General features: G+C 73.6%; 55 protein-coding genes, 1 pseudogene and 1 riboswitch (1 of these 57 cut by a window edge). Of the genes and pseudogenes, 24 read left to right on the forward strand and 32 right to left on the reverse strand.

Features of this window, described 5'->3' with window-relative positions; genetic code table 11:
• Positions 1–586 precede the first annotated feature (586 nt).
• Both CUT83_RS03720 and CUT83_RS03725 read right to left on the reverse strand, forming a co-directional pair.
• Positions 587–1,198 (reverse strand): DNA-3-methyladenine glycosylase, encoded by a 612-nt coding sequence (locus tag CUT83_RS03720; RefSeq protein ID WP_101254440.1) that lies wholly within the window; start codon positions 1,196–1,198, stop codon positions 587–589.
• Between the two features lie 17 nt (positions 1,199–1,215).
• Positions 1,216–1,494 (reverse strand): annotated as a pseudogene (locus CUT83_RS03725) (DNA-3-methyladenine glycosylase); the annotation flags it as partial.
• A gap of 109 nt (positions 1,495–1,603) precedes the next feature.
• Here CUT83_RS03725 and CUT83_RS03730 point away from each other — a divergent pair.
• From CUT83_RS03730 to CUT83_RS03740, 3 genes are all read left to right on the forward strand, one after another.
• Positions 1,604–2,386 (forward strand): sporulation protein, encoded by a 783-nt coding sequence (locus CUT83_RS03730; protein WP_101254442.1) that lies wholly within the window; start codon positions 1,604–1,606, stop codon positions 2,384–2,386.
• A gap of 130 nt (positions 2,387–2,516) precedes the next feature.
• Positions 2,517–3,056, forward strand: coding sequence for a YbhB/YbcL family Raf kinase inhibitor-like protein (locus tag CUT83_RS03735; RefSeq protein WP_101254443.1), 540 nt, complete (start codon positions 2,517–2,519; stop codon positions 3,054–3,056).
• Positions 3,057–3,477: 421 nt separating this feature from the next.
• Positions 3,478–3,987, forward strand: coding sequence for an HNH endonuclease (locus CUT83_RS03740; RefSeq protein WP_101254444.1), 510 nt, complete (start codon positions 3,478–3,480; stop codon positions 3,985–3,987).
• Between the two features lie 44 nt (positions 3,988–4,031).
• Here CUT83_RS03740 and CUT83_RS03745 read toward each other — a convergent pair whose 3' ends face one another.
• The 4 genes from CUT83_RS03745 to CUT83_RS03760 all read right to left on the reverse strand — a co-directional run bounded on the left by CUT83_RS03745 (position 4,032) and on the right by CUT83_RS03760 (position 7,222).
• Positions 4,032–4,799, reverse strand: a complete 768-nt coding sequence (locus CUT83_RS03745) for a sulfite exporter TauE/SafE family protein (RefSeq protein WP_101254445.1) — start codon at positions 4,797–4,799, stop codon at positions 4,032–4,034.
• 100 nt (positions 4,800–4,899) lie between these two features.
• Positions 4,900–5,871 (reverse strand): SPFH domain-containing protein, encoded by a 972-nt coding sequence (locus tag CUT83_RS03750; protein WP_101254446.1) that lies wholly within the window; start codon positions 5,869–5,871, stop codon positions 4,900–4,902.
• Between the two features lie 115 nt (positions 5,872–5,986).
• Complete coding sequence (locus CUT83_RS03755; protein WP_101254447.1) at positions 5,987–6,409, reverse strand: NfeD family protein; 423 nt, start codon at positions 6,407–6,409, stop codon at positions 5,987–5,989.
• Positions 6,410–6,430: 21 nt separating this feature from the next.
• Positions 6,431–7,222, reverse strand: a complete 792-nt coding sequence (locus tag CUT83_RS03760; RefSeq protein ID WP_101254448.1) for an ABC transporter ATP-binding protein — start codon at positions 7,220–7,222, stop codon at positions 6,431–6,433.
• Between the two features lie 108 nt (positions 7,223–7,330).
• On the opposite strand from CUT83_RS03760, the gene CUT83_RS03765 reads away from it, so the two are divergent.
• A complete protein-coding gene (locus CUT83_RS03765) occupies positions 7,331–8,113 on the forward strand; it encodes an Rv1486c family protein (RefSeq protein WP_101254449.1) in 783 nt (260 codons plus the stop codon).
• Between the two features lie 89 nt (positions 8,114–8,202).
• On the opposite strand, the gene CUT83_RS03770 is transcribed toward CUT83_RS03765, so the two are convergent.
• The 4 genes from CUT83_RS03770 to CUT83_RS03785 all read right to left on the reverse strand — a co-directional run bounded on the left by CUT83_RS03770 (position 8,203) and on the right by CUT83_RS03785 (position 13,268).
• Positions 8,203–8,409: a chaplin gene (locus tag CUT83_RS03770; RefSeq protein WP_101254490.1), complete on the reverse strand. Its 207-nt coding sequence runs from the start codon at positions 8,407–8,409 to the stop codon at positions 8,203–8,205.
• Between the two features lie 198 nt (positions 8,410–8,607).
• Complete coding sequence (locus CUT83_RS03775) at positions 8,608–9,261, reverse strand: response regulator (protein ID WP_277347701.1); 654 nt, start codon at positions 9,259–9,261, stop codon at positions 8,608–8,610.
• Positions 9,254–10,393, reverse strand: a complete 1,140-nt coding sequence (locus CUT83_RS03780) for a GAF domain-containing sensor histidine kinase (RefSeq protein ID WP_101254450.1) — start codon at positions 10,391–10,393, stop codon at positions 9,254–9,256. The genes CUT83_RS03775 and CUT83_RS03780 overlap by 8 nt, the downstream gene beginning before the upstream one ends.
• A gap of 265 nt (positions 10,394–10,658) precedes the next feature.
• Positions 10,659–13,268 (reverse strand): FHA domain-containing protein, encoded by a 2,610-nt coding sequence (locus tag CUT83_RS03785; protein WP_439144992.1) that lies wholly within the window; start codon positions 13,266–13,268, stop codon positions 10,659–10,661.
• 294 nt (positions 13,269–13,562) lie between these two features.
• Here CUT83_RS03785 and serB point away from each other — a divergent pair, with 294 nt between their 5' ends.
• Complete coding sequence (gene serB / locus CUT83_RS03790; protein ID WP_101254492.1) at positions 13,563–14,807, forward strand: phosphoserine phosphatase SerB; 1,245 nt, start codon at positions 13,563–13,565, stop codon at positions 14,805–14,807.
• Positions 14,808–14,934: 127 nt separating this feature from the next.
• Here the strand turns inward: serB and CUT83_RS03795 are convergent, their stop codons facing one another.
• The 4 genes from CUT83_RS03795 to CUT83_RS03805 form a co-directional block, all read right to left on the reverse strand.
• Positions 14,935–15,456 carry a SixA phosphatase family protein gene (locus CUT83_RS03795; protein WP_101254452.1) on the reverse strand — a complete coding sequence of 174 codons (522 nt, stop codon included), beginning with the start codon at positions 15,454–15,456 and terminating at the stop codon, positions 14,935–14,937.
• Between the two features lie 88 nt (positions 15,457–15,544).
• Positions 15,545–15,760: a hypothetical protein gene (locus CUT83_RS03800; protein WP_093848183.1), complete on the reverse strand. Its 216-nt coding sequence runs from the start codon at positions 15,758–15,760 to the stop codon at positions 15,545–15,547.
• Positions 15,761–15,944: 184 nt separating this feature from the next.
• Positions 15,945–16,061: an SGM_5486 family transporter-associated protein gene (locus CUT83_RS31330; protein ID WP_277347702.1), complete on the reverse strand. Its 117-nt coding sequence runs from the start codon at positions 16,059–16,061 to the stop codon at positions 15,945–15,947.
• 16 nt (positions 16,062–16,077) lie between these two features.
• Positions 16,078–17,418 (reverse strand): CynX/NimT family MFS transporter, encoded by a 1,341-nt coding sequence (locus tag CUT83_RS03805; RefSeq protein ID WP_240957585.1) that lies wholly within the window; start codon positions 17,416–17,418, stop codon positions 16,078–16,080.
• 97 nt (positions 17,419–17,515) lie between these two features.
• Here CUT83_RS03805 and CUT83_RS03810 point away from each other — a divergent pair, with 97 nt between their 5' ends.
• Entirely contained in the window at positions 17,516–18,196 is a 681-nt protein-coding gene (locus CUT83_RS03810) for a FadR/GntR family transcriptional regulator (RefSeq protein WP_101254454.1), read from the forward strand.
• A 110-nt stretch (positions 18,197–18,306) separates the two neighbouring features.
• On the opposite strand, the gene fabI is transcribed toward CUT83_RS03810, so the two are convergent.
• A complete protein-coding gene (gene fabI, locus CUT83_RS03815; protein ID WP_101254455.1) occupies positions 18,307–19,086 on the reverse strand; it encodes an enoyl-ACP reductase FabI in 780 nt (259 codons plus the stop codon).
• 5 nt (positions 19,087–19,091) lie between these two features.
• Positions 19,092–19,796 (reverse strand): 3-oxoacyl-[acyl-carrier-protein] reductase, encoded by a 705-nt coding sequence (gene fabG, locus CUT83_RS03820; protein WP_101254456.1) that lies wholly within the window; start codon positions 19,794–19,796, stop codon positions 19,092–19,094.
• A 255-nt stretch (positions 19,797–20,051) separates the two neighbouring features.
• Here fabG and CUT83_RS03825 point away from each other — a divergent pair, with 255 nt between their 5' ends.
• Positions 20,052–20,309, forward strand: a complete 258-nt coding sequence (locus tag CUT83_RS03825) for a hypothetical protein (RefSeq protein ID WP_101254457.1) — start codon at positions 20,052–20,054, stop codon at positions 20,307–20,309.
• A 58-nt stretch (positions 20,310–20,367) separates the two neighbouring features.
• On the opposite strand, the gene CUT83_RS03830 is transcribed toward CUT83_RS03825, so the two are convergent.
• Together CUT83_RS03830 and CUT83_RS03835 are read right to left on the reverse strand one after the other, a co-directional pair.
• On the reverse strand, positions 20,368–20,610 hold the full coding sequence (locus CUT83_RS03830) for a hypothetical protein (RefSeq protein WP_101254458.1): 243 nt from the start codon (positions 20,608–20,610) through the stop codon (positions 20,368–20,370).
• A gap of 98 nt (positions 20,611–20,708) precedes the next feature.
• Entirely contained in the window at positions 20,709–21,248 is a 540-nt protein-coding gene (locus CUT83_RS03835; protein ID WP_101254459.1) for a DUF1648 domain-containing protein, read from the reverse strand.
• 149 nt (positions 21,249–21,397) lie between these two features.
• Between CUT83_RS03835 and CUT83_RS03840 the strand changes: the two genes are divergently transcribed.
• The gene (locus CUT83_RS03840) at positions 21,398–22,963 is read left to right on the forward strand and encodes a TldD/PmbA family protein (protein WP_101254460.1); all 1,566 of its coding nucleotides are present in this window, start codon (positions 21,398–21,400) and stop codon (positions 22,961–22,963) included.
• Positions 22,960–24,369, forward strand: a complete 1,410-nt coding sequence (locus tag CUT83_RS03845) for a metallopeptidase TldD-related protein (protein ID WP_101254461.1) — start codon at positions 22,960–22,962, stop codon at positions 24,367–24,369. Before CUT83_RS03840 ends, CUT83_RS03845 begins: the two co-directional genes overlap by 4 nt.
• A 106-nt stretch (positions 24,370–24,475) precedes the next feature.
• On the opposite strand, the gene CUT83_RS03850 is transcribed toward CUT83_RS03845, so the two are convergent.
• A complete protein-coding gene (locus CUT83_RS03850) occupies positions 24,476–24,754 on the reverse strand; it encodes a GlsB/YeaQ/YmgE family stress response membrane protein (protein ID WP_101254462.1) in 279 nt (92 codons plus the stop codon).
• Between the two features lie 216 nt (positions 24,755–24,970).
• On the opposite strand from CUT83_RS03850, the gene CUT83_RS31685 reads away from it, so the two are divergent.
• Both CUT83_RS31685 and CUT83_RS03860 read left to right on the forward strand, forming a co-directional pair.
• The gene (locus CUT83_RS31685) at positions 24,971–25,486 is read left to right on the forward strand and encodes a DUF3099 domain-containing protein (RefSeq protein WP_420882381.1); all 516 of its coding nucleotides are present in this window, start codon (positions 24,971–24,973) and stop codon (positions 25,484–25,486) included.
• 209 nt (positions 25,487–25,695) lie between these two features.
• Complete coding sequence (locus CUT83_RS03860; RefSeq protein ID WP_338104128.1) at positions 25,696–25,980, forward strand: hypothetical protein; 285 nt, start codon at positions 25,696–25,698, stop codon at positions 25,978–25,980.
• Here the strand turns inward: CUT83_RS03860 and moaA are convergent.
• Positions 25,963–26,952 (reverse strand): GTP 3',8-cyclase MoaA, encoded by a 990-nt coding sequence (moaA, locus tag CUT83_RS03865; RefSeq protein ID WP_101254463.1) that lies wholly within the window; start codon positions 26,950–26,952, stop codon positions 25,963–25,965. The two genes, CUT83_RS03860 and moaA, sit on opposite strands and share 18 nt — an antisense overlap.
• Before the next feature lie 232 nt (positions 26,953–27,184).
• Between moaA and CUT83_RS03870 the strand changes: the two genes are divergently transcribed.
• Entirely contained in the window at positions 27,185–28,714 is a 1,530-nt protein-coding gene (locus tag CUT83_RS03870) for a S8 family peptidase (protein ID WP_101254464.1), read from the forward strand.
• Between the two features lie 35 nt (positions 28,715–28,749).
• On the opposite strand, the gene CUT83_RS03875 is transcribed toward CUT83_RS03870, so the two are convergent.
• Positions 28,750–29,694 (reverse strand): sterol desaturase family protein, encoded by a 945-nt coding sequence (locus CUT83_RS03875; protein WP_101254465.1) that lies wholly within the window; start codon positions 29,692–29,694, stop codon positions 28,750–28,752.
• 143 nt (positions 29,695–29,837) lie between these two features.
• Between CUT83_RS03875 and CUT83_RS03880 the strand changes: the two genes are divergently transcribed.
• From CUT83_RS03880 to CUT83_RS03890, 3 genes are read left to right on the forward strand one after another with little or no spacing between them, the layout of a single operon-like run.
• A complete protein-coding gene (locus CUT83_RS03880) occupies positions 29,838–30,857 on the forward strand; it encodes a DEDDh family exonuclease (protein WP_101254466.1) in 1,020 nt (339 codons plus the stop codon).
• A 26-nt stretch (positions 30,858–30,883) separates the two neighbouring features.
• Positions 30,884–31,795, forward strand: coding sequence for an SURF1 family cytochrome oxidase biogenesis protein (locus CUT83_RS03885; RefSeq protein ID WP_240957588.1), 912 nt, complete (start codon positions 30,884–30,886; stop codon positions 31,793–31,795).
• Between the two features lie 5 nt (positions 31,796–31,800).
• The gene (locus CUT83_RS03890) at positions 31,801–32,556 is read left to right on the forward strand and encodes an SDR family oxidoreductase (RefSeq protein ID WP_101254467.1); all 756 of its coding nucleotides are present in this window, start codon (positions 31,801–31,803) and stop codon (positions 32,554–32,556) included.
• Between the two features lie 123 nt (positions 32,557–32,679).
• On the opposite strand, the gene CUT83_RS03895 is transcribed toward CUT83_RS03890, so the two are convergent.
• From CUT83_RS03895 to CUT83_RS03915, 5 genes are read right to left on the reverse strand one after another with little or no spacing between them, the layout of a single operon-like run.
• Positions 32,680–33,279: an alkaline shock response membrane anchor protein AmaP gene (locus tag CUT83_RS03895; RefSeq protein WP_101254496.1), complete on the reverse strand. Its 600-nt coding sequence runs from the start codon at positions 33,277–33,279 to the stop codon at positions 32,680–32,682.
• Between the two features lie 20 nt (positions 33,280–33,299).
• A complete protein-coding gene (locus CUT83_RS03900; RefSeq protein WP_101254468.1) occupies positions 33,300–33,986 on the reverse strand; it encodes a DUF6286 domain-containing protein in 687 nt (228 codons plus the stop codon).
• Positions 33,987–33,993: 7 nt separating this feature from the next.
• Positions 33,994–34,404 carry an Asp23/Gls24 family envelope stress response protein gene (locus CUT83_RS03905; RefSeq protein WP_240957591.1) on the reverse strand — a complete coding sequence of 137 codons (411 nt, stop codon included), beginning with the start codon at positions 34,402–34,404 and terminating at the stop codon, positions 33,994–33,996.
• Positions 34,405–34,407: 3 nt separating this feature from the next.
• Positions 34,408–34,590 carry a hypothetical protein gene (locus CUT83_RS03910; RefSeq protein ID WP_093848234.1) on the reverse strand — a complete coding sequence of 61 codons (183 nt, stop codon included), beginning with the start codon at positions 34,588–34,590 and terminating at the stop codon, positions 34,408–34,410.
• 51 nt (positions 34,591–34,641) lie between these two features.
• On the reverse strand, positions 34,642–35,127 hold the full coding sequence (locus tag CUT83_RS03915) for an Asp23/Gls24 family envelope stress response protein (RefSeq protein WP_101254498.1): 486 nt from the start codon (positions 35,125–35,127) through the stop codon (positions 34,642–34,644).
• Between the two features lie 237 nt (positions 35,128–35,364).
• Between CUT83_RS03915 and CUT83_RS03920 the strand changes: the two genes are divergently transcribed.
• On the forward strand, positions 35,365–36,129 hold the full coding sequence (locus tag CUT83_RS03920) for a nucleopolyhedrovirus P10 family protein (RefSeq protein ID WP_101254469.1): 765 nt from the start codon (positions 35,365–35,367) through the stop codon (positions 36,127–36,129).
• 58 nt (positions 36,130–36,187) lie between these two features.
• On the opposite strand, the gene CUT83_RS03925 is transcribed toward CUT83_RS03920, so the two are convergent.
• The 6 genes from CUT83_RS03925 to CUT83_RS03950 form a co-directional block, all read right to left on the reverse strand.
• Positions 36,188–36,967: an enoyl-CoA hydratase/isomerase family protein gene (locus CUT83_RS03925; RefSeq protein WP_101254470.1), complete on the reverse strand. Its 780-nt coding sequence runs from the start codon at positions 36,965–36,967 to the stop codon at positions 36,188–36,190.
• A 110-nt stretch (positions 36,968–37,077) separates the two neighbouring features.
• Positions 37,078–37,299, reverse strand: coding sequence for a helix-turn-helix domain-containing protein (locus CUT83_RS03930; protein WP_175540892.1), 222 nt, complete (start codon positions 37,297–37,299; stop codon positions 37,078–37,080).
• Between the two features lie 453 nt (positions 37,300–37,752).
• Complete coding sequence (locus CUT83_RS03935) at positions 37,753–39,351, reverse strand: ABC-F family ATP-binding cassette domain-containing protein (RefSeq protein ID WP_093848242.1); 1,599 nt, start codon at positions 39,349–39,351, stop codon at positions 37,753–37,755.
• A 194-nt stretch (positions 39,352–39,545) separates the two neighbouring features.
• The gene (locus tag CUT83_RS03940) at positions 39,546–40,925 is read right to left on the reverse strand and encodes a hypothetical protein (protein WP_101254499.1); all 1,380 of its coding nucleotides are present in this window, start codon (positions 40,923–40,925) and stop codon (positions 39,546–39,548) included.
• Between the two features lie 53 nt (positions 40,926–40,978).
• The gene (locus CUT83_RS03945) at positions 40,979–42,112 is read right to left on the reverse strand and encodes an alpha/beta hydrolase (RefSeq protein ID WP_101254471.1); all 1,134 of its coding nucleotides are present in this window, start codon (positions 42,110–42,112) and stop codon (positions 40,979–40,981) included.
• A gap of 139 nt (positions 42,113–42,251) precedes the next feature.
• The gene (locus CUT83_RS03950; protein ID WP_101254472.1) at positions 42,252–42,947 is read right to left on the reverse strand and encodes a class II aldolase/adducin family protein; all 696 of its coding nucleotides are present in this window, start codon (positions 42,945–42,947) and stop codon (positions 42,252–42,254) included.
• A gap of 195 nt (positions 42,948–43,142) precedes the next feature.
• On the opposite strand from CUT83_RS03950, the gene CUT83_RS03955 reads away from it, so the two are divergent.
• The 8 genes from CUT83_RS03955 to CUT83_RS03990 form a co-directional block, all read left to right on the forward strand.
• Positions 43,143–44,378 (forward strand): inorganic phosphate transporter, encoded by a 1,236-nt coding sequence (locus tag CUT83_RS03955; protein WP_101254473.1) that lies wholly within the window; start codon positions 43,143–43,145, stop codon positions 44,376–44,378.
• 28 nt (positions 44,379–44,406) lie between these two features.
• Entirely contained in the window at positions 44,407–44,622 is a 216-nt protein-coding gene (locus CUT83_RS03960; RefSeq protein WP_101254474.1) for a hypothetical protein, read from the forward strand.
• A 295-nt stretch (positions 44,623–44,917) separates the two neighbouring features.
• A riboswitch (cobalamin riboswitch) is annotated at positions 44,918–45,043 on the forward strand.
• A 137-nt stretch (positions 45,044–45,180) separates the two neighbouring features.
• On the forward strand, positions 45,181–46,236 hold the full coding sequence (locus CUT83_RS03965) for a cobalamin biosynthesis protein (RefSeq protein ID WP_101254475.1): 1,056 nt from the start codon (positions 45,181–45,183) through the stop codon (positions 46,234–46,236).
• Positions 46,233–47,786, forward strand: a complete 1,554-nt coding sequence (locus CUT83_RS03970) for a cobyric acid synthase (protein WP_101254476.1) — start codon at positions 46,233–46,235, stop codon at positions 47,784–47,786. The genes CUT83_RS03965 and CUT83_RS03970 overlap by 4 nt, the downstream gene beginning before the upstream one ends.
• 98 nt (positions 47,787–47,884) lie before the next feature.
• Positions 47,885–51,583, forward strand: a complete 3,699-nt coding sequence (gene cobN, locus CUT83_RS03975) for a cobaltochelatase subunit CobN (RefSeq protein WP_101254477.1) — start codon at positions 47,885–47,887, stop codon at positions 51,581–51,583.
• A gap of 101 nt (positions 51,584–51,684) precedes the next feature.
• On the forward strand, positions 51,685–53,817 hold the full coding sequence (locus CUT83_RS03980) for a putative cobaltochelatase (RefSeq protein ID WP_101254500.1): 2,133 nt from the start codon (positions 51,685–51,687) through the stop codon (positions 53,815–53,817).
• Positions 53,817–54,413 (forward strand): cob(I)yrinic acid a,c-diamide adenosyltransferase, encoded by a 597-nt coding sequence (gene cobO, locus CUT83_RS03985; RefSeq protein WP_101254478.1) that lies wholly within the window; start codon positions 53,817–53,819, stop codon positions 54,411–54,413. The genes CUT83_RS03980 and cobO overlap by 1 nt, the downstream gene beginning before the upstream one ends.
• A 4-nt stretch (positions 54,414–54,417) precedes the next feature.
• Positions 54,418–55,261, forward strand: the 5' portion of a protein-coding gene (locus CUT83_RS03990; RefSeq protein ID WP_173915020.1) for a cobyrinic acid a,c-diamide synthase CobB. The gene runs 596 nt beyond the window's last position; 844 of the gene's 1,440 nt are visible here — the first part of the coding sequence; it begins with the start codon at positions 54,418–54,420; the stop codon falls past the right edge of the window.

A 55,261-nucleotide genomic window follows, 5' to 3' on the forward strand; every position in this document is an offset into this window, starting at 1 on the left:
GAGCCAGGATCAAACTCTCCGTGAATGTCTCCCCGTACTCGGGGGGTCACATCCGCGCAGAGCGGCACCGGCGGAAAGGAATGATTTCCCCGGTGCGCAGCGTCCTCGCTGTGTGATGTTTCAAAGGAACCTCGTTCCCCGGCCGAGCGGCCCGGGAACGGGGTATCAACATATCTGGCGTTGACTTTTGGCACGCTGTTGAGTTCTCAAGGAACGGACGCTTCCTTCGGCACCCCTTCCGGGGCCCCTCCGGGCACTTCCCTTCGGTGTGTTCACCACCTTAGCGGATCTCTCCGGCGACTCATAATCGAGCCATTCGGATCGCTTTCCCGTACGTTTCGAACGCAACGGAAACGACCCCCGAATCGGGGAGTCCGTATCTGGTGGTGTCCGCTCCGGGCCTCTCTCACGCGACCTGTCCGGTCGCCGTGGATCTCGTCCCGTTCCAGCGGCTCGTTCTACGTTAGACCTCGGTCGGTCCAGCGTCAAGCCACACCCGGCGGCACTCAGCCCTCGCGGGGGGCGCGTCTTCCGCCCCGACTCGGCGCCGGCTCGCCGGCGAACCGTGAGCAGAGCGCACAGCGGCTCAGGCCCCGGCGGACGGGTTGGCTCTCGGGCTCAGCCGGTACGCCGAGACCGTGGGATCACCGGCGAGGTAGAACCGGTGTTGCCAGTCGTGTGCCCTGCTCACGCCCACCCGAGGACCGGCCCGGATGAGCGCGGCTGGTACCGGCTCGCCCTCGGACAGCATGACCGAGGTGCCCGCGAGGAGATCCGCGTCGTTGTGCTCTCCCGTGATGCCGAGTGCCTGGCAGAAGTTCCCCGGCCCCCGGGCAAGACGTGAGCTCTCGACCTTCTCCCCTCGCCGCTTGCGTGCCAGGTCTTCCCCCTCGACGACCCTGCCTGCCCGGACGAGGACGGCCGAGGCGATGCCATCCGTACCCGTGACGACGTTGGCGCACCAGTGGAGTCCGTGGGACCGGTAGACGTACAGGTGCCCCGCGGGTCCGAACATGACGGTGTTACGGGGTGTCCGGCCTCGGTAGGCATGGGAGGCCGGGTCGGCCGTACCGGAGTACGCCTCGGTCTCCGTGATGGTGATGCTCACGGTTCCCTCGGGCGCCTCGTGTGTGAGGACGGCACCGAGCAGCTTGGGGGCGACTTCTTCAGCGGGGTGGGCGAGGTCGGCGACGTTCATGCCGGCCGCCTTGCCCTGCCGTAGGTGAAGTGGACGTACGCGTGGCCGGGAGGGCCGGACGTCACGGCGTTGCGCTCGGTGCGGCCCCGGCAGGTGTGCGATCCCGGGTCGACACGGCCCGGGTACGCCTCGGCCCCGGTCGGACGGGCCTCGGCCGGGCCGCCGTCGGTCATGCGGACCGGGACACGGCCGAGCAGGTCCGGAGCGACCTCCGGAACGGGCCGGTCGAAGAGTGCCCGGGGCAGGGGCTTACGGTCGTGGTCGGCGCTCACGCCTGTCGAGCGTAGTGCAGCCATCGGGTAACAACTGCGGGCGGCGGCCCTGCCCGGCGGAACCGTCCGGCAGACTGCGGGCGTTCTTAGAGATCGGCACGACACACAGGCCAGGGCCTGGGGGAGGAAGAACATGGGCTTCAAGAAGCTGTTCGCGAGTGTGGGTATCGGCGGCGCGTCGGTGGAGACGGTGCTGACCGAGCCGAACGTGGTTCCGGGCGGCGTCGTCCAGGGGGAGGTACGGATCCAGGGCGGATCGGTCGCCCAGGAGATCCAGGGGCTGTCGGTCGGTCTCCAGGCCCGCGTCGAGGTGGAGGGCGGGGAGGAGGAGTACACCAGGAACGTCGAGTTCCACCGCATGCAGCTCGGTGGCGCCTTCGACCTGCAGCCGGGCGCGGTGCACACGGTGCCCTTCGGGCTGGAGGTGCCGTGGGAGACCCCGATCACCATGTTCACCGGCCGCCACCTGACCGGGATGAACATCGGGGTGACGACGGAGCTGGCGATCGCCAAGGCGGTGGACTCCGGTGACCTCGACCCGGTGAACGTCCACCCGCTCCCCGCCCAGCAGGCGATCCTGGACGCCTTCGGGGCCCTGGGGTTCCGGTTCAAGAGCGCGGACATGGAGCAGGGGCACATCCGCGGCACCCGGCAGAAGCTGCCGTTCTACCAGGAGATCGAGTTCCTGGCCCCGCAGCAGTACCGCGGGCTGAGCCAGGTCGAGCTGAGCTTCGTCGCGGACGAGCACGGAATGGACGTCGTGCTGGAGATGGACAAGAAGGCCGGTCTGTTCAGCGAGGGCAGCGACACCTACCGCTCCTTCACCGTGGGCCTGTCGGACTTTCAGCAGACCGACTGGGCCGCTTACCTCAACCAGTGGCTGGCCGAGGTCGGCGGCAGGCGGAACTGGTTCTGAGGGGCTCGGGCGTTTCCCGCGCAGGGCGCGGTCCGGTGCCGTACCGGGCCGCGCCCTGCGCTGTCCGGAGGGCCGGGATCGTTAGGCTGGCCGGTGCAGCGATGTCGCGCTACCGAGGAGGTTTTCCCACGTGACCGAGCAGAAGCGGCGCCCGCTCCCCCACGACTTCCACCCCCCGGTGCCGTCGTTCACGGTCGTGAGCGACGACGTCTTCGAGGGCGCCCGGCTGAAGCCCGATCAGGTCCATGCCGAGGGCAACACCTCCCCGCACCTGCGCTGGGAGGGCTTTCCGGAGGGGACCAGGAGCTTCGCCGTCACCTGCTACGACCCCGACGCGCCGACCGGCAGCGGTTTCTGGCACTGGTCGGTGTTCGACATCCCGGCGACCGTGACGGAGCTGCCCGCGGGTGCCGGCACGGGTGGGATGAGGGGGATGCCCGCGGAGGCCGTGCATGTCCGCAACGACTACGGCACCCGTGACTTCGGCGGGGCCGCGCCGCCGCCCGGGGACGGTCCGCACCGCTATGTGTTCACGGTCTACGCCGTGGACACCGAGAGGCTGGGCGTGGATGCGGACGCGTCGCCCGCCGTGGTCGGCTTCAACCTGCGGTTCCACACGCTGGCCCGCGCACAGCTGATCGGTGAGTACGAGGTGCCCGCCGGGGGCTGACACCCGGTCGCCCCGGGGTCCGGGAGCCGAGGACCGGGGGACCGGGGACTTTTCCGGTGGCCGTCTTCCGGTGGCCGTCCCACGGGCGGGAAAAGCCTTTGCGCCCCGTCGTCTCCGGATCGCACAGTGGTGGCCGGGCAGTCGGCACCGCAGTGTGGCGGGGGCGGCGGGGCGCGCTCACGCCCGCCGGGGGACAGGTGGCCGTGTCGGCTGCCCCTCTCGACCGCTCCGCCCCGCTTCCGCTCCCGGGTGCTTCCTCCTCCCTCTTCTCCCTTTCCCCCCTTTTCCCGGCATCCGTGTCATCCGGGTGTCGCCGCGTTCCCATCTCCCGTACACCGTGCGGAAATTGCGTTGTCCGCCCGGACGGGCAGCGGCACAGTGGTCCCACCCCGCCGCGGGGGCGGGTCCGGAGGTGGGTGAGATGCGCGAAACGCTGGTGCTCAATGCCGGTTTCGAGCCGCTGTCGACGGTGTCGCTGCGGCGTGCGGTGGTGCTGGTGATGCAGGACAAGGCCGTGGTGGAGCAGTCGCACCCCGGGCTGCGCGTACGGGCGGCGCGGGTCGATCTCCCGGTACCGCAGGTGATCAGGCTTCGCAGATACGTACGGGTCCCGTTCCGACAACGGGCGGCGTGGTCGCGGCGCGGTGTGCTCGTACGGGACCGGCACCGGTGTGCCTACTGCGGGCGCCGGGCGACCACGGTGGACCATGTCGTGCCGCGCTCGCGCGGGGGCGGCGACACCTGGCTGAACACGGTCGCGGCGTGCGCGGAGGACAACCACCGCAAGGCCGACCGCACCCCCGCTCAGGCGGGCATGCGGCTGCTGACGCAGCCGTTCGAGCCGACGCCGGCGGACGCGCTCGTCCTCGCGCTGGGGCTGCGGGACGGTGAGGCGCTGCCGCAGTGGCTGACACTGCCCACCTCCGCCTGAGGGTCTTCGCGAGGTCGCCGTGTGCGGTGGCCGGTCCGGTCTGTTCAGTTCAGTAGGAGCTGGACGATCGCCATCGCGCCGACGGCCACGATGACCGCGCGCAGAGCGGTCGGCGGCAGTCTGCGTCCCACCCGGGCGCCGAGTTGTCCGCCGACCGCCGAGCCGACCGCGATGAGCAGGACGGCGGTCCAGTCGAAGTCGGCGACGAAGAGGAAGAAGACCGCGGCCGAGCCGTTGACGATCGCGCCGAGGATGTTCTTGACGGCGTTGATCCGCTGGAGGTCGTCGTTGATGAGCAGGCCCATCAGCGCGAGGTAGATGACACCCTGGGCGGCTCCGAAGTAGCCGCCGTACATGCTGGCCAGGGTCATGCCGCCGAGGAGCGCCGGGCCGCCGTGGGGATGGGCGGCACCGCCGTTGCGCTCGCGGCGGCGCCGGATCGCGCGGGCCAGGCGCGGCTGGGCGACGACGAGCACCAGGGCCAGCGCGACGAGGACCGGGACGATCGTGTCGAACGCCGCGGAGGGCAGCGCGATCAGCAGGGCGGCCCCGGTCACTCCCCCGGCCAGGGCCGCGGCACTCAGCCGCAGCACGCGGTCGCGCTGCCCGCGCAGTTCCCGGCGGTAGCCGACGGCGCCGCTGATGGAGCCGGGCACCAGTCCCAGTGCGTTGGAGACGTTCGCGGTGACGGGTGGGAGCCCGACCGCGAGCAGCACGGGGAAGGTGATCAGGGTTCCCGAGCCGACGATCGTGTTGATCGTGCCCGCGCCTATGCCTGCGACGCAGACCGCCAGCGCCTCCCAGATGTTCACGCGCAACGCCCCTCAGCCGATCGGTGTCTGGTGCACCGATCATGCCCGAGGGGCGTGGTCGCGGTGTATCCGGGTGCGCCGTAGGGGGCGGAGTGTGTCGTCAGTCGATCGGCGGCTGTTCCCGGCGCTTGGTCAGGCCGGCGTGGCCCGCGCCGCCGTCTCCGGAGGAGTTGCCGGAGGGGGCCGCGGGGCCGGTTCCGGGGCCGAAGTTACCCAGTGCGCCGCCGAGTCCCTTGAGGGCGTCCCCGATCTCGCTGGGCACGATCCACAGCTTGTTGGCGTCGCCTTCGGCGATCTTCGGGAGCATCTGGAGGTACTGGTAGGACAGCAGCTTCTGGTCCGGGTCGCCGGCGTGGATGGACTCGAAGACCGTGCGGATCGCCTGGGCCTCGCCCTCGGCGCGCAGCGCGGCGGCCTTGGCCTCGCCCTCGGCGCGCAGGATGGAGGACTGCTTCTCACCCTCGGCGGTGAGGATCTGCGACTGGCGCACGCCCTCGGCCTGGAGGATCGCGGCGCGCTTGTCGCGGTCGGCGCGCATCTGCTTCTCCATCGAGTCCTGGATGGAGGTCGGCGGCTCGATCGCCTTGAGCTCGACGCGGTTGACGCGGATGCCCCACTTGCCGGTGGCCTCGTCCAGGACGCCGCGCAGTGCCGCGTTGATCTCCTCGCGGGAGGTGAGGGTGCGCTCCAGGTCCATGCCGCCGATGATGTTGCGCAGGGTGGTGACGGTGAGCTGCTCGATGGCCTGGATGTAGCTGGCGACCTCGTACGTCGCGGCCCGCGCGTCGGTGACCTGGTAGTAGATGACCGTGTCGATGTTCACGACCAGGTTGTCCTGGGTGATCACCGGCTGGGGCGGGAAGGGGACGACCTGTTCGCGGAGGTCGACGCGGTTGCGGATGGTGTCGATGAACGGGACGACGATGTTGAGGCCGGCGTTCAGTGTCCGGGTGTAGCGGCCGAAGCGCTCCACGATCGCTGCGCTGGCCTGTGGAATGACCTGGATCGTCTTGATGAGTGCGATGAAGACCAGCACCACCAGGATGATCAGCACGATGATGATGGCGTCCATCGTGGCTCCCCCTGCGTTCCTAGGATTTCGCGCTGACCGGGCTGACCAGCGCGGCTGACTGCGCCGTCGGCGTCGCCGGCGTCGCCGGCGGTTGTGACCGTGCGGTCACCCGCTATCACATCACGACGGCGGTCGCCCCGTCGATCTCCACCACGTCCACCTGGTCGCCGGGCTCGTAGGACGCGCTCGCGTCGAGGGTGCGCGCGGACCAGATCTCGCCCGCGAGCTTGATGCGGCCACCGGAGCCGTCGACCCGTTCGAGCACGACGGCCTGACGTCCCGTCAGCGCGTCGACACCGCTACGGTGTTCGGGCCGCTGCTTCTGCATGCGTCTGGCGACGGGGCGGACGACGAGGACCAGCGCGGTGGAGACCACCACGAAGACGACCACCTGGGCCGTCAGCCCTCCGCCGAGCGCCGCGACGGCCGCGGCCGCGACGGCGCCTACCGCGAACATGCCGAATTCGGGCATGGCTGTGAGTACGAGCGGGATTCCGAGTCCTACGGCGGCGATCAGCCACCACACCCATGCGTCCACACCGCCATGGTAGGGCCCGGGTCAGCCGAGCGGGAGACCCTGTGCGGTCCAGCGGCCGCCGTTGTACTCCACGACCAGGGGGAGACCGAAGCAGCGCGAGAGGTTGGCGGAGGTCAGCTCCGTCTCGACCGGCCCGGCGGTGAGCACCTTGCCCTGGCGGATCATCAGGACGTGGGTGAAACCCGGGGGGATCTCCTCGACGTGGTGGGTCACCATGATCATCGAGGGGGCGTACGGGTCGCGGGCGAGCCGCCCGAGGCGGCGCACCAGGTCCTCGCGGCCCCCGAGGTCGAGTCCGGCGGCCGGCTCGTCCAGGAGCAGCAGCTCGGGGTCGGCCATCATCGCGCGGGCGATCTGGGTGCGCTTGCGCTCCCCCTCGGAGAGGGTGCCGAACCTCCGCTCGAGGTACTCGTTCATCCCGAGGCGGTCGAGGAAGGCCAGGGCGCGCTGCTCGTCGACCGCGTCGTAGTCCTCGCGCCAGCCGGCGGTCATGCCGTAGGCGGCGGTGAGGACGGTCTGGAGCACGGTCTGGTCGCGCGGGAGCTTCTCGGCGAGCGCGCTGCTGGCCATGCCGATGCGCGGACGCAGTTCGAAGACGTCGACGGAGCCGAGCTTCTCGCCCAGGACGGTGGCGGTGCCGGAGGTCGGGAACAGGTAGCTGGAGGCGACGTTGAGGAGGGTGGTCTTGCCGGCGCCGTTGGGGCCGAGGATGACCCAGCGCTCCCCCTCCTTGACCGACCAGGAGACGTCCTCCACCAGAGCCCGACCCTCGCGGACCACGGATACGTCCACCAGCTCCAGTACATCGCTCATGGCGCGTTGTCTCCCATTGCAGTCGCGGCTGTCGCCTGTGCCTGTGGGCACAGTCCCCAGGGAAAACCTACGCCACCTCTTCCGCGCGACTGTCCTTAGGCTGGGGGCATGCTCGAAGAACCTCGTTCCGGGCGGCTGGCCGCCTGGGGAAATGCCCTGTTCGCCGGAGTGGTGTCGCCCGACGACGCCGCTTCGCGCATCGTGGGCGGCGACACGGTGCACCGCGTGGCGGGCCTGCCGGGCGAGCCCGGTGAGGTGGGTCTCACCCTCGCGCTCGGCCGGCTGCGTGCCTCGGGGGTGACGGGTCTGCGGCTGGCGCTGCCCGCGCCGGGGCATCCGCTGGGGCTGAGCGGGCCGCCCGGGTTCAACGCCCGTGCCCTGGAGGCCGGCGAGGCCGTGGTCGGGACGGGTGCGCCGCTGGGACTGGTGCCGCTGGTGCGCGAGGCGGGCCCGCGGGGCGATGTGCACACCGAGGTGGTGTGGCACTGCCTGCCGGTGCGCGAGGCCCCGCCCGCGGACGTGCCGTCGCTCGGGGAGGCCGAGCGGGAGCTGGCGGAGGCGCTGCGCGAGGCGACCGAGGTGCTGACGCGGCTGGACGTGGCCGGTTCCGGTCCGGTGGCCGCGGCGGCGCTGGAGGCGTACCGGGCGCGGGCGGAGGCGGGGCGCGCGTTGCTGGCGCCGGGCTATCCGCCGCGCGCGGTACGCGTTCTGGAGCTGGCGCAGCGGGTGGGCGCGCTGGTGGAGATCGCGGGCGGGCCGGACCACGGCGGCGCGGTGAGCGCGGGGGCGATGGCGGCGCGGGGCGAGGTGCTGCGGCCGGTGGAGCGTACGGCCAGGCGGGCTGTGGTGGCCGCGTACAACGCGTATGTGGAGGAGCGCGAGCGGGGCTGAGCGCGGGATCCGGCCCCCCGGTCGGGTCCGGGGAGGCCGGCGGTGCGGGGCGGGCGCGGGCGGAGCCGCCCGCGCCCGCCCGCGCGTGCTCAGACGTTGGCGCAGGCGTTGCCGAAGGCCGGGTTGAGCAGGCCGATGACGTTGACGGTGTTGCCGCAGACGTTGACCGGCACGTGGACGGGCACCTGGATCACGTTGCCCGAGGCGACGCCGGGCGAGTGGACGGCCGCGCCCTGCGCGCCCGAGCTGGCCGAGGCCGCGCCCGCACCGGCGGCGACGAGCCCGCCGGCCACCATCGCGACGGCGGTGACCCTCTTGAGGTTCTTCACTTCTCGGTCCTCCTTGCGTTCGCCGCGGCCGTTCGCCGCGGCACGCACTGGAGAACGGGCCGGGGTCGACTGCGATACGCCACACCGGTGACATCCACACGTTCGTATGAATTTAGGTACGGATTTCCGCCGGAGGGGCAGGAGTGCCGGCTCGGCGGCGGCCCGTCAGCCGGCCATCCCGTGCCGGACGGCCCACAGCGCCGCCTGGGTGCGGTCGGCGAGGTCCAGCTTCATCAGGATGTTGGACACGTGCGTCTTGACGGTCTTCTCGGACAGCACCAGATGGCGCGCGATCCCCCGGTTGGAGCGCCCGTCGGCTATCAGCGCGAGCACCTCGCGCTCCCGCTCGGTCAGGGATGTGCCACGGCCCGGCCCACCGCCGGCCCCCTCCTGGCTGAGCAGGGCACGGGCGACCTCCGGCTGCAGCAGGACGTGCCCGGCGTGCACCGAGCGGATGGCCCCGGCCAGCGCGTCGGGGTCGATGTCCTTGTAGACGTAGCCGGCGGCGCCCGCGCGCAGGGCGGGGACGACGGTGCGCTGCTCGGTGAAGCTGGTGACGACCAGCACCCGGGCGGGATTGCCCAGTTCACGCAGCTTGCGCAGCGCCTCGACGCCGTCCGCGCCGGGCATCCTGAGGTCCATCAGGACGACGTCGGGCCGCAGCTCCTCGGCGCGGGCCACGCCCTGCGCCCCGTCGGCGGCCTCGCCGACCACCTCGATGTCCCCCTGGACCTCCAGGAACGTACGCAGTCCCCGGCGCACGACCTGGTGGTCGTCCACCAGCAGGACTCTGATCACCTCGTCGGCCGCTTCAGCCACCGGGCACCTCCATCTCGATCACCGTGCCCCCGCCGGGCTCCGAGTCCACCCTCAGCGTGCCGCCGACCCCGTCCGCCCGGTCGCGCATCGACACCAGGCCCAGGCGGCGGCCCGCGCGGCGGACCGCCGCGGGATCGAAACCGCTTCCGTCGTCGGCCACCCGCAGCACGGCACCGGTGCCGCGGCGGGCGAGGAGGACGGTGACGCGCCGGGCGCCGGAGTGCCGCAGAGCGTTGTGCAGGGCCTCCTGCGCGACTCTCAGCAGCGCCTCCTCCTGGGCGGCGGGCAGCGCCCGCACGCCCTCGGCGTCGAAGACGACACGGGCGCTGTGCGCCCGGTCCAGGACCTGTACCTGGCTGCGCAGGGCGGCGGCCAGTCCGTCCTCCTCCAGGGCGGCGGGACGCAGTTCGACGACGGCGGCCCGCAGCTCGTCGGCGGCCTCGGCCGCCAGCCCGGCGACCCTGCGCAGCTCCTCCCTGGCACGGTCCGGGTCGCGGCCGACCAGGGCGGTGGCGGCCTGAGCGGTCAGACGCAGGGAGAACAGCTTCTGGGAGACGGCGTCGTGCAGTTCGTGGGCGATGCGGGCGCGCTCCCCTGCGATGGTCAGCTCGCGGCTGCGCTCGTAGAGGCGGGCGTTGGTCAGCGCGATGGCGGCGTGCTCGGCGAGCAGCCGCAGCAGCTCCTCGTCCTCACCGGTGAAACCGCAGCCTCCTTCGGGGCGGTCGCACCGCTTGTTGGCGAGGAAGATCGCCCCGAGCACCTCCTCGCCGTCGGCGATCGGCATGCCGATGAAGTCGGCCAGCTCCGGGTGGGCGTCGGGCCAGCCCTCGAAACGCGGATCCCGGCGGACGTCGGCGAGCCGCTGCGGGGAGGCGTCGCGCAGCATGGCGGCGAGGATGCCGTGCTGGCGGGGCAGCGGCCCGATCGCGCGCCACCTCTCGTCGCTGACCCCGGCCACCACGAACTGCGCGAAGCCGCCGTGGTCGTCCGGGACGCCGAGGGCGGCGTACTCGGCGTCCAGCAGCTCGCGCGCGGAGGTCGTGATCGTCTGCAGGACCTCGCGGACCTCCAGGCGGCGGTTCATGGCTAGCAGGGCGGCGCTGACGGCCGCCAGCCCGGTTCTCGGGAGCATGCGGTCACGGTACCGGCGGGGGTTCGCGGGCGGATCGGCCAACCGTCCGGGAGGGTCTGGGCGGTGGTCGTAGGACCGGCGGCGGACGCCCCACCGGTCCTGTGTCCGCCGGTCCTGTGTCCGCCGGTCCTGTGTCCGCCGGTCCGGCGGCTCTCGCGGACTCCCCGCCCCCGGACGCCCCCGAAAACACCCCCGCCCCACCGGAAGAATCCGGCGGGGCGGGAGGCGGTGCTCGTGCCGCGCGGCTGCGCGGTCGTGCGGCCGTCTACTTGCGCATGACCTCCGGCTCGTGGCGGCGCAGCAGGCGGGCCACCGCGAAGCCGCAGGCGACGCCGATGGCGAGCAGGATCAGCATGTCCATCACCCACACCCCCGTGCTGTGCTCCCACAGCGGGTCGAGGTTGGTGGGGTTGTCGCGGTCCCAGGGGGCCATGGTGTGCGACAGGTCGACGGTGGCCCCGGTGGCCGCGACCGCCCAGCGCGAGGGCATCAGCCAGGCGACCTGCTCGATGCCGGGCGCGTCGAAGACCTGGAAGAGCACGCCGGTGAAGACCAGCTGGATGATCGCGAAGCCCACCAGCAGGGGCATGGTCATCTCGGATGTCTTCACCAGCGAGGAGATCACCAGGCCGACCATCATGGAGGTGAGGCCGAACGCGATGATCCCCACGCACAGTTCGACGGCCGTGGGCATGATCAGGCCCTCTTCCGGCAGTTCGCGCACCGAGAAGCCGATGGCGCAGATGATCACGCCCTGGAAGGCGGTGATCATTCCGAGGACGATCACCTTGGACATCAGATAGGCGGACCTGGACAGGCCGGTGGCCCGTTCGCGTTCGTAGATGACCCGTTCCTTGACCAGCTCGCGCACCGAGTTGGCCGCGCCGGACAGGCACATGCCGACCGCGAGGATCAGCAGGATGGTGCCCGCGTGCTGGTTGAAACCCTCGGGGTTGCGCGTGAGGCCGTGGTCGGTGGGGATCACCGTGCTGACCACGCCCAGGATCACGGGCAGGACGACCATCAGGGCGAGGAAGCCCTTGTCGGAGGCGATGACCGACATGTAGCGCCGGGTGAGGGTCCACAGCTGGGATCCCCAGCTCTGCGGCTTGGGCGGCCGGGACGCCGACGCGGGCGCGGGCGGCGCCGCGTACTGGGGGTGCTGGGGGTGCTGGGGATGCTGGGGGTAGTGAGGTTGCTGGGGGTACTGGGGGTACTGGGGATGCGCCTGCTGCGGAGCGGCGGTGTCGAGGTCGGCGGCGTAGAGCCGGTAGTGCTGCGAGCCCTGCCAGCGGCCGATCCAGTCGTAGTCGCGGTAGTTCTCGAAGGCCGAGAAGACGTCCGCCCAGCTGTCGTAACCGAAGAAGTTCAGGGCCTCCTCGGGCGGGCCGAAGTAGGCCACGCCGCCACCGGGCGCCATCACCAGGACGCGGTCGCACAGTGCGAGCTCGGCGACGGAGTGGGTGACCACCAGCACGGTGCGGCCGTCGTCGGCCAGTTCCCGCAGCAACTTCATCACGTCGCGGTCCATGCCCGGGTCCAGGCCGGAGGTCGGTTCGTCCAGGAAGATCAGCGACGGCTTGGTGAGCAGTTCCAGTGCGACCGAGACGCGCTTGCGCTGGCCGCCGGAGAGGGAGGTGATCTTCTTTCCGGCGTGGATGTCGAGCTTGAGCTCGGCCAGCACCTCCTCGATCCGCGCGTTGCGCTCGGCCTCGGCGACGTCGCCGGGGAAGCGCAGCTTGGCGGCGTAGCGCAGGGCGGTGCGGACGGTCAGCTCCTTGTGGAGGATGTCGTCCTGCGGGACCAGGCCGATGCGCTGGCGCAGCTCGGCGAACTGCTTGTAGAGGTCCCGGTTGTCGTAGAGGACCTCGCCGACGTCGGCCGGGCGGTAGCCGGTCAGGGCGCGCAGCAGTGTGGACTTGCCGGAGCCGGACGGGCCGATGACGGCCACCAGGGACTTCTCGGGCACGCCGAAGGTGACGTTGTTGAGGATCACCTTGCCGCCGTCGACCTTGACGGTCAGATGACGGGCCGAGAAGGAGACCTCGCCGGTGTCGACGAACTCCTCGAGCCGGTCGCCCACCACCCGGAAGGTCGAGTGGCCGACGCCGACGATGTCGTCCGGGCCGAGGACCGCCGTGCCCGACTTGGGCAGCGGCTGGCCGTTGACATACGTGCCGTTGTGGCTGCCGAGGTCGCGGATCTCGAAGCGGCCGCCGGGGGCGGAGCGGAACTCCGCGTGGTGGCGGGAGACCTGGAGGTCGGAGACGACCAGCTCGTTCTCCAGCGCGCGGCCGATCCGCATCACCCGGCCCAGCGAGAGCTGGTGGAACGTGGTCGGGTTGCGGTGGTCGCCGTGGACCGGGACGCCCGCCTGCTGCGGCGCGCCGCCGTGCGGGGGGACCGCTCCCCGGGGAGGCTGTGGCGCGTACTGCTGCGGCACCGGCTGCTGTACGTGCTGCGGCGTCTGCTGCGGGGCCGGGGCCTGTGGCTGGTGGCCCCGGCCGGGGCCGCCCTGCGGCCGCGCCGCCGGCTGCGGGACGGGCACCGCCTGCGCGGGAGCGGCCGCGGGAGCCGCCGCGGTCCGGCCGGAGAAGGCCAGCCGGGGCCCGTCGGTGGCGTTGCCCAGGTGCACCACCGAGCCCGCGCCGACCTCCAGCTGCTGGACACGCCGTCCCTGTGTGTACGTGCCGTTGGTGCTGCCGTGGTCCTCGAGAAGCCAGCCTTCGCCGCCCCAGCGCAGTGTGGCGTGACGCCAGGAGACCCTGGCGTCGTCGACCACGAGGTCACCCTGCGGATCGCGTCCGAGGGTGTAGGGCCTGGACGGGTCGAGCGTCCAGGTCCGTCCGTTCAGTTCCAGTACGAGTTCCGGCACTCCATGCCCCACAAAGTTGTCCCCCGAGCTACCCCCTGTGATGAGGGGGCTAGGGATGGTGAACGATCGTGGGGGAACTATTCCAGGCTTCGCGGCAGGACATGAAGTCGCCCCCGCCGGATGGTCGCCGAACCGCTACGGTCCGCTCCCCGGCCGCCGGGAGGACCGGACAGGGCGGCGACGGTCAGGCTCCGCCGGAGGCGCGGAACGCCTCCGGCGGAGCCTGACCGGAGCTGTCCGGGGTACGGACGTGCGTACGGAACCGCCCTGGTGCTCGATACCGTAGGGATCATCATGAGCGCTTCGCAGACCCCGCCGCCCGTCCCCGCCGCCGTCCCCGCCGGTGCGGACGCCGACACCCCCACCCTCCTGGTGAAGATCTTCGGCAAGGACCGGCCGGGCATCACCGCAGGTCTCTTCGAGACGCTGGCCGCCTACTCGCTGGACGTCATAGACATCGAGCAGGTCGTCACCCGCGGCCGCATCACCCTGTGCGCCCTGGTCACCACGCCGGGCGGGAGCGGCTCCGAGGGGGGGCTGCGGGCGACCGTGCACTCCTGGGCGGAGTCGATGCGGCTCCAGGCGGAGATCATCTCGGGCCGGGGCGACAACCGGCCGCGCGGCACCGGCCGTTCCCACGTCACCGTGCTCGGCCATCCGCTGACCGCCGAGGCCACGGCCGCCATCGCCGCCCGGATAACCGGTGTCGGCGGCAACATCGACCGGATCTTCCGGCTGGCGAAGTACCCGGTCACGGCGGTGGAGTTCGCGGTGTCCGGCACCGGGACGGAGGAGCTGCGCACCGCCCTGGCCCCGAAGGCGGCGGCCCTGGGCGTGGACGTCGCCGTCGTCGCCGCCGGGCTGCACCGCCGGGCGCAGCGCCTGGTGGTGATGGACGTGGACTCCACGCTCATCCAGGACGAGGTGATCGAACTGTTCGCGGCGCACGCCGGCTGCGAGGAGGAGGTCGCCGGGGTGACCGCCGCCGCGATGCGCGGCGAGCTGGACTTCGAGCAGTCGCTGCACGCCCGGGTGGCACTGCTGGAAGGGCTTGACGAGTCGGTGGTCGACAAGGTGCGCGCCGAGGTCCGGCTCACGCCGGGGGCCCGCACCCTCATCCGCACGCTCAAGCGCCTGGGCTATCAGGTGGGCGTGGTGTCGGGCGGCTTCACGCAGGTCACCGACGATCTGCGGGAGCGGCTGGGGCTGGACTTCGCCTCGGCCAACACCCTGGAGATCGTGGACGGGAAGCTGACCGGCCGGGTCGTCGGGGAGGTCGTGGACCGGGCGGGCAAGGCCCGGCTGCTGCGCCGCTTCGCGGCGGAGGCCGGGGTGCCGCTGGCCCAGACCGTGGCGATCGGCGACGGCGCCAACGACCTGGACATGCTCAACACCGCGGGGCTCGGGGTCGCGTTCAACGCCAAGCCGGTGGTGCAGGAGGCCGCGCACGCCGCGGTGAACGTGCCGTTCCTGGACACCGTGCTGTACCTGCTGGGCGTCACGCGCGAGGAGGTCGAGGCGGCCGACACCGCGGTGTGAGGCTGCCGGGCGCGGGCATCCGCACGGACGCACGGGCCCGCCGGAGCGGATCGAGTCCGGACCGGCGGGCCCGTCACCGTCCTCGGCCGTGCGCCGTCAGTCGCGCGCGTCATGCGCGTCATGCGCGTCAGTCGTGCGGTGCCCAGTGCGCCTCGAGGCGGCCCTTCCCGAGCTCCACGGACTTCCAGGAGCCGGTGAAGGAGACCACGGCCGCGGCGGAGGTGGGGAAGCCGATGCGGTCGAGCCGGCTCCTGGCGTCCTCCTCGGCCTCTCCGGCGAGGGCGTCGGCCATGGCGTGCATACCGGGGTTGTGGCCGACGAGCATGAGGTCCACGATGTCGTCCGGCACCTCGTTGACCACCGCGATCAGTTCGCCGAGCGAGGCCTCGTAGAGCCGCTCCTCGTAGACCGTCCTCGGCCGCTGCGGCAGTTCGTGGACGACCAGCTTCCAGGTCTCGCGGGTGCGGGCGGCGGTGGAGCAGAGGGTGAGGTCGGGGACGATGCCGCTGGCTGCGAGCCAGCGGCCGGCGGCCGGTGCGTCCCTGCGCCCCCGCTCCGCGAGGGGCCTGTCGTGGTCCGCCACGTCGTCGGGCCAGTCGGCTTTGGCATGTCGGAGGATGACGATCCTGCGTGACACATCGGCGCTCATGCCTCCAGCTTCGCACGAACGGCGGCGTGTGGCGCGAGGGGTTGGGAACCCTCCCCGACCGGGTGACCCCACGGGCGGAGGCAACCGGTCAGCGCGACAGGAGTTCCCAGAGCCGGCCCAGCAGATCCGCGAGATACCCCTGGGACCCGGCGTCGGCGGCCTCGGCCCCACCCGCGCCGGCGAGCAGGGCCAGCAGCGCCGCGAAGGCGATCACGGGCAGTACCGCGGCCCACCACGGCAGCCGTGCGTCCGCGCCGCCGGCCGCCGGCCGGGGGGTGTGCCGGGTGGGTGCGTGGGCCGTCATCGGGCTCGCCTCCGTCGTCTTCCGTGGCGTCTTGGGCGTGTGCTCCGACGCTACGGACCGCGGGGCGGCCGATCCATCCGGTGATCCACCCATTGCCCCCTGAGCCCGGCCCCCTAGGGGATGGTGGGGCCTGCCCCACCACGGCTCCGCCGCCCGCCGAGGAGCGGGGGCGGAGCCGGTACGGCTACGGGGCGATGGCGGAGGCGAGGACGCCGATCACGACCGTGACGCCGAGCATCGCGCCGAGGACGAGGAGCAGCTTCTTCTGGCCGTTGGGCGGGTTGGGTTCGAGCACTGGCATGGGCCCAGTGTCGCACTCAGCCGCCGTCCTCGACGCATCGGTCCCGGCCCGCCACCAGGCCCACCGCGAGCTGGGCGGTCATCAGGGCGGCCATCAGCGCCAGGGGGGCGTGCCAGCCTCCGGTGTGCTGGTGGAGGGCCCCGACCAGCAGCGGCCCGGGAACGGCGATCAGGTAACCGGTGCCCTGCGCGAAGGCGGAGAGCTTGGCGACCCCGGCGCCGGTCCGCGCCCGCATCCCGATCATGGTGAGGACGAGGGGGAAGGCGCAGTTGGAGATGCCCAGCAGCAGCGCCCAGGCCCAGGCCCCCTGCGCGGGGGCGAACCACAGTCCGGCGTATCCGCCCAGTCCGCAGCAGGCCAGGACGGCGACGAGGGGGCCTTGGTGACCGAGCCGGGCGGCGATCCGCGGCAGTACGTAGGACAGGGGGATGCTCATCCCCATGGTGACCGCCAGCAGCAGTCCGGCGGTGGGCGCGGGGACCCCGGCGTCGCGGAAGATCTGCGGCAGCCAACCCATGACGACGTAGGCGGCGGTGGCCTGGAAGCCGAAGAAGACGCCGAGCGACCAGGCGGTGACGGAGCGGGTGATGCGGATCCCTGCTTCGGGACCGCCCCCACCGGCCCCGGCGTCGGCGCCCGCCCCAGCGTCGGCGCCCGCCCCGGCGTCGTCGGGTGCGGCGGTACGGGCGCGGGCGGCGCGTACGACCGGCGCCCACACCAGCAGGGCGAGGGCGCCGGGCAGCGCCCACATCCCGAGCCCGAGGCGCCAGTCGCCCTCCAGCGTCCGGACCGCCGGGACGGTGAGGGCGGCGGCCGCGGCGGTGCCCACGGAGAGCGCCATGGAGTACAGGCCGGTCATCGGGCCGATCCGGTCGGGGAACCAGCGCTTGACGACCACGGGCATCAGGACGTTGCCGGCCGCGATGCCCGCCAGCGCCAGTGCGCTGGAGGCCAGGAACCAGACCGTTCCGCCGGCGAGGGGGCGCAGCGCCAGCCCGGTGGTGACGGCGGCCATCCCGGCGAGCACCACGGCGGCCGGCCCCCAGCGGCGGGCCAGCCGGGGCGCGGCGCCGCCGAAGACGGCGAAGCAGAGGGCGGGCGCGGAGGTCAGCAGCCCGGCGACGGTGCCGTTCATCGCCAGCGCTTCGCGGACCTCCTCCAGGAGCGGGCCGAGCGCGGTGATGGCGGGGCGCAGGTTGAAGGCGGCCAGGACGACGCCCGCGACCAGCAGCCGCCGCGCCCACGGGGATGCGCTCGCGGCGGCAGCCGGCGGAGCGTCCGGGGTGGCGCGGGTGCCTACGCTGTCCGGGTTCCCCTCCTCGGCCCGGTGGTCGATGGTCATGGGATCGTCAGCCATGACAGGCATCATAGAATCATCGGATGAATTGAGGCCACTCGGTGCGCCTCTCCGCTCGCTCGCCGTGCCCGCCGCACCCGCCGACCCGGGAAGTGCCATGCCCCTGACCTCGCCCCGCCGCTCCGCCCTGGCCGACCAGGTCATCGACGCCCTGCGCGACCAGATCACCTCCGGCGAGTGGCCGGTGGGCTCCCGCATCCCGACCGAGCCCGAGCTGGTCGAGCAGCTCGGCGTGGCCCGCAACACCGTGCGCGAGGCCGTGCGGGCCCTCGCCCACAACGGACTGCTGGACATCCGGCAGGGCTCGGGCACCTATGTGGTGGCCACCAGCGAACTCGCCGGGGTCATGCACCGCCGCTTCGCGGACGCCGACCCGCGCGACGTGGCCGAGCTGCGCTCGGCGCTGGAGGCCGAGGCCGCCCGGCTGGCCACGCACCGCCGCACCGAGCAGGACCTGCGCCAGCTGCGGGCACTGCTGCGCCGGCGCGAGGCCGCCTGGGAGACGGGCGAGGTGGAACGCTTCGTGGAGGCCGACGTCACACTGCATCTGGCGATCGTCAGGGCGTCCCACAACGAGGTGCTCACCGCGCTCTACGCCGACCTCGGCACCGTCGTGCGCACCTTCCTCCGCAACGACGTGGGCGAGGAGTTGCGCTCGGAGGGGTATCTGGACCACGGGCGGCTGGTGGACGCCATCGCCGACCGCGACGCGGAGACGGCCGCGCGGGAGGCGGGCTCGTACGCCCGGACCTGCCGCGGCTCCGGCGCCCGCGGCTGACCCCGCTCCCCGGGGCCGCAGGCGTTGTTCCGCGGCACGCCGCGGGGCCGCCCCCCGGTCCCGGGCCGGGACCGGGGGGCGGCCCCGGGGTTCCTCCGATCGCGGACGCGCTACGCGCCCATCATGTGCACGCCGCCGTCCACGTGCACGATCTCGCCGGTCGTCTTCGGGAACCAGTCCGAGAGCAGGGCGACCACGCCGCGCGCGGCGGGCTCGGGGTCGGCGAGGTCCCAGCCGATCGGGGCGCGGGTCTTCCACACGTCCGCCAGCTCCTCGAAGCCCGGAATGGACTTGGCGGCCATGGACTTGATGGGCCCGGCCGACACCAGGTTGCAGCGGATGTTCTTGTGGCCCAGGTCGCGGGCGAGGTAGCGGGAGGTGGACTCCAGGGCTGCCTTGGCCACGCCCATCCAGTCGTACTTGGGCCAGGCCACCTGCGCGTCGAAGTCCATGCCGACGACCGAGCCGCCGCGCTTCTCGAGCAGCGGCAGCAGGGCCATGGTCAGCGACTTCAGGGAGTACGCCGAGACCTCGACGGCCGTGGCGACCGACTCCCAGCCGGTGTTGAGGAAGTTGCCGCCGAGCGCGTCCTGCGGCGCGAAGCCGATGGAGTGCACGACCCCGTCCAGTCCGACGCCCTCGCCGAGGTGCTCGGCGACCTTGCCGGCCAGGGTGTCCAGGTGCTCGCTGTTCTGCACGTCCAGCTCGATCACCGGGGCCTCCTTGGGAAGCCGCTTGGCGATGCGCTGCACCAGCGTCAGCCGTCCGAAACCGGTGAGGACGACCTCGGCGCCCTCCTCCTGCGCCAGCCGGGCGACGTGGAAGGCGATCGAGGAGTCGGTGAGCACCCCGGTGACGAGGATGCGCTTTCCGGCGAGAAGTCCGCTCATGACGTTCAGTGACCCATGCCCAATCCGCCGTCCACGGGAATGACGGCTCCGGTGATGTACGCGGCCTCCTCCGAGGCCAGGAAACGCACCGAGGAGGCGATCTCCTCGGGCCGGGCGTAGCGGCCCAGCGGGACCTGTTCGACGATCCTGGCGCGCTGCTCGTCGGTGAGCGCGCGCGTCATGTCGGTGTCCACGAAACCCGGTGCGACCACGTTGCAGGTGATGCCGCGGGAGCCCAGCTCCCGGGCGACCGAGCGGGCGAAGCCGACCAGACCGGCCTTGGAGGCGGCGTAGTTGGCCTGTCCCGCCGAGCCCAGCAGGCCGACGACGGAGGAGATCAGCACGATGCGGCCCCGGCGGGCGCGGAGCATGCCCCGGCAGGCGCGCTTGACGACCCGGAAGGTGCCGGTGAGGTTGGTCTCCACCACGGAGGTGAAGTCCTCCTCGGACATCCGCAGGAGCAACTGGTCCCGGGTGACACCGGCGTTGGCGACCAGCACCTCGACCGGGCCCTGCCTCTCCTCGATCTCCTTGTAGGCCTGCTCCACCTGCTCGGCGTCGTTGATGTCGCACTTGACGGCGCAGAAACCCTCCGGCGGCTCACCGGACCGGTAGGTGACGGCGACCTTGTCGCCCGCGTCGGCGAACGCCCGGGCGATGGCCAGGCCGATGCCGCGGTTGCCTCCGGTGACGAGAACCGAGCGGCTCAAGGGAACACCCTCTTCCGTAGGGAGCAGGTACTCCGCAAGAAACTATCGTCCGGCCCCGCGAGCCGGAGAACGGGTCCCCGACAGGGGCTTTGCCGGGCTCCTGTGGGATTCCTACAGAAAGGCGCCCCGCGCCGGGGCGTACGCCCGACCCCGGAGCCCGCACGGGGAGCGACTGTACGGGAATCAGGCAATCACACAGTGTTTTGGTCCGCTCCCCCGGGTCGCGCATGGTGCAGGAGCGCGAGGAGGCGCATCATGACGGTGATGCTCGAACGGCCGACGGCCACAGACGTTCCCTCCGGCACCGCCCGCTTCCGGGCGCCGTGCCGCACTCTGCCGGACATGGAGGAGCAGGCCGCCACGGTGTTCCGGCGTCCGTCCGAGCGGGGTTGCGACTCGCGGCCGACCACGCCCTTCGGGGACCCGCTGCGCATCCCCGCCTTCGGCTGCGACCTGGACACCTCCGGTTTCAAGACCCCCGCCGGGAAGCCGGACGGCGCGGAAGGCCGGTGAAGCGGAGCGGCTCCGCCGGGGACCGGTGAGCGGGGGCGCCTGCCCCGGATCAGCCGGATCAGCCCTCCGGGACCGGCGGCGGTCCGGCGACGGCGGGCCCGGTGCCCGGACTCCGGTCCCCCTCCCCGGCCTCCTCGCCCTCGCCCTCGTCCCCGGGGCGTTCGCGTCCGGTCCTCGCGGACCGCTCCTCCCCCTCGGGGCGGCGCTCCCTCTCCGCCTCGTTCCGCTCCCTGCCCGTGCCGGCCTTCATCTCGGACGGGTCGTGCTGCCTGCCGTCGTAGGGCCCTGAGTAGTCGCTCACGGCACGCTCCTTCCCGCGCTTCTCTCCAACGGGCCGGCCCGCGGGCCGGCCCGGTCGCGGGTACCCCGGAGCACCGCGGGAACACACCGGCGGCCGGATCACTTCCGGCTCCCGCGGCTCTCACGGCGGTCCCGGAGGGCCACGGCGAGCACCGGCACCAGGCCGACCGCGATCGGGGCGAGTACCGCGGCGAGCAGCCAGGCGGGCACGTGCGGGTCCGGTTCGGTCCGCCACATCACCGCGCACGTCACGGCCATCGACAGGCCGATGCAGAAGCCGAGCTGGAGCGTGGCCCTGGCCGTCCGCAGCGCCGAGGCGCGGGTGGCGGGGCGGTTGATCAGGGAGGAGGCACGCTCGCCGGGGGCGAGTTCGTCCGCGGGACGCATCCGCAGCGCCGCCGCCGAGGTGGCGGCCATCACCGCGACGGTCCCGGCGTATATCAGCACGGGGAGGAAGACCGCGCCGACGGACTTGTCCGCCCAGGCGTCGATTCCGCCGGGGCCGATGTGCTGCGGCACCCTCTCCGGCAGGCTCGGGTACACCGCAACGCCCCAGACCGTCAGCCCCGCCAGCACGGCGAGCTGCGGCAGCAGCCACACCCACGGAAAGTCCGGCCGGCTCTCGTCCCCGTCCCCCATGTTCCCCTCCCGGGTGCTTTCCTCTTCGCTCCCCCGCCCCTTCACCGGCCAGGGTAGGCCCCGCCGGGGCCGCGGCCGCCGTTCACCGGCCACGGCCGGCCTGTGGAACATGGTTCACTGCGGTCATGCACCGACAAGGAGGAGCGTCCGTGGTCCACGAGATCGATGAGTCCTTCCTGGCGCTGCCGCTGCGCGCGCTCGCCGACGCGGCGCTCGCGCGGGCCCGGGCGCTGGGGGCCGAGCACGCCGACTTCCGTTTCGAGCGCAACCGCAGCGCCTCCTGGCGGCTGCGCGACGCGAAACCGGCCGGGTCCTCGGACATCACCGACGCCGGATACGCGGTGCGCGTGGTGCACGACGGCGCGTGGGGTTTCGCCTCGGGGGTGGATCTGACGATGGACGCCGCCGCGAGGGTGGCGGGCCGGGCCGTGGAGATGGCGAAGCTGTCGGCGAGGGTCGCCGAGGCCGCCGGCGACGGCGCGGCCGCGCGGAGCGGCTCCGCCGGGGGCCGGTGGGCGATGGGCGGACGGGTGGAGCTGGCGGACGAGCCGGTGCACGGTGAGCGCACCTGGGTCTCCTCCTACGAGGTCAGCCCGTTCGACGTGCCGGACGCGGAGAAGACCGCCCTGCTGGCCCAGTGGAGCGAGCGGCTGCTGGGGGCGGACGGCGTCTCGCACACGGACGCCTCGCTGCTGACCGTGCAGGAGAACAAGTTCTACGCGGACACCGCCGGCACCGTCACCACCCAGCAGCGCGTCCGCCTGCACCCGGAGCTGACGGCCGTGTCCGTGACCGACTCCGGCGACTTCGACTCGATGCGGACCCTGGCCCCGCCCGCCGGCCGGGGCTGGGAGTACATGACCGGCACCGGCTGGGACTGGGACGCGGAGCTGGCGCGCATCCCGGAGCTGCTGGCCGAGAAGATGCGCTCGCCCGGTGTGGAGGCGGGCTCCTACGACCTGGTGGTCGATCCCTCCAACCTGTGGCTGACGATCCACGAGTCGATCGGCCACGCCACCGAGCTGGACCGGGCGCTGGGCTACGAGGCGGCGTACGCGGGCACCTCCTTCGCCACGCCCGACAAGCTCGGCACGCTCAAGTACGGCTCGCCGGTCATGAACGTCACCGGCGACCGCACCGCCGAGCACGGGCTGGCCACCATCGGCTACGACGACGAGGGCGTCGAGGCGCAGTCCTGGGATCTGGTCAGGGACGGGATCCTGGTGGGCTACCAGCTCGACCGGCGGATGGCGAGGCTGACCGGGCTGGGCCGCTCCAACGGCTGCGCCTACGCCGACTCCCCCTCCAGCGTCCCCGTGCAGCGCATGGCCAACGTCTCGCTCCGGCCCGATCCGGACGGGCCGTCCACCGAGGAGCTGATCTCCCGGGTGGAGCGGGGGATCTACGTGGTCGGCGACCGCTCGTGGTCGATCGACATGCAGCGCCACAACTTCCAGTTCACCGGGCAGCGTTTCTTCCGGATCGAGAACGGACGGCTCGCCGGGCAGCTCCGCGACGTGGCCTACCAGGCCACCACCACCGACTTCTGGGGCTCGATGGAGGCCGTGGGCGGGCCGCGGACGTATGTGCTCGGCGGCGCTTTCAACTGCGGCAAGGCCCAGCCGGGCCAGGTCGCGTCCGTCTCGCACGGCTGCCCCTCCGCGCTCTTCCGCGGCGTCAACATCCTCAACACCGCCCAGGAGGCCGGCCGATGACCCCCTCTTCCACGTCTCCCGCTCCCCACGAGGTCGTCGAGCGCGCCCTGGCGCTGTCGCGGGCCGACGGCTGCGTGGTCATCGCCGACGAGGAGTCCACCGCCAATCTGCGGTGGGCGGGCAACACGCTGACCACCAACGGCGTCACCCGCGGCCGCACCCTCACCGTCGTCGCGACCGTCGGCGGTCTTGAGGGGACGGCGTCGGGGGTGGTCTCCCGTTCGGCCGTCACCGACGACGACATCGAGCCGCTGGTGCGGGCCGCGGAGGAGGCGGCGCGTACGGCGGGCCCGGCCGAGGACGCCCGGCCGCTGGTGGAGGGCACTCCCGCCTCCGCCGGCTTCACCGAAGCCCCGGCCGAGACCTCCTCGTCGGTGTTCGACTCCTTCGCCCCGGCGCTGGGCGAGTCCTTCGCGCGGGCCCGCTCCGAGGGCCGGGAGCTGTACGGCTTCGCCCACCACCAGATGGTCTCCACCTACCTGGGGACCTCCACCGGACTGCGGCTGCGCCACGACCAGCCCACCGGCACCCTGGAGATCAACGCCAAGTCCCCCGACCGCACCCGCTCGGCGTGGGCGGGGCGGGCGACCCGCGACTTCGCCGACGTCGATCCGCTGGCGCTGGACGCGGAGCTGGCACGGCGGCTGGAGTGGGCCGGGCGGCAGGTGGAGCTGGAGGCGGGGCGGTACGAGACGCTGCTGCCGCCCAGTGCCGTGGCGGACCTGCTGATCTACCAGATGTGGTCGTCGGCGGGACGCGACGCCGCCGAGGGGCGCACGGTGTTCAGCAGGCCCGGCGGCGGCACCCGGGTGGGCGAGCGGCTGTCGGAGCTGCCGCTGAGGCTCTACAGCGATCCGGGCGCGCCCGGTCTGGAGGCGTCGCCGTTCGTGATCGCGCACTCCTCCGGCGACGACGCCTCGGTCTTCGACAACGGCCTGCCGCTGCGGGCCACCGACTGGGTGCGCGACGGCGAGCTGCGTCGTCTGCTGACCACCCGGCACTCGGCGGAGCTGACGGGCCTGCCGGTGGCGCCGGGGATCGACAACCTGGTCCTGGACGCGGGCGGCACCGCGTCGCTGGAGGAGATGGTCGCCGGCTCCGGGCACGACGGCCCGGCCCTGCTGCTGACCTGCCTGTGGTACATCCGCGAGGTGGATCCGGCGACGCTGCTGCTGACGGGGCTGACCCGCGACGGCGTCTATCTGGTGGAGAACGGCGAGGTCACGGGTGCGGTGAACAACTTCCGCTTCAACGAGTCGCCGGTCGACCTGCTGTCGAGGGCCACCGAGGCGGGGCGGACCGAGCGCACCCTGCCGCGCGAGTGGTCGGACTGGTTCACACGGGCGGCGATGCCCGCCCTGCGTGTGCCGGACTTCAACATGAGCTCCGTCAGCCGGGGTGTGTGAGCGGCGGCGCGAAGGGGACGGTGCGTTCTCCCGCACCGTCCCCTTCCGCCGGTCCCCCTCCCCGGCGACGGGAGGCTTCCCCCCTCTCACCTGGAGGTCCGGTCCGTCAGGCCGTCCGCCTGCCTCCGCCCCTGATCTTGGCGTACAGGGGCGTGCCCAGCGCGACGATCAGGACGGCGCCGGCAAGCTGGAGCAGGTGCCGGATCCAGTCGATGCCCGCGGTGTCATCCACCCCGATCCCACTGGCCACGGCGTTCCCGATGACGCTGCCGATGATTCCGAAGATGGCGGTCAGCCACAGCGGGATGTTCTGCCTGCCGGGAAGGATGGCGCGGGCCAGCACACCCAGGACCAGACCCACGATGATCGCCCACAACCAGCTCATGTCGCCTCCTCGTGCGGTGCGCTCCGTGCGCGGCGCGTTCGGTTCGTGCGGTGGGGTGCCTCCGTCGCACGGCCGCTGAGCCGTCCGGGTGGGAGCCGTCCCCGGCGCATCGGGTGCCCTCTGCCCGGCGTCGTATGCGGCGGAGTCGGGGCGTAGTGTGGAAAAGGCCGGGAACCAGGCGGGAACGCTCCCGGATGCCGGCCGCAGGAGCAGGTGGTGAGTGTGAGGCGCAGGCAGCGCGGTCCCGAGGTCTTCCGGATCACCGGAGCCCGTCAGGGGCTGGCGGAGGACGTCCGGGGGCGGGAGCGGCGCTATGTGGTCTCGATGCTGGTACGCACCGTGGCGGTCCTGCTGACCGTGGTGCTGTGGGACGTGCAGCGTCCGCTCGCCGTGGCCGCCCTGGTGCTCGGCGCGGCCCTGCCGTACGTGGCGGTGGTGATCGCCAACGCGGGGCGGGAGAACACTCCCGCGCTCCCCGGCTCCCTCGTCTCCGCCCCGCCCCGGCAGGCGCTGGGGCCGGCCGGACGCCCGGCGGACACCGGGGAGCGCGAGCCCGGTCCGAGGACGCGCACGATACGGCAGGATCCGCTGGAGCAGGACGAACCGGAGGCCGGGCGGGGGCCGGATCACAGGGCGGAACCAGGCGGTGAGCAGGGTCCGGGCCGTCAGGAGTACCGGCGCCCGGAACCGGGGCAGGAGCCGAGCCGCTCGGGCCCCGGCCGGCGCGACTGATCCGCCGCGCCCCGGAAGCTCAGGAAAACCTCAGATCAATCATGCTGTTCCGGTGCCCCGGCGACGGGTGCGCGTGCCATACTGCGTACACGCTCCGCATCCCCCGTCGGAGCGACAGACCGACGCCGGGCGGCTCCCCCCGTGGCTGCCCGGCGTCGTCGTGTCCGGACCATGTTCGGATCGCGTTCGGATCGTGTTTGGATGGGGGCGTGACCGATCCCGTGACCGCTCCCCTGCCCGGCGCCGCCGCCCCCGTCTGCTCCGCCAAGGGCTGCCGTGAGGCCGCCGTGTGGGTACTGGCCTGGAACAATCCCAAGCTGCACACTCCGGAGCGCCGCAAGACCTGGCTGGCGTGCGAGGAGCACCGCGAGCACCTGTCACGGTTCCTGGGGGCGCGGGACTTCCTGAAGGACGTGGTGACCCTCGCCGAGTGGGAGGGCCGGGGAGGCCGGGAGGGCGGACAGGGTCCGGAGGGGTCAGCCGCCGATCGCTGACATCGGGCGGGCCGGCTGGAGGAAGGACGGGTCGTCCAGGCCGGAGCCGGCCTTCTTGCCCCACATCGCGGCCTTCCACAGCCGGGCGATCTCGGTGTCGTCGGCGCCCGAGCGCAGCGCGCCGCGCAGGTCCGACTCCTCGCGGGCGAAGAGGCAGGTGCGCACCTGTCCGTCGGCCGTCAGCCGGGTGCGGTCGCAGGTGCGGCAGAAGGGCCTGGTGACGGAGGCGATCACGCCGACGCGGTGCGGACCGCCGTCGACGATCCAGCGTTCGGCGGGCGCCGAGCCCCGGCTGTCCTCCCCCTCCGGGGTGAGGGAGAAGCGGGTGCGCAGGGAGGCGAGGATGTCGCCCGCGGTGATCATGCCCTCGCGGCGCCAGCCGTGCTGGGCGTCCAGCGGCATCTGCTCGATGAAACGCAGTTCGTAGGAGTGCTCGACGGCCCAGGCGAGCAGATCGGGGGCCTCGGTGTCGTTGAGGCCCGGCATCAGCACGGCGTTGACCTTGACCGGGGAGAGCCCCGCCGTGCGGGCGGCCGCCAGACCGGCGAGGACGTCGGCGTGGCGCCTGCGGCGGGTCATCCGCGAGAAGACCTCGGCGTCGAGGGTGTCCAGGGAGACGTTGACCCGGTCCAGTCCGGCCGCGCGCAGCGCCTCGGCGGTGCGCTCCAGGCCGATGCCGTTGGTCGTCAGCGACAGCCTCGGGCGCGGCTCCAGGGCGGCACAGCGCTCGACGATGCCCACCAGCCCGGGGCGCAGCAGCGGCTCGCCGCCGGTGAAGCGCACCTCCTCCACGCCGAGCAGGGTCACCGCGACGCGGACCAGGCGGACGATCTCGTCGTCCGTGAGCAGCTCGGGCTTGGCGAGCCACTTCAGGCCCTCCTCGGGCATGCAGTAGGTGCACCTCAGATTGCACCGGTCGGTGAGCGACACGCGCAGATCGGTGGCGACCCGGCCGTAGGTGTCCAGCAGCATGCCGACAGTACCCTCCCACGGTTGGACATCTGCCTCGCAGCGTACGCGACGCCCGCGCCGTCCGTCGGGGGACGCCACGGCGGGAACGGGGGTTCGGTGTCCGGGAGGCGGTTCGGCCATTGCCGCTCCCCCCGTGTGAGCGATAGCTTCCGTCGTCATACATCCGTACGGTCAAGTCCGATAACCGGACGGGTTGTTGAGACCCCTGCGTTCACACAGACACGGAGAACCCATGGCATCGAGACCTTCCAGCCGACGCCGCGCCATCGCGGTGCCGGTCGGGTTGGCGCTGACCGCCTCCCTGGCCCTGCTGCCGGGCGCCGGAACGGCGCTGGCGCAGGAAGCCGGCGTCCCGGCGGCCGCGACGGCGGCCGCGGACGGTGAGCAGTTGTCGTACGTGGTCAACACCTCCTCCCACCCCGGCACGATCAGGCGGGTGGAGCGGGAGATAGCCAGGGCGGGCGGCACGGTCGTCGTCACCCACCGGGACATCGGCGTGATCGTCGTCCACTCGGCGAACCCCGGCTTCGCCGAGCGGATGCGCGAGGTGCGCGGGGTGCACTCCGCCGGCGCCACCCGCACCGCGCCGCTCAGGTCGGCGGGCACGACCGAGGTCGGCGCCCCGCAGTACGTGTCGGAGCCGGCCCGCACCGGCGCGGCCACGGCCTCCGCCGAGGGCGAGCCGATGGAGGCCGACCTGTGGGGCCTGCGCGCCATCCGCGCGGACGAGGCCGCGAAGGTCAACCCGGGCAGCGACAAGGTCACCGTCGCGGTCATCGACACCGGTGTGGACGACACCCACCCGGATCTGGCCCCGAACTTCTCGGCGGGCCAGTCGGCGAACTGCGTCGGCGGCGTGGCCGACACCTCCGAGGGCGCCTGGCGGCCGTACACCGACGGCGACTACCACGGCACACACGTCGCGGGCTCCATCGCCGCGGCGCGCAACGGCATCGGCGTGGCGGGCGTCGCGCCGGGCGTGAAGGTCTCCTCCATCAAGGTGAGCGAGCCCGACACCAGCCTCTTCTACCCGGAGGCCGTGATCTGCGCGTTCGTCTTCGCGGCCGACAAGGGGGTGGAGATCACCAACAACAGCTACTACGTCGACCCGTACCTGTACAACTGCGAGGACGACGCCGACCAGGGCGCGGTCGTGGAGGCGATCCGCCGGGCCGCTCGCTACGCCGAGCGCAGGGGCACGCTGCACGTCGCATCGGCGGGCAACTCCAACCACGACCTGGCCTCGGACGCGATCGTCGACGGCTCCAGCCCGAACGACACCACCCCGGTCGAGCGCACCATCGACCCGTCGGAGTGCCTGGACCTGCCCACCCAGCTGCCGGGCGTGGTGACGGTGACGGCCACGGGCGTACAGGACCTGAAGTCGTACTACTCCAGCTACGGGCACCGCGTCGCCGACGTGGCGGCGCCGGGCGGCGACCGGTTCCAGATCCCGGACACCCCGTCGGGCAACGGCCGGATCCTGTCGACCATGCCGAACGACTCCTACGCCTTCCTGCAGGGCACCTCGATGGCCAGCCCGCACGTCGCGGGCGTGGCGGCGCTGCTCAAGAGCAGGCACCCCTGGGCGAGCCCGGCGATGCTCCAGCTCATGATGAAGGCGCAGGCGGACAACCCCGGCTGCCCGGAGACCTACGACCCGGACGGCAACGGCGTCGAGGACTCCACCTGCGAGGGCGGCAAGCGCGTCAACGGTTTCTACGGCTACGGCATCGTCGACGCCCTGGACGCCGTCGAGTAACCGGGCGGTCCTCCCGCCGCGATGCCGGCGGCCCGTCAGGAAGCGGCGGAGACCGAGGGGTCGGACCCGGTGGGTCCGGCCCCTTCCGCGGTTCCGGGGGCGGTGGAGGCGGTTCCGAAGGCGGGTCCCGGCACCGGCGGCCGCCAGCCGGGACCGCGGAAGAGCCGCCCGGCGGCCTCGCGCCAGTCGCGCGCCGCCCGCAGGTCCCGGGCGATCGCCGCGTACTCGTGGGTGGCCACGCGCAGCGGGTTGTAGGTGTCGATGTTCTTGGTGAGCCCGTAGACGCACGGCTCGGTCTCGGGCGCGAAGGAACCGAAGAGCCGGTCCCACACGATGAGGATCCCGCCGAAGTTGCGGTCCAGGTAACCGCCCTGGGAGGCGTGGTGGACCCGGTGGTGCGAGGGCGTGTTGAACACGTACTCGACCGGCCCCGGCAGTCTGCCGATCCGCTCGGTGTGGATCCAGAACTGGTAGACCAGGTTGACCGAGTGGCAGAAGGCGAGCACGGCCGGGTGCATGCCGAGGAGGATCAGCGGCAGGTAGAACGGCCAGCCGGTCAGGGACGTCCAGGGCTGGCGCAGCGCGGTGGTGAGGTTGAACTTCCGGCTGGAGTGGTGCACCACGTGGCAGGCCCACAGGATGCGGATGACATGGTGGCCGCGGTGGGACCAGTAGTAGAAGAAGTCCTGTGCGAGGAGCATCGGCAGCAGCGTCCACCACTCGACGGGGATCCGCAGCGGGGTGAGCGCGTAGACCGCCGAGTAGACCGCCACGATCGGGATCTTCCACAGGGCGTCGAAGAAGAGGCTGCCCAGGCCCATGGAGATGCTGGTGGCGGCGTCCTTGGCCTCGTATCCCGCGACGGGGCCGTCCGGCTCCTCGGGGTGGAGACGGTAGCTGACCACCTCCAGGGCCGTCAGCAGCAGGAAGGCGGGGATGGACCACAGCACGACGTCGGGGAGGTTCGGCACGCTCGGCATGGATGCACCGTAGGACCGCCCGGGGCCGGCGGCCAGACTCTGTTACCGACAAGTATGCGAGACGGCTCGTCAGCAACCCGGCCCACCTGTGGTGACCTGCGGTGATGCGAAGGTGTCAGTGGCGGCCCGTATTCTCTGGAACCATGCTCGATGACCAGTCGGCGGCCGAAGCGCGGCCCGCAGCGCAGCCCAGCACCCCGGCCTGGCCCACCGAATACCCCGACGCCTACGCGGTGGTGGACGTGGAGACCACGGGGCTCGCCCGGGACGACCGCATAGTCTCCGCGGCCGTCTACCGGCTGGACGCACGGGGTGATGTGATCGACCACTGGTACACCCCGGTCAATCCGCAGCGGGACCCCGGCCCGACCTGGATACACGGGCTGACGAGCGAGATGCTGGCCGACGCCCCGCTCTTCCCGCAGATCGCCGAGGAGTTCGCCGAGCGGCTGCGGGGCCGGGTGCTGGTCGCGCACAACGCGGTCTTCGACTGGTCGATGATCGCCCGCGAGTACGCCCGTGCCCGGTTGCCGGTCCCCGTACGGCAGCGGCTGTGCACCATCGCCCTGTCCAAGGAGCTGAACCTGCCGCTGGCCAACCACCGGCTGGAGACCCTCGCCGCGCACTACGGCGTCGTCCAGCGCCGGGCGCACCACGCGCTGGACGACGCCCGGGTGCTGGCCGAGGCGTTCCGGCCGAGCCTGCACCTGGCGGCCGCCGACCGCATACGCCTGCCCCTGCTGGCCTGCCGGCCGCTGACCGAGTGGACCGACTCCATCGTCTCCCCGGGCTCCTCCCCCGGCGCCTTCGGCGGGCGGGACTCGCGGCCCTACGCGGGCAGCTGGCGCCCCTCGCGCAAGCGCCCCCCGTGCCCGTACCCCAACCCCGGCCGGTACGAGCCGGGCAAGCCGCTGGTCCAGGGCATGCGGGTGGCGATCTCCGGGGACACCTCCGTGGACCGGGAGCTGCTGGAGGACCGGGCCGTCGAGGCCGGGCTCCACATCGCCGGCAGCGTCTCCCGCCTCACCAGCCTCCTGGTCACCAACGACCCCGACTCCGGCACCTCCAAGGTGGCCAAGGCGCGCGCCTTCGGCACCCCGGTGATCGACGAGGCGGCCTTCACCCAGCTGCTGCGGGAGGTGGCCCCCGCTCCGGGGAAGTGACGACCGGCGGGGTACCGTCGATGACTGTGCCACCCGTATCGTCCGCACCGTCCGCTTCCGCGTACCGCTTCCTGCTGTCCCGGCAGTGGGTGGTCCTCACCCTCGTAGCGCTCCTGCTGATCCCGGGCATGGTCAGGCTCGGCTTCTGGCAGCTCCACAGGCACGAGGACCGGGTGGCGCGCAACGAGCTGGTGGCCGAGAGCCTGGCCGCCGATCCGGTGCCCGTGGGGAAGCTGGCCGCTCCGGGCCGCGGCCCGGCCGATGCCGACCGGTACCGCCGGGTGACGGCCACCGGCGTCTACGACACCGGCGGCGAGACGGTCGTGCGCCAGCGCACCGGCGGGGACGGCCGGAGCATCGGCTACCACGTCCTGACCCCGCTGATCCGCGAGGACGGCACGGCCGTGCTGGTCAACCGCGGCTGGATCCCGGCGGGCGAGGATCTGACGAAGTTCCCCCAGGTGCCGGCGCCTCCCTCCGGCGAGGTCACCGTGACCGGGCGGCTGATGGCCGACGAGAAGGCCGGCAGCGGCGTCAAGGACAAGCGGGGGCTGCCGCCCCGCCAGGTGATGCTGATCGACAGCGCGCGGATGGCCGAGGAGCTGGACCGGCCGGTCCTGGGCGGCTACGTCGCGCTGGAGGAGACCTCGCCCGAGCCCTCCGCCGAGCAGCCCGAACGCCTTCCCGAACCGGACCACAGCGGCATCGGCCCGCACCTGGCGTACGCGTTCCAGTGGTGGCTGTTCGCCGCCGCCGTCCCCGTCGGCTGGGTGGTGCTGGTCCGCCGCGAGCGCGGGGATCGCCTGGCGCGGGACTCCGGCGCGCAGGCCGCCGCGGACGGGCGGACGGATGAACGGGCGGACGGCGAGGCCGCTGTCGGCCGGTCCGCCGTTCCGGCCCCCTCCGCTGCCGAAACGGCGGACCGACCGGCAGACTGATCCCCATGGATCTCGGACTTCAGGACAGGGTGTACCTCGTCACCGGCGCCACCCGCGGGCTGGGCTTCGCCACCGCGCGGGAACTGACCGCCGAAGGCGCGAAGGTGATCGTCACCGGACGGAGCGAGGAGACGGTGGCCGAGGCCGCCGGACGACTGGGCGGCGACGCCTTCGGCATGGTGGCGGACAACGCCGATCCGGCCGCGGCCGACCGCCTGGTGACGGCCGCCCATGAGCGCCACGGGCGCCTGGACGGGGTGCTGATCAGCGTCGGCGGGCCGCCGGCCGGCTCCCACGAGACGGTCACCGACGACCAGTGGCAGGCGGCCTTCGAGACGGTCTTCCTCGGTGCGGTGCGACTGGCCCGCACCGCGGCCGCGCGGCTGGGCGAGGGCGGGGTGATCGGCTTCGTCCTCTCCGGCTCGGTGCACGAGCCGATCCCCGGCCTGACGGTCTCCAACGGACTGCGGCCGGGGCTGGCCGGTTTCGCGAAGTCGCTGGCGGACGAGGTGGGGCCGCGCGGCATCCGGGTCGTCGGGCTGCTCCCGGGCCGTATCGACACCGACCGGGTGCGCGGCCTGGACGCCATGACCGGGGACGCCGACGCCGCTCGGAGGCGGACCTCGGCCGCGATCCCGCTGCGCCGCTACGGCACCCCGGAGGAGTTCGGCAGGGCGGCGGCGTTCCTGCTCTCCCCCGCCGCCTCCTACATCACCGGTGTGATGTTCCCGGTCGACGGCGGCGCCCGCCGCGGCTTCTGACCGTTCCGGCCGGGCATGTCCCGCCGCCGTCCCCGGCCCGCACCAAACCGCACCAAAGGGGGACGGCGGGGTGGCTCGGTCGGGGTGGGGCTCGGCGGGGGTGGCTCGGGCAGGGACGGCGCCTCAGCCCGTTCCCCCGCCCGGCCGCCGCGCCGAACGCAGCCGGATCTCCGCGGCCAGTCTGTCCAGGCCCGCCGAGACACGGGCGTGCTCCAGCGCCTCGTCCCGCACACGCGCGAGGATCTCGGCCGGGCTCGCGTGAGGGGCCACCGCCAGTGCGACCCGGGCCCGCACCCCGGCGCGGCGGCGGCCCAGCCTCACCCGGATCCGTTCCGCGCCCGGCAGGGCCCCGGCCTCCCCGGCCACGGCGTCCTCCAGGGTCCGGGTACCGACCAGGGCGCCGTAGCCGTCGCCGCTGTCGACCAGTACGGTGTCCGGCCGCTGCCGCCACAGCTGCGCCGACAGCCACCACAGGGCGAGCAGGAGTGCGACGGCGGGCACGCCGATCGCCAGGAGCCACCGCCACCAGTCCGCGTCCTGCCACCAGGCGGGTTCCCCCCGCCCGAGCAGCACCTCGTCCGGCCCGTCCCAGAAAAGATCCCGGGGCATGTCGAAGCCCCAGCGCCGCTGGAGGTCGAGCCCGCCCACCAGGGCCGCCAGTCCCAGCACCAGCAGTGCCAGTCCGGCCAGCCCCAGCAGAATCCGGTTCACCACCGTGAGCATCCGGTCCACCTCGCCCTTCCTCAGCCCTTCTTCGGGCGCCGCACCCGGACCGAGCGCCGCATCCTCCGGGCGAGCCCGAGCTGCCGCACGCCCTCCTGCAGAACCCTGTCCAGATCTCCCCGCACTTCCTCCAGGGGCCGGAAGTGCGCCCGCGCCCGCACCCTGACCCGGTGCCGCCCGGCGTCCACCCGGACCGACCGCACTCCCGGCACGTCCAGCAACCGGTCGTGCAGCACCGCCTCGGCGGCGGATCTCTCCAGTCCGGCGCGCACCCGGACCCCGTCGGAGGAGCCGCCGCGCATCGGCAGCAGACCCCGCAGCCCGGGGGTGACCGCCAGCACCACCAGCCACAGTCCCAGCAGCACCGCGAGCGCCGCACCGGCGATCGCCCAGGGGTTGTCGAGCGGCCGGGCGGCCAGATCCGCGGTGATCTCGCGCCGCCACGCGGAGGGGGCCTTGTCAATGCTCGCGGCGACGGCCTCGTACAGCAGTACGGCCGCCGCGACGGCCAGCACCAGTGCCACGATCGCGGCCGGCACCCGCCGAGCCGACCAGAAGCGCCGGGTGCTTCCGCCCCCGCCGTCACCCCCGCCGTCGTCCGGTCGGCGGTCCGCGCCGGAGGGTTCCGGTGAGGGCGGTTCCACACCGTCCGGGTCCGTGCCGGCGGCGCTCTCCGGGGCCTGCTGCCGCCGGGCGTCGTGACTCATCGTGCCCTCACCGCACCCTCCCTCCGCTCCGGCCGCCGAGCGGGCCCGTGTGCAGCCGTGTGACCTCGACGGTCACCTGCCGGACCGCCATACCGGCCAGTTCCCGCACCCGTGAGGCGACCCTTCCGCGCACCGAGCCGCACCGTGCGCCGATGTCGCAGGGGTAGGGAAGTTCGACCGCGACCACCACCCGGGCCTCACCGTTCAGTCCGTTCCGGTCGGGAGGGCGGCGGACGGCGACCTTCGCCCGCGGGTCCTTTCCCGCACGCGGTGCCCCGGACGTCTCGGAGTCCTCGTCCAGCGCCTCGCGGGCGGCCCGTGCCGCGATCTTGCTGACGACCCGGTCGGCGATTCTCGTCGCCCCCCGCTCGGCCGCGGGGACCCAGGAGATCTCCGGCCTGCGGAATTCCTGTGCCACCGGTCACCGCCGTCCGCCGCCGGAGCGGAAGATCTCTCCCGGTTCCAGATCGCCGTCGAGGACCCGGCCGGCGATGAAGCCGACCGCGCCCAGTACCGCCACCAGGAGGAAGGCCCAGAAACCGCCGAAGTATCCGGCGAAACCCAGCGCCATGCCTGCGATCAAGCCGACTGCGGCCATGCTCATCGTGCGCTCCTCAGTTTCCTGCTCCGCCGGGCCCCTGCGGTCCGCGGCGCACTACTGCAGCCGCGGCCTCTGCTCCGACTGCTCTTCCTCGTCACTGTCGTCGGGCAGTTTGACGTCGTCGACCGTGACATTGACCTCGACGACCTCCAGTCCGGTCATCCGCTCGATCGAGCCGATGACGTTCTCGCGCACATCGCTCGCCACGTCGGTGATCGACACGCCGTACTCGACCACGATGTCCAGGTCGATGGCCGCCTGGGTCTCGCCGACCTCGACCTTCACCCCCCGGGTGACGGACGAACCGCCGCCGCCACCACCGCCGGGGACGCGGTCGCGCATCGCGCCGATGGTCCGGCTCATGCCGGCGCCCATCGCGTGGACACCGTCGACCTCGCGGGCGGCCATCCCGGCGATCTTCGCCACCACGCCGTCGGCGATCGTGGTCTTCCCGCGGACGCGCGGGTCGCTCGCGCCCCGCCCCTCACCGAGCCGTCCGCCGGAAGGGCCCGAGCGGTTCTGCTGTGCGGTCTCAGCCATCTCCGCCATCTCCGTCACCCCTTGCCTTCGTTACGGGAATATTGATTCCGATATGTCCACGCTAGACACGATCGCCCACTTTTGCCTCATGAATGCGCCGCCACCTGGAGGAAGCACGTGTCCGCGGGGAGCCCGCGGCAAAAGGCTGGGCACCGTTGATGGAGAACCCCGGAGAGCCCCAGCAGAGCACCGGAGGCCCTGGGACGGACGCCGGGACCCCGGAGAGGAGCGCAGAGCATGGCCACGGACCGGTTGACCCAGACCGTACGGCGGCAGATCGGCTTCGGACGCCTGCTTCCGCTGGGCGGGGCGGAGGACGGCGCCTGGATCACGGAGCGGGCCGCGGCCGGTGTGCTGCGGGAGGCGGCGGACGGACTGCCGGGGATCCGGCCGGGCAGGCTGCGGCTCTCCCCGGCCGAAAACGGCGCGGGCGGGAGGCCGGCCGTACCGATGCCTCCCAGCGCTCTGCCGCCCGGCCCGCTCAGGATCTCCGCGGAGTTCGAGGCCGATGCGCGGGAGCCGCTGCCGACGGCGGCCGAGCGGCTGCGCTCGGCCCTGGCCGGAGCGGCCGACAGCCGCCTGGGGCTGGTGGTGGCGGCGGTCGACCTGCGGATCACCGGGCTCCTGGGCGGGCCGGGCGACGAGCCCCGGCCCGAGGAGCCTCCCAGGGGGCAAGCCGGCGCCGGGGAGGTCCCGGACACCGGGGAGGCCGAAACCGCGGTGGGCGCCGCGGCGCTGGCCGTTGTGGGCGTGACACGCCTGGCCCCCGAGCTGGGGGGCGCGGCCCGGGCGCTGCGGATCGTGGACGCCGGCCCCGGCGACGGGGCCGGCGCGGCCCCCGGCCGCCATGTACAGATCCAGTTCGCGACCGCCGCGGACCACCGCGCGCTCGATGTGGCGCGCGCGGTCCGCGCCGCGGCGGCACGCGCCGCGGCGACCGGCGCCCCCGGGCCCGTGACGGTCGCCGCCGTGGTGACGGAGGTGGTGCGGGGCCCGGGGTGACGGAGGTGGTGCGGGACCCGGGGTGACGGAGGTGGTGCGGGGCCCGGGGTGAGAGCGGTCAGTCGCCGATGCCGGCCAGGTCGCGCAGCCTGCGTGTCTGGGCCGCACGCTCGGCGGCGCGCTGCTCGTCGTAGGTGCGGTCCACCGCGCCGCGCAGCAGCGCCTTGGTCTCGATCACCGCGTCGCGCGGGGCCGCGAGCAGCGCCGCGGCCAGATCCGCGGTGGCCTCCTCCAGCTCCGCGGCGGGCACCACGAGGTTGGCCAGGCCGGTCCGCTCGGCCTCCTCGGCGCGCACGGAACGGCCCGTCGCGCAGATCTCCAGCGCACGGGCGTACCCGATCAGGGAGACGAGCGGGTGGGTGCCGGTGAGGTCGGGGACCAGTCCGAGGCTGGTCTCCCGCATCGCGAACTGCACGTCGTCGGCGCACACCCGCAGGTCGCAGGCGAGCGCGAGCTGGAAGCCCGCGCCGACGGCATGGCCCTGGACGGCGGCGATGCTCACGATGTCGCTGCGCCGCCACCAGGTGAAGGCCTCCTGGTAGCCGGCGATGGCCGTGTCGACCTCGGCGTCGGAACCGCGCGCCAGGTCGATGAAGGACGGCTCGCCGTCGAAGCCCTCGGGGGTGAAGGCCTGCCGGTCGAGTCCGGCGGAGAAGGACTGCCCCTCTCCGCGCAGGACGACGACGCGGATCTCGCCGGGCAGCAGCCGTCCGGCCTCGGCCAGGGCGCGCCACATCGCGAAGGTCTGGGCGTTGCGCTTGGCCGGGCGGTCGAGCGTGACCGTGGCCACGGCACCGTCCGCGACGAGCCGCACGCCGTCCTTGTCGAGCAGGGTCATGAGGATCTCCCGGGGCAGTCCGCAGTCGGACGACTGTCAAGTGACTGAAGAGTAACCACCCGGCCGGTCGGATGGCCGACCGGGTGGCGCCCCTCGGGACACCCTGGATCTCAGGACGTCGCGGTCTTCTTGCCCCGCGTGGCACCGCCGCGACCGCGCAGGGTCACGCCGGACTCGCTGAGCATCCGGTGCACGAATCCGTAGGAGCGGCCGGTCTCCTCGGCCAGCGCCCGGATGCTCGCACCGGAGTCGTACTTCTTCTTGAGGTCAGCCGCGAGCTTCTCGCGCGCGGCGCCGGTCACCCGGCTGCCCTTCTTCAGAGTCTCGGCCACCCGTGCCTCCTCATGGGAAGTGCGCTCTGGACTCTCATGATCACCCCTTGCCGGTTTTCTGGCCACCCATTCGACAAGGTCCGTAAAACGTCATTGGCGGCCGGACAAGGGCCGAAGGGCTCCGGAGCGAGGCGTTCCGCGGCGCTCCCCGGGCGCCCACTTCCCTGCGACGCGAAGAAAGAGCAGGTCAGAGCCCTGGTTGGCGTTCAGACACCGGGGATGGGAGGTCTATGCCACATCACCGGTGCCATCGACACCCGGCCGCGCCGGAATACGAGCCGATCTCACTCAGATGATGGATCAAGCGTCGGCCGAATGATCCAGAACGGTGTGATCACAACGCGCTCGCGGCGTGGCCGGGGCGTGGTGGAGGCGGGGCCGGGGCGGGCGTTCCGGCGCGGTCGGGCGTCGACGGCGCCGGAGCCGGCGCCGGAGCCGGGCTCCGGTCAGGGCTCAGGCGAGCGCCACGAGGTCCGCGTACTCCTCGCCCCACAGGTCCTCCACACCGTCGGGCAGCAGGATGATCCGCTCCGGCTGGAGCGCTTCCACCGCGCCCTCGTCGTGGGTGACCAGCACCACCGCGCCGGTGAAGGTGCGCAGGGCGCCCAGGATCTCCTCCCGGCTGGCGGGGTCGAGGTTGTTGGTCGGCTCGTCCAGCAGCAGCACGTTGGCCGAGGAGACCACCAGCGTGGCCAGTGCCAGCCGGGTCTTCTCACCGCCGGAGAGCACCCGCGCGGGCTTGTCCACGTCGTCGCCGGAGAACAGGAACGAGCCCAGCGTCTTGCGGATGTCGACCAGGTCCATGTCCGGGGCGGCCGAGCGCATGTTCTCCAGGACCGTGCGGTCGCCGTCGAGCGTCTCGTGCTCCTGCGCGTAGTAGCCGAGCTTCAGCCCGTGGCCCGGGACCACCCGGCCGGTGTCGGGCTTCTCCACCCCGGCCAGCAGCCGCAGCAAAGTGGTCTTGCCCGCGCCGTTGAGGCCGAGGATGACCACCCGGGAGCCCTTGTCGATGGCGAGCGAGAGGTCGGTGAAGATCTCCAGCGAGCCGTAGGACTTGGACAGCTCCTCGGCCATCAGCGGGGTCTTGCCGCAGGGCGCGGGGTCGGGGAAGCGCAGCTTGGCGACCTTGTCGGCCTGCCGCTCCCCCTCCAGCCCGGCCAGCAGCCGCTCGGCCCGGCGGGCCATGTTCTGCGCGGCCACCGTCTTGGTGGCCTTGGCGCGCATCTTGTCGGCCTGGGCGTTGAGGGCCGCGGCCTTCTTCTCGGCGTTGGCCCGCTCGCGCCTGCGCCGCTTCTCGTCCGCCTCGCGCTGGGTCAGGTACTGCTTCCAGCCCATGTTGTAGATGTCGATGCCCGAGCGGTTGGCGTCGAGGTAGAAGACCTTGTTGACGACCGTCTCCACCAGATCGACGTCGTGGGAGATGACGACGAAACCGCCGCGGTAGGTCTTCAGGAAGTCGCGCAGCCAGACGATCGAGTCGGCGTCGAGGTGGTTGGTCGGCTCGTCCAGCAGCAGGGTGTCGGCGTCCGAGAAGAGGATGCGGGCGAGCTCCACCCGGCGCCGCTGGCCGCCGGAGAGGGTGTGCAGCGGCTGGCCGAGCACCCGGTCGGGCAGACCGAGGCTGGCGGCGATGGTGGCGGCCTCGGCCTCGGCGGCGTAGCCGCCCTTGGTGAGGAACTCCGTCTCCAGCCGCTCGTACTTCTTCATCGCCTTCTCGCGGGTGGCGCCCCGGCCGTTCGCCATCCGGTCCTCGTTCTCGCGCATCCTGCGCAGCACGGTGTCCAGACCTCGGGCGGACAGGATGCGGTCGCGGGCGAGGGCGTCGAGGTCGCCGGTGCGCGGGTCCTGGGGCAGATAGCCGACCTCGCCGGTACGGGTGATCGTCCCGGCCGCGGGGGCGCCCTCGCCGGCCAGGCAGCGGGTCAGGGTCGTCTTGCCCGCCCCGTTGCGGCCGACCAGGCCGATGCGGTCGCCCCTGGCGATGCGGAAGGAGGCGGACTCGATGAGGATCCGGGCGCCGGCGCGCAGCTCTACTCCGGTGGCGGTGATCACGGAAATACTCCTGGGCAGGGTGGACGTGCGTACGTCGTCGGTCGGGGGCTGGGAGACGGGCGTACGCCGCTAATGCACGAGGAGGTTCACCATGCGGTTCAGTCTAACGGCGGCGCGCAACCGGATTTCCGCGCCCGGGGCGGCAGGGCCGCGTGGGCCCCGGACGGCCGGGGACGCGGGCCCCGGGGCGCCCGTCACACCTCGCCGGTGTGGACCTGGAAGGCCGCGCGGCGCACCGCCCTGGCCAGCGCCGGGTCGGGGTGGGCCGCGGCGAGCGCGACCAGGACCTGGACGGTACGGGGGTGACCGGTGGCGCGGACCGCCTCCAAAAGCTCGGGGACGGTGTTCTGCACGGCCGAGTCCAGGTGCTCCACCAGCACTTTTCCCTCTCCGTGGTCGGCGACGGCCGCGGCGGTGTCCACCCACAGCCAGGTGGCCTCCTCCCGGGTCAGGACACCGGGGGCGCCGTTCGCCAGGTCCGCCGGGTCGGCGCCGTCGTGCTCGGCGAGCCAGAGCAGGGCGTAGGGGCGCAGGACGGGCTCGCCGGCCACCTCGCGGACGGCGGACTCCGCGGGGGCGCCCACGGCGCGCAGCGCCTCGAAGGCCAGGCCGCGGATGAGGGCGTCGTCGCCGCGGGCGGCGTCGATCAGTTCGGCGACGGCCGGGCCGGTGGGGCGCGCGGCCAGCCAGGCGCGGTACTCGGCACGGGCCTCCCCGGGCGAGAGCCTGGCGCAGCCGCGCAGCATGTCCTCGGCGTGCTGCTCGATGTTCCCCGCCGGGCTCTGGGCCGCGACGCAGATCTGCTCCAGTTTCACCCACACCGCCCAGTTGCCCAGCGGGGTGAGCACCGCCTGCCCGGGGCGGCCCCGGTCGTCCTCGGCGCAGCGGGTGAGGGCTCCGACGGAGGCGAGGCCGTCCAGGGCCCAGTCCAGAAGCGCGGGCAGGCAGTCGTCCGCGTCCCCGGCCGCCTCGCCCGCCGGGGACACCGCGCCGCCGCGCTCGGCGCGGATCTCCGCGATGCGCCGCCTCAGCAGGTCCAGCAGGACCGGCACGGTCACCGGGCCGGAGGACAGGTGCATCACCGACAGGAACTGCGGCGCCGCCACGACCACCTCCCCGACCGCCCCGGGATCCGCGCCTCCGGGTGCGGGATGGGCCAGCGACCAGGCGTCGAAGAGCGCGACCCAGCCGCGCAGCACGGCCGAGTCGTCGCGGTCCCATGCGCGCAGCCGCCAGCCGGGCATGGCGGTGCCGTCGTGCAGTTCGATGAGGCCGGCGAGCCGGGCACGGTCCCAGTGGGCGGGGATCTGCTCCACGGGTATCCGCAGTTCCCCGGCCGCCCGTTCGGCGGCCGCCACCGGCGACAGCCCGGTGCCGTCGGCCCAGCGGGCCAGGCGCACGGCCTCACTGAGGCAGGCCCGTGCCTGACGGGCGAGTTGGTCGCGTGGGGGCACCCCCTCGGGGGGCCGGGGCGCGCTCCGCCGGCGGCGCGCGCCCACTGCTCGGCGCGCGGCGGCGAGAGGCTGACGGGATACGAGGCGCAGCCGGGTGTCTCGCGGGGTACGGGACGTCACGGGAGCAGTGTTGTTGATGACGGCCCGAAAGCCCAAACGCCGGTCGCCGCGCCTCACATGAGCGGGGTGAGGAAGCGGCGCAGCGCCTCCTGGTAGCCCTGCGGATCCGCGTTCCACATGGCGGCGTGCGGAGCCTGTCCGACGATGTGCAGCGAGACCAGGTCCGGGCGCTGTTCGGCCAGTTCGCGGGAGGGTTCCCAGGGCGCGACGGCGTCGTCCGGGCCGTGCAGGACGAGTGTGGGCAGCCGCAGCGTGCCGGGGTCGCTCAGCTCGGAGTGGAGCTCCGGGCGGAGCCGGGCGCGGCCCTGCGCGGCGCGTACCGCCAGCGGCAGCAGGGGGGCGGGGACGTGGCGGGCGCTCGCCAGCGCGCGCAGGGTGGCTCGCCAGTCGAGCACGGGCGAGTCCAGGACCAGCCCGGTGAGGAAGTCGCGGACCGGGGACTCGGCGGCGGCCCGCAGCGCCATGGTGGCTCCGGTGGACCAGCCGTACAGCACGATGCCGCGGGCGCCGCGGCCGAGCGCGTAACGGATGGCCGCGTCGAGGTCCCGCCACTCGGAGTCGCCCAGGTGCGCGGTGCCGTCGGGCGACCGGGGCGCCCCGGGATCGCCCCGGTAGGCGGGGACGAGCACGGGGACGCCCATGGCGTTCAGGAAGGGCAGGACGTTCAGGGGGTGCTCGCGCGTGGTGCCCAGGCCGTGCACGGCGATGATCCACACGTCGCGCAGGGCGGGCAGGTACCAGGCGGGCAGGGGGCCGAGTTCGCCCGGCACCTCGACGTCCGCGTACTCCAGGCCCAGCGCGTCCCCGGGGTTCCCGGTGTGGAGCTGCGGGGTCAGCCGCACCCGGTCCCCGGTGGCGAGCCGGCCGCGGTCCACCCGCTCCAGGCGCCGTACGACGGTGTCTGCGGAGGAGGGGACCTCGAGCACGCTTCCGACGACGGCGTGCCGGCCCGGACCGGTGAGGGCGTAGGTGCCGGGGAGCTGGGAGATGAGGGACCGGGTCAGGGTGACCTGCCCCGCCGCGGTGGCGTGGACGGTCAGCTGCGGGCCCTCGAAGCCGGCGGGCAGGGTGCGCCCGGAGGACGGCCTGAGGGCGGCGGTGGCCGCGTACCGGCCGGCCACGACAGCGGCCGCTCCGGCACCGAGCGTGGTGAGGGCGGTCAGGGCCGCCGTTCTGCGCAGACTCATCGTCTCCAAGGATGACGGCGTGGTGTCGCCGGGGCCAGCGGGCGGGCTCCGGCGGGTGAGCGGGGCGGGCCGGGGCCGGATCCCTCGCCCGGCGCCGCCGGCGCCGGTGTCGCACACCTCGTACCCCGTCCGCGCGGCGTCATCCGCCCGAGGGCGGGCGGGTGCCGCGCGGCTCGGCGCGGGCGGGCCGGCCGTGCTGCCCGTAGCCGCGCAGCCGCTCGGCCACGCGGTCCAGCTCCCCGGGCGGCAGCAGGGACGGGGTGCGGCCGGGCACGGAGGCGGCGGCGAGCCAGACCCGGCACATCCACTCCAGCTGGGCGGTGTCGTCGTACGCCCGGCCGAGGCTGTCGGCGTACACGACCGTGCCGTGGTTGCGCAGCAGGCAGCCGCTGCGGTCGCGCAGCGCCTCCCGTACGTGGGCGGCCAGTTCCTCGCTGCCGTAGGGAGCGTACGGCGCCACGCGGACCGGGCCGCCCAGGGCGGCGGCCATGTAGTGGATCGCCGGGAGTTCGTCGACGAGGGTGGAGACGGCGGTGGCGTGCACCGCGTGGGTGTGGACGACCGCCGCGGCGCCGGTGGAGCGGTACACCGCCAGGTGCATCGGCAGCTCGCTGGTGGGCACGAGGTCGCCGGCCACCGGCCGCCCGTCCAGGTCGACGGCGCACAGTTCGTCCGGACCGAGGCGGTCGTAGGCGATGCCGCTGGGGGTGACCAGGACGGTGTCGCCGATCCGCACCGACACGTTGCCCGAGGTGCCCACGACCAGGCCGTCGGCCACCGTCCGGCAGGCCGTGGCCACCAGTTCCCTCCAGGCGTCCGCCCAGGCCGACCGCATCCGCGCCACCTCCGACGGAGCACTCTAGCGGCGGCGGGGCGGCCGGTGCGCCGGTGCGCCCGCCTTACCGCACCGTGCGACCCTGCGCACACAGGCGACATGAGACACCGTGACGCCGTTCCCAGTTCACCTTGCGTTCACCCTGCATCCTTACCTTCACCGAGTACCTGCCCCCTCGACCGATTGCCTGGGTGAATGGAAAACATCACGCTTCTCATCGGGATCGTGATCGTCACGGCCTTGGTGTTCGATTTCACCAACGGTTTCCACGACACGGCCAACGCCATGGCCACCACCATTTCCACCGGGGCACTCAAGCCCAAGACCGCGGTGGCGATGTCGGCGGTCCTCAACCTCGTCGGCGCCTTCATCTCGGTCGAGGTCGCCGCGACGATCTCCAAAGGCCTCATCAACGAGGACTCCGGCATCGAACCCGCGGTGATCTTCGCGGGGCTGGTCGGCGCGATCCTGTGGAATCTGCTGACCTGGCTGGCCGGACTCCCCTCCAGTTCCTCGCACGCCCTCATGGGCGGCCTCCTCGGCGCCACGATCGCCGCCGTCGGCATCGGAGCCGTCTCCGTCAGCGCCGTCTTCATGAAGGTGCTGATCCCGGCCCTCGTCGCGCCCCTGGTCGCCGGCATCGCGGCCATGCTCGCGACCAGGCTGACCTACCGGATCAGCCGCAACACCGAGGAGGGGCAGGTCGCCAAGGGCTACCGCGCCGGGCAGATCGCCTCGGCCGGCCTGGTCTCCCTGGCCCACGGCACCAACGACGCGCAGAAGACGATGGGTGTCATCACCCTCGCGCTGATCTCCGGCGGCGTGCTCGGCGCCGACGCCGACCCGCCGCTGTGGGTCATCGCCTCGGCCGGCATCGCCATCGCGCTCGGCACCTACCTGGGCGGCTGGCGGATCATCCGCACCATGGGCAAGGGCCTGACCGACATCCGCCCGGCGCAGGGCTTCGCCGCCCAGACCAGCTCGGCCGTCACCATCCTGGCCTCCTCCCACCTGGGCTTCGCGCTCTCCACCACGCAGGTCTGCTCCGGCTCGATCATGGGCTGCGGCCTGGGCCGCAAGGGTGGTGTGGTCCGCTGGAGCACCGCCGGCCGCATGGTCGCCGCCTGGGGCCTGACCCTCCCGGCCGCCGGTCTGATCGCCGCGGGCTCCGCGCTGCTGGCCATCCAGGGCGACTGGGGTGTCACCGTGGTCGCGGTCGTCTCCGCCGCCGCCATCGCCGCCATCTGGTTCGCCTCCCGCCGGGAGCCGGTCGACCACACCAACGTCAACGACGTCGAGCCGGCCGAGGCGGAGGACGCGGGCGTGGTCACGGCCGCGGTGCAGGCCGTCTCCCCGCCGCCCACCGCCGCCATGGAGGATGCCGAGAAGGCCTCCGACGCCCCGGCGAAGACCACCGTCTCCGCTCCCTGAGCCCGAGCCCCGCGAAGGAAGAAGCACCATGGACATCGACTGGGCGGCCCTCGGCCAGGTCTTCGGCGTCAGTCTCGTGATGACGGTCGGCCTGGTGGGCCTGTTCACCCTCGGCATCGTCGGCCTGGGCACCAACGACAAGGCGCGGGGCGGCTCCTCCGCCCTGGCCCGCGTCGGCGCCTACGCCAGCTACGCCCTGTGCGCGGCCGCGGTGGCGTACGGCATCTACATCATCGCGGCCTGAGCGGGCCTGTCGGGGCCCCGCGGCCTCTCAGGCATCGGTACGCCTTCACCGGCGCCCGGCGGACACCGCCGGGCGCCGGCGCGTTTTCCCGGCGCATCTCCTGTGCCCCCGCATCTCCCGCGTCCCCGTGTCCCCGGCCCGCCCGGGGCGCGAGCGCCCCGACGCACCCGACGCGCCCCCCGCGCCCCGGCGTGCGCCGTGTGCGCTTCCGCACAGTGCGCCGCCGCAGGTCACGGGTGAGTTGACGCGCCTTCCCGGCCGTGGTGGACTTCCCGTTGCCAAACGGCGGCAGGAGAGGAAGCCGGTGCGAATCCGGCGCGGTCCCGCCACTGTCACCGGGGAGCGCTCCCCCACCCAGCGTCACGGCCCGCACACCGGGCTGGAAGGCCGGGGGAGGCGCCGATCCGGGAGCCAGGAGACTCTCACCGCCGGTCACGTCGAGCCAGGGCGAGGACCCTGAGTGAGGACATACCGCCATGCCCGGCACCCTGTCTGCCGCACCGCCTCCACTGCGCTGTGCCACCGTTCCCGCACGAGGTGTGACGGCCGGCTGACGCGATGCGTGCCGATCACGCCCTCCCCCCGGCCATCGCTCCGGCGGACACCGGCCTCCCCTCGCCCTCCGGCCTTCCGGCCGCGGGCTACGCGGGCGGGGCGGCCCTGGGGTATCTGCTCGACCTGATCGCCGGCGATCCGCGCCGCGCACACCCCGTCGCCGCCTTCGGGCGCGCGGCCGCGGCCGCCGAGCGCCTGCTGTGGCGCGACCACCGCGGCGCGGGCGCGCTGTACACCGCCGTGTGCGCGGGCGGCGCCACGTGCGCCGCGGCGGCGCTGGACCGTGCCGTGCGCCGCTCCCCCGCCGCCCGTACCGCCCTCACCGCCGCCGCCGTCTGGGCGGTGGTCGGCGGTACGACGCTGGCGCGCGAGGCCCGCGGGATCGCCGCCGCCCTGGAGGCGGGCGACCTGGAGGCGGCCCGCGCCCGGCTGCCGCACCTGTGCGGACGCGACCCGCAGGCGCTGGACGCCGGCGGCATCGCCCGTGCGGTGGTCGAGTCCGTCGCCGAGAACACCTCCGACGCCGTGGTGGGCGCGCTGGTGTGGGGCGCGGCCGCCGGTGTGCCGGGGCTGGCGGGCTTCCGGGCCGTCAACACCCTGGACGCGATGGTCGGTCACCGCTCACCGCGCCATCTGCGCTTCGGCTGGGCCTCGGCGCGGCTGGACGACGTGGCGGGGTGGCCCGGCGCCCGGCTGACCGCGCTGCTGGCCGCGCTCGCCGGCCCCGATCCGCGCGGCGCGCTGCGCGCCTGGCGCGCGGACGCCCGCCGCCACCCCAGCCCCAACGCCGGTGTGGTCGAGGCGGCGTTCGCGGGTGCGCTGGGTCTGCGACTGGGCGGGACGCTGTCGTACGGCGGGCGCGTCGAGCACCGGCCGGTCCTGGGCGCCGGCCGCCCGGTGCGGGTGGAGGACATCGAGCGCGCGGTGCGGCTCTCGCGCCGGGTGTGCGCGCTGGCGCTGGCGGTGTGCGGCGCCGCCGGGGCTCTGCGGGAGACCCGCGCCGTACGGCCGGGAAAGCGGCGGCGGGGGCGGCGCAGGACGTCGGGGGGCGGGCTGTGACGGGCGGCGGGCTGCTGATCGCGGGAACGACCTCGGACGCGGGCAAGAGCGTGGTCACGGCGGGCGTCTGCCGCTGGCTGGCCCGCAGGGGCGTGAAGGTGGCGCCGTTCAAGGCGCAGAACATGTCGCTGAACTCCTTCGTGACGCGCGAGGGCGCCGAGATCGGCCGTGCCCAGGCCATGCAGGCCGCCGCGGCCGGTGTGGAGCCGAGCGCGCTGATGAACCCCGTGCTGCTCAAACCGGGCGGCGACCGCTCCAGCCAGGTGGTGCTGCTGGGCCGGCCGGTGGGCGAGATGAGCGCGCGCGGTTACTTCGGGGACCTTGGAGTGCCGCCGTACCCCGGCGGGGCGCGGCGCGCGGGCCGCCGGGAGGACCTGCTGGAGACGGTCACCGACTGCCTGGCCGAACTGCGCCGCACCCACGACGCGGTGATCTGCGAGGGCGCCGGCAGCCCGGCCGAGATCAACCTGCGGCGCACCGACATCGTCAACATGGGCCTGGCGCGCGCCGCGCGGCTTCCGGTCGTGGTGGTCGGCGACATCGACCGCGGCGGCGTCTTCGCCTCCCTCTTCGGCACCACCGCCCTGCTGGCGCCCGGGGACCAGGCGCTGGTGGCGGGCTATGTGATCAACAAGTTCCGCGGTGACGTCACGCTCCTGGAACCCGGTCTGGAGATGCTGCGCGGCCTGACCGGACGGCCGGTGCTGGGCGTCCTGCCCTACGCGCACGGGCTGGGCATCGACGAGGAGGACGGGCTGCGGCTGTCGCTGCGCGGAGGGGTGCGCGAGTCGGCCGTCGCGCCGCCGCACGGCCGCGATGTGCTGCGGGTCGCGGTGGTGCCCGTGCCGCTGATGTCGAACTTCACGGACGTGGACGCGCTGGCGGCCGAGCCGGGCGTGGTGGTGCGGTTCACCGACCGCCCCGAGGAGCTGGCCGACGCCGATCTGGCGGTCGTGCCGGGCACCCGCGGCACCGTGCGGGCGCTGGCCTGGCTGCGCGAGCGCGGCCTGGCCGGCGCGCTGGCCCGCCGGGCGGCCGAGGGCCGCCCGGTGCTGGGGATCTGCGGCGGCTTCCAGCTGCTGGGCGAGCGGATCGAGGACGAGGTGGAGTCGCGCGCCGGGACGGTCGACGGTCTGGGCCTGCTGCCGGTGCGGGTGCGCTTCGAGACGGAGAAGACCCTGGCGCGGCCGGTGGGCGAGGCGCTGGGCGAGCGGGTGGAGGGCTACGAGATCCACCACGGCGTGGCCGAGGTCGCCGGCGGCGACGAGCCCTTCCTGGACGGCTGCCGCACCGGCTCGGTGTGGGGCACGCACTGGCACGGCTCGCTGGAGAGCGACGGCTTCCGGCGCGCCTTCCTGCGGCGGGTGGCCGCCGACGCGGGGCGGGCGTTCGTCCCCGCCCCGGGCACCTCCTTCGCCGCGCTGCGCGAGGAACAGCTGGACCGGTTGGGCGATCTGGTGGAGGAGCACGCCGACACCGCCGCGCTGCTGCGGCTGATCGAGGACGGCGCGCCCGCGGGCCTGCCGTTCGTACCGCCGGGTGCGCCGTGAGCGGCGCGAGCGGGACGGAAGAGACGGACGAGACGACCGGTGCGACCGGTGCGACCGACACGGCCGATGCGAAGGACGTACGAACCGATGGGGGCCCGATGAGCACGGTACTGCTGCTGTCCACCGCCGACACCGACCTGCTGGCGGCCCGCGCCTCCGGCGCGCCGTACCGCATCGCCAACCCGGCGCGCGTCGACGTCGCCGGGGAGCTGCCCGCGCTCGTGGAGGGCGCGGACATCGCCGTCGTGCGCCTGCTGGGCGGCCGGCGCGCCTGGGAGGACGGGCTGGCCGCGCTGCGCGCCACCGGGATCCCGGCGGTGCTGCTGGGCGGCGAGTCCGTCCCGGACGCGGAGCTGATGGCCGCCTCCACCGTCCCGGCCGGTGTGGTCGCCGAGGCGCTGAGGTATCTGGTGGCGGGCGGGCCGGAGAACCTGGCGGAGCTGGTGCGATTCCTGTCCGACACCGTGCTGCTGACCGGCCACGGCTTCGCCGGGCCGCGCCCGATGCCCGAGTACGGCGTGCGCGGCGACCGGGGGCACGACCCGTCCCGGCCGACGGTGGGCGTGCTGTTCTACCGGGCCCACGAGCTGGCGGGGAACACCGCCTTCGTCGACACGCTGTGCGACGCGATCGAGGAGCGCGGCGCCAACGCCCTGCCGGTGTACTGCGGTTCGCTCAGGAGCGCCGACTCCGGCCTGTACGAGCTGCTGGGCCGCGCCGACGCGCTGGTCGCCACCGTGCTCGCCGCCGGCGGCGCCCACGCGGCGGACGCGAGCGCGGGCGGCGACGACGAGACCTGGGACGTCGGCGCGCTGGCCGAGCTGGACGTCCCCGTGGTCCAGGGGCTGTGCCTGACCGGCTCCCGCGCCGCCTGGGAGGCCTCGGACGCCGCCCTGTCGCCGATGGACGCGGCGATGCAGGTGGCGATCCCGGAGTTCGACGGGCGGCTGGTCACCGTGCCCTTCTCCTTCAAGGAGGACGGCCCCGACGGGGTGCCCGTCTACGTCGCCGACCCCGAGCGGGCCCGCCGGGTGGCCGGGATCGCGGTGCGGCACGCCGCACTGCGCCGCAGGCCGAACGCGGACAAGCGGATCGCCCTGGTCTTCACCGCCTACCCCACCAAGCACTCGCGCGTCGGCAACGCCGTGGGCCTGGACACCCCGGCCTCGGCCGTGGGACTGCTGCGCGCCCTGCGCGAGGCCGGTTACGACACCGGCGAACCGCCCGGGAGCGGCGACGAGCTGATCCACCGGCTGATCGCGGCCGGCGGCCACGACGTGGAGTGGCTGACCGAGGAGCAACTGGCCGCCGCGCCCGCCCGGGTGCCGCTGGCCGACTACCGGCGGTGGTTCGCCGCGCTCGACCCGGAGCTGCGCGAGGCCATGCGCGAGCACTGGGGCGAGCCGCCGGGCTCGCTGTACGTGGACGGCGAGGGTTCCGGCGCCGAGATCGTGCTGGCCTCGCTGCGGTTCGGCAACGTGGTGGTGATGATCCAGCCGCCGCGCGGCTTCGGCGAGAACCCCATCGCGATCTACCACGACCCCGACCTGCCGCCCTCCCACCACTACCTGGCGGCCTACCGCTGGATGGAGGCCCCGCCGGAGCGGGGGGGCTTCGGCGCCGACGCCGTGGTCCACATGGGCAAGCACGGCACGATGGAGTGGCTGCCGGGCAAGGGCCTGGGCCTGTCGGCCGGCTGCGCCCCGGACGCGGTGCTGGGCGATCTGCCGCTGGTCTACCCGTTCATCGTCAACGACCCCGGCGAGGGGACGCAGGCCAAGCGCCGCGGCCACGCCACGGTCGTCGACCATCTGGTGCCGCCGATGGCGCGCGCCGACTCCTACGGCGATCTGGCCAAACTGGAGCAGTTGCTGGACGAGTACGCGCTGGTGAGCGATCTGGACCCGGCCAAGGCCCCGGCCGTGCGCAGCCAGATCTGGACGCTGGTGCGGGCCGCCGAGCTCCACCACGACCTGCGGGTGGAGGAGCAGCCGGACGATGACGAGTTCGACGAGTTCGTCATGCACATCGACGGCTGGCTGTGCGAGATCAAGGATGTGCAGATCCGCGACGGCCTGCATGTGCTGGGCGGCGGTCCGGTGGGCGAACCGCGCGTCAACCTGGTGCTGGCGGTGCTGCGTTCGGCCCAGGTGTGGGGCGGGGTCGGCGGCGCGCTACCGGGGCTGCGGGCGGTGCTGGCCGAACACGTGGGGCTGGTGGAGTCCGAGCTGCTGGCCGAGCCGGGGGCGCGCCTGAAGGTGCCGGGGGCCCTGACCGCGCTCGCGGACGGCCCTGCCCGTACCGCCTCCGACGCGGTGGACCTGCTGGAACACCTGGCGCGGCGGCTGGTGGAGTCGATGGAGGCCCGCGGCTGGGCTCGCGAGGCGGCTCCGGAGGTGGTCCGCGACGTGCTGGGCGCCGAACTGCCGGGCGCCGTGCGCGTCCTGGAGTTCGCCGCGGACGAGGTCGTGCCCCGGCTGGAGCGCACCGGGGACGAGATCGGCAACGTGCTGCACGCGCTGTCCGGCGGCTACGTGCCCGCCGGCCCCTCCGGCTCGCCCACCCGCGGCCTGGTCAACGTGCTGCCCACGGGGCGGAACTTCTACTCCGTGGACCCCAAGGCGATCCCGTCCAAGCTGTCGTGGGACGTCGGCAGCGCGCTGGCGGACTCCCTGCTGGCCCGGCATCTGGCCGACCACGGCGAGTACCCGAAGTCGGTGGGCCTGACGGTGTGGGGCACCTCCTGCATGCGCACACAGGGCGACGACATTGCGGAGATCCTGGCGCTGCTGGGCTGCCGCCCGGTGTGGGACGACGCCTCCCGGCGGGTGACGGGCTTCGAGATCGTGCCCCCGGAGGAACTGGGCCGGCCGCGCATCGACGTCACCGTCCGCATCTCCGGCTTCTTCCGGGACGCCTTCCCGCACGTGGTGGCGCTGGTGGACGACGCGGTGCGGGCGGTGGCGGAGCTGGACGAGCCCGCCGAGTCCAACCACGTACGCGCCCACGCCGACGAGGACACCGCCGCGCACGGCGACCGGCGCAGGGCCACGGCGAGGATCTTCGGCTCCAAGCCGGGCGCGTACGGGGCCGGGCTGCTGCCGCTGATCGACGCCCGCAACTGGCGCTCGGACGCGGACCTGGCCGAGGTGTACGCCGTGTGGGGCGGCTACGCCTACGGGCGCGGGCTGGACGGCCGCCCGGCGCGCGGCGACATGGAGACGGCGTTCCGCCGCATCCAGGTGGCGGCCAAGAACGTCGACACCCGCGAGCACGACATCGCCGACGCCGACGACTACTTCCAGTACCACGGCGGCATGGTGGCGATGGTGCGCCATCTGACCGGGAACTCCCCGGAGGCGTACGTGGGCGACTCGGCCGTCCCCGACCAGGTGCGGACGCGGACGCTGGGCGAGGAGACCCACCGGGTCTTCCGCGCCCGGGTGGTCAACCCGCGCTGGATGGCGGCGATGCGGCGGCACGGCTACAAGGGCGCCTTCGAGATGGCGGCCACCGTCGACTACCTCTTCGGCTACGACGCGACGGCCGGGGTGGTGGACGACTGGATGTACCAGCGGCTCGCGGCCGAGTACGTCTTCGACGAGACCAACCAGGAGTTCATGAAGCGCTCCAACCCGTGGGCGCTGCGCGGCGTGACCGAGCGGCTGCTGGAGGCCGCCGACCGCGGGCTGTGGGCCGAGCCGGAGGCGCGGACCCTGGAGCGGCTGCGCGAGATCTACCTCGAACTCGAGGGCGACCTGGAGAGCGGTTCCGACGATCTGGAGGGCGACGCGTGACCACCACCGCGAACACGACCACGGCGACCACGGCGACCGCCGCGACCGCCGCGCCCGCCGGTGCGGCCACCGCCGCCTATCCGTTCACCGCCATCGTCGGCATGGACGACCTGCGGCTGGCGCTGCTGCTGAACGCGGTCTCGCCGGCCGTCGGCGGCGTCCTGGTGCGCGGCGAGAAGGGCACGGCGAAGTCCACCGCGGTACGGGCCCTGGCGGCGCTGATGCCGCCGGTCGAGGCCGTGCCCGGCTGTCGCTTCTCCTGCGACCCGCGCCGCCTCGACCCCTCCTGCCCGGACGGGCCGCACGAGGCGGGGCCGGGCGAGAGCCGGCCGGCCCGGATGGTGGAGCTGCCGGTGGGCGCCTCCGAGGACCGGCTCGTCGGATCGCTGGACATCGAACGGGCCCTGGCCGAGGGCGTGAAGGCCTTCGAACCTGGGCTGCTGGCGCAGGCCCACCGGGGCGTCCTCTACGTGGACGAGGTCAACCTGCTGCAGGACTTCCTCATCGACTCGCTCCTGGACGCCGCCGCGATGGGCGTGGTGCACATCGAGCGCGAGGGCGTCTCGGTGCGGCACTCCTCCCGCTTCCTGCTGGTGGGGACGATGAACCCCGAGGAGGGCGAGCTGCGCCCGCAACTGCTGGACCGCTTCGGCCTGACCGTGGAGGTGGCCGCCTCCCGGGAGACCGGCGAGCGGATGGAGGTCGTGCGGCGGCGCCTGGCCTACGAGGAGGATCCGGCGGCCTTCGCCGCCCGCTGGGCCGGTGAGGAGAGCGGGCTGCGGGAGCGGATCGCGGCCGCGCGGGCGCTGCTGCCCAAGGTGCGGCTGGGCGACACCGCGCTGCGGCAGATCGCCGCCACCTGCGCGGCCTTCGAGGTGGACGGGATGCGGGCCGACATCGTGATGGCGCGTACCGCCACCGCGCTGGCCGCCTGGGCGGGGCGCACCGATGTGGCGGCCGAGGACGTACGGCGGGCGGCGCTGCTGGCCCTGCCGCACCGCAGGCGCCGCAACCCCTTCGACGCGCCCGGCCTGGACGAGGACAAGCTCGACGAGACGCTGCGGCGCAGCGGCGGCGCGGGAGACGGCACGGACGACGATCCGGACCCGGACGGGCCGGACGGCGGGGACGGCGGGGACGGCGGGGACGGCGGGGACGGCGGGGACGGCGGCGGGCAGCCGCCGCAGGACGGCCCGCGGGGGCCGGCCGACGCACCCGGGCCCTCCGAACCCTCTCTCCCCGGGCAGTCGCGCGACGGGGAGGGCGCCGGACCGGAGCGGAGCGGCGAACAGGAAGGCGGGCAGGGCGGCGGCGAGCAGGGCGGCGAGCAGGCCCCCGCCCGCGCCGGCGAGCCGTTCCGCGCCCGCGCGCTGCACGTCCCGGGTGTGGGCGAGGGCGCGGCGGGACGGCGCTCACGCGCCCGTACCGCGCAGGGCCGCACCACCGGCGCCCGCCGGCCGCGGGGCGCGCTGTCCCGGCTGCACCTGGCCGCGACCGTCCGGGCCGCCGCCCCGCACCAGCGGGCGCGGGGCCGCTCCGGGCCCGGGCTGCTGGTGCGGCGGGAGGATCTGCGCGAGGCGGTGCGCGAGGGCCGGGAGTCCAATCTCGTGCTGTTCGTCGTGGACGCCTCCGGCTCGATGGCCGCGCGGCGGCGGATGGGCGCGGTCAAGGGCGCGGTGCTGTCGCTGCTGCTGGACGCCTACCAGCGCCGCGACAAGGTCGGCCTGGTCTCCTTCCGCGGCTCGGGCGCCGAGGTGGCCCTGCCGCCGACCTCGTCGGTGGACGCCGCCGCGGCGCGTCTGGAGTCGCTGCCGACGGGCGGCCGCACCCCGCTGGCCGCCGGACTGCTGAAGGCCCGCGACGTACTGCGGACCGAGCGGCTGCGCGACCCCTCGCGGCGCCCGCTGCTGGTCGCCGTCACCGACGGGCGGGCCACCGGCGGCCCGCAGCCGGTGCCGCGCGCCCGGCAGGCCGCGCGGCTGCTGGCCGCCGACGGCACCGCCTCGGTGGTGATCGACTGCGAGTCCGGGCCGGTGCGGCTCGAACTGGCCGGAGCGCTCGCCGCCGAGCTGGGCGGCCCCGCCGTGACGCTGGAGGAGCTGCGCGCCGACACCGTGACCGGGCTCGTCCGCTCCCTGCAGGCCCCCGGCCGCACTCACCGGACCGACCGCGAGAACACCGGCAGGAACACCGCCAGGAACCCCGACAGGAACCCCGACAGGAGGGCCGCGTAGTGCCGAAAGGACAGCCGAGTGTCGTCCCCGACGACGGTCTCACCACACGCCAGCGCCGCAACCGCCCGCTGCTGGCGGTCCACACGGGCACCGGCAAGGGCAAGTCGACGGCCGCCTTCGGGCTGGCGCTGCGCGCCTGGAACCAGGGCTGGCCGATCGGGGTGTTCCAGTTCGTGAAGTCCGCCAAGTGGCGGGTCGGCGAGGAGCGGGCGCTGCGGGTGCTGGGCGCGAGCGGCGAGGGCGGCACCGTGGCCTGGCACAAGATGGGCGAGGGCTGGTCGTGGGTGCAGCGCGGCATCGAGTCCTCCGAGGAGGCGGCGCGCGAGGGCTGGGAGCAGGTCAAACGCGACCTGGCGGCCGAGACCTACCGGCTGTACGTGCTGGACGAGTTCGCCTACCCGATGCACTGGGGCTGGGTGGACACCGGCGAGGTGGTCGAGGTGCTGCGGACCCGTCCCGGCTTCCAGCATGTGGTGATCACCGGGCGGAACGCTCCGGAGGCGCTGCTCGGCGCCGCCGACCTGGTGACGGAGATGACCAAGGTCAAGCACCCGATGGACGGCGGCCAGAAGGGCCAGCGGGGCATCGAGTGGTGATCGGATCGTGAGCACCGCGCTTCCCCGGCTGGTCGTGGCCGCGCCCTCCTCGGGCAGCGGCAAGACCACCGTCGCCACCGGTCTGATGGCCGCCTTCACGGCGGCCGGGCTGGAGGTCTCCCCGCACAAGGTGGGCCCGGACTACATCGACCCGGGCTACCACGCGCTGGCCACCGGCAGGCCCGGCCGCAACCTCGACGCCTATCTGTGCGGCCCGGACCTGGTCGCGCCGCTGTTCCTGCACGGGGCGGCCGGTGCGGACGTGGCCGTGGTCGAGGGCGTGATGGGGCTGTACGACGGGGCCGCGGGCCTCGGTGAGCTCTCCTCGACCGCGCAGGCGGCCAAGCTGCTGCGGGCGCCGGTGGTGCTGGTGGTGGACGCCTCCTCCCAGTCGCGTTCGGTGGCGGCGCTGGTGCACGGCTTCGCGTCCTGGGATCCGGAGGTCCGCGTCGCGGGGGTGATCCTCAACAAGGTGGCCTCCGACCGCCACGAGGAGCTGCTGCGCGAGGCGCTGGACGCCTGCGGGGTGCCGGTGCTGGGCGTGCTGCGCCGGGCGCCGCTGGTGCACACCCCCTCGCGCCATCTGGGCCTGGTACCGGTGGCCGAGCGGCGGACGGAGGCGACCGGGGCGGTGGCGGAGCTGGCGGAGCGGGTGCGGTCCGGCTGCGATCTGAGGGCGCTGCTCGCCCTGGCGCACTCCGCGCCGCCGCTGCCGCGGGAGCCGTGGGCGCCGCCCGTGCCCGCGGGCCGGCCGCGCGGGCGCCCGGTGGTGGCCGTCGCGGGCGGGCCCGCGTTCACCTTCTCCTACGCCGAGCACACCGAGCTGCTGCGGGCTGCGGGTGCGGATG

Origin of the sequence: Streptomyces barkulensis, from assembly GCF_002843305.1 — a bacterium.
Taxonomy (GTDB): Bacteria; Actinomycetota; Actinomycetes; order Streptomycetales; family Streptomycetaceae; genus Streptomyces; species Streptomyces barkulensis.

Excerpts from the sequence above, each read along its gene's own strand:
- CUT83_RS03890 (WP_101254467.1), top strand. The coding sequence starts at position 31,801 with ATGGATCTCGGACTTCAGGACAGGGTGTACCTCGTCACCGGCGCCACC.
- CUT83_RS03875 (WP_101254465.1), bottom strand. The coding sequence starts at position 29,694 with ATGCCGAGCGTGCCGAACCTCCCCGACGTCGTGCTGTGGTCCATCCCC.
- CUT83_RS03915 (WP_101254498.1), bottom strand. The coding sequence starts at position 35,127 with ATGGCTGAGACCGCACAGCAGAACCGCTCGGGCCCTTCCGGCGGACGG.
- CUT83_RS03760 (WP_101254448.1), bottom strand. The coding sequence starts at position 7,222 with ATGAGCGATGTACTGGAGCTGGTGGACGTATCCGTGGTCCGCGAGGGT.
- CUT83_RS03795 (WP_101254452.1), bottom strand. The coding sequence starts at position 15,456 with ATGAGCGCCGATGTGTCACGCAGGATCGTCATCCTCCGACATGCCAAA.
- CUT83_RS03800 (WP_093848183.1), bottom strand. The coding sequence starts at position 15,760 with ATGACGGCCCACGCACCCACCCGGCACACCCCCCGGCCGGCGGCCGGC.
- CUT83_RS31330 (WP_277347702.1), bottom strand. The coding sequence starts at position 16,061 with ATGCCAGTGCTCGAACCCAACCCGCCCAACGGCCAGAAGAAGCTGCTC.
- CUT83_RS03850 (WP_101254462.1), bottom strand. The coding sequence starts at position 24,754 with ATGAGCTGGTTGTGGGCGATCATCGTGGGTCTGGTCCTGGGTGTGCTG.
- CUT83_RS03960 (WP_101254474.1), top strand. The coding sequence starts at position 44,407 with ATGGACATCGACTGGGCGGCCCTCGGCCAGGTCTTCGGCGTCAGTCTC.
- CUT83_RS03895 (WP_101254496.1), bottom strand. The coding sequence starts at position 33,279 with ATGCTCACGGTGGTGAACCGGATTCTGCTGGGGCTGGCCGGACTGGCA.
- CUT83_RS03805 (WP_240957585.1), bottom strand. The coding sequence starts at position 17,418 with ATGGCTGACGATCCCATGACCATCGACCACCGGGCCGAGGAGGGGAAC.
- CUT83_RS03925 (WP_101254470.1), bottom strand. The coding sequence starts at position 36,967 with ATGACCCTGCTCGACAAGGACGGCGTGCGGCTCGTCGCGGACGGTGCC.
- CUT83_RS03955 (WP_101254473.1), top strand. The coding sequence starts at position 43,143 with ATGGAAAACATCACGCTTCTCATCGGGATCGTGATCGTCACGGCCTTG.
- CUT83_RS03870 (WP_101254464.1), top strand. The coding sequence starts at position 27,185 with ATGGCATCGAGACCTTCCAGCCGACGCCGCGCCATCGCGGTGCCGGTC.
- CUT83_RS03945 (WP_101254471.1), bottom strand. The coding sequence starts at position 42,112 with ATGAGTCTGCGCAGAACGGCGGCCCTGACCGCCCTCACCACGCTCGGT.
- CUT83_RS03780 (WP_101254450.1), bottom strand. The coding sequence starts at position 10,393 with ATGCTCCCGAGAACCGGGCTGGCGGCCGTCAGCGCCGCCCTGCTAGCC.
- CUT83_RS03950 (WP_101254472.1), bottom strand. The coding sequence starts at position 42,947 with ATGCGGTCGGCCTGGGCGGACGCCTGGAGGGAACTGGTGGCCACGGCC.
- CUT83_RS03730 (WP_101254442.1), top strand. The coding sequence starts at position 1,604 with ATGGGCTTCAAGAAGCTGTTCGCGAGTGTGGGTATCGGCGGCGCGTCG.
- CUT83_RS03910 (WP_093848234.1), bottom strand. The coding sequence starts at position 34,590 with ATGAGCATGGCCGCAGTCGGCTTGATCGCAGGCATGGCGCTGGGTTTC.
- CUT83_RS03825 (WP_101254457.1), top strand. The coding sequence starts at position 20,052 with ATGACGGTGATGCTCGAACGGCCGACGGCCACAGACGTTCCCTCCGGC.
- CUT83_RS03750 (WP_101254446.1), bottom strand. The coding sequence starts at position 5,871 with ATGGACGCCATCATCATCGTGCTGATCATCCTGGTGGTGCTGGTCTTC.
- cobN (WP_101254477.1), top strand. The coding sequence starts at position 47,885 with ATGAGCACGGTACTGCTGCTGTCCACCGCCGACACCGACCTGCTGGCG.
- CUT83_RS03920 (WP_101254469.1), top strand. The coding sequence starts at position 35,365 with ATGGCCACGGACCGGTTGACCCAGACCGTACGGCGGCAGATCGGCTTC.
- moaA (WP_101254463.1), bottom strand. The coding sequence starts at position 26,952 with ATGCTGCTGGACACCTACGGCCGGGTCGCCACCGATCTGCGCGTGTCG.
- CUT83_RS03740 (WP_101254444.1), top strand. The coding sequence starts at position 3,478 with ATGCGCGAAACGCTGGTGCTCAATGCCGGTTTCGAGCCGCTGTCGACG.
- CUT83_RS03770 (WP_101254490.1), bottom strand. The coding sequence starts at position 8,409 with ATGGTGGCCGGCGGGCTCGTCGCCGCCGGTGCGGGCGCGGCCTCGGCC.
- CUT83_RS03880 (WP_101254466.1), top strand. The coding sequence starts at position 29,838 with ATGCTCGATGACCAGTCGGCGGCCGAAGCGCGGCCCGCAGCGCAGCCC.
- CUT83_RS03965 (WP_101254475.1), top strand. The coding sequence starts at position 45,181 with ATGCGTGCCGATCACGCCCTCCCCCCGGCCATCGCTCCGGCGGACACC.
- fabI (WP_101254455.1), bottom strand. The coding sequence starts at position 19,086 with ATGAGCGGACTTCTCGCCGGAAAGCGCATCCTCGTCACCGGGGTGCTC.
- serB (WP_101254492.1), top strand. The coding sequence starts at position 13,563 with ATGAGCGCTTCGCAGACCCCGCCGCCCGTCCCCGCCGCCGTCCCCGCC.
- CUT83_RS03720 (WP_101254440.1), bottom strand. The coding sequence starts at position 1,198 with ATGAACGTCGCCGACCTCGCCCACCCCGCTGAAGAAGTCGCCCCCAAG.
- CUT83_RS03845 (WP_101254461.1), top strand. The coding sequence starts at position 22,960 with ATGACCCCCTCTTCCACGTCTCCCGCTCCCCACGAGGTCGTCGAGCGC.
- CUT83_RS03900 (WP_101254468.1), bottom strand. The coding sequence starts at position 33,986 with ATGAGTCACGACGCCCGGCGGCAGCAGGCCCCGGAGAGCGCCGCCGGC.
- CUT83_RS03810 (WP_101254454.1), top strand. The coding sequence starts at position 17,516 with ATGCCCCTGACCTCGCCCCGCCGCTCCGCCCTGGCCGACCAGGTCATC.
- CUT83_RS03835 (WP_101254459.1), bottom strand. The coding sequence starts at position 21,248 with ATGGGGGACGGGGACGAGAGCCGGCCGGACTTTCCGTGGGTGTGGCTG.
- CUT83_RS03980 (WP_101254500.1), top strand. The coding sequence starts at position 51,685 with ATGGACGACCTGCGGCTGGCGCTGCTGCTGAACGCGGTCTCGCCGGCC.
- CUT83_RS03765 (WP_101254449.1), top strand. The coding sequence starts at position 7,331 with ATGCTCGAAGAACCTCGTTCCGGGCGGCTGGCCGCCTGGGGAAATGCC.